The organism is Heyndrickxia acidiproducens DSM 23148 (assembly GCF_000374345.1).
In the GTDB taxonomy this organism is placed as follows: domain Bacteria; phylum Bacillota; class Bacilli; order Bacillales; family Bacillaceae_C; genus Weizmannia; species Weizmannia acidiproducens.
Window position 1 is genome coordinate 1 of record NZ_KB893989.1, and the last position, 57,671, is coordinate 57,671.

47 protein-coding genes, 1 pseudogene and 1 riboswitch (1 of these 49 running past the window's edge) are annotated in these 57,671 nt (G+C 45.1%); of the genes and pseudogenes, 31 read left to right on the forward strand and 17 right to left on the reverse strand.

The window, feature by feature from the left end; genetic code table 11:
- Window positions 1-172 (reverse strand): IS110 family transposase (locus C232_RS19315; RefSeq protein WP_018662740.1); only part of this gene is annotated, 172 nt, incomplete at its 3' end.
- Window positions 173-425: 253 nt separating this feature from the next.
- Between C232_RS19315 and C232_RS0107040 the strand changes: the two genes are divergently transcribed.
- The 3 genes from C232_RS0107040 (at window position 426) to C232_RS0107055 (ending at window position 3,739) form a co-directional block, all read left to right on the forward strand.
- Window positions 426-1,358, forward strand: a complete 933-nt coding sequence (locus C232_RS0107040; protein WP_026314515.1) for an aldo/keto reductase — start codon at window positions 426-428, stop codon at window positions 1,356-1,358.
- Window positions 1,359-1,547: 189 nt separating this feature from the next.
- Entirely contained in the window at window positions 1,548-2,114 is a 567-nt protein-coding gene (locus C232_RS0107045; protein WP_018662742.1) for a nitroreductase family protein, read from the forward strand.
- A 266-nt stretch (window positions 2,115-2,380) separates the two neighbouring features.
- Window positions 2,381-3,739 (forward strand): amino acid permease, encoded by a 1,359-nt coding sequence (locus C232_RS0107055; RefSeq protein ID WP_018662744.1) that lies wholly within the window; start codon window positions 2,381-2,383, stop codon window positions 3,737-3,739.
- A gap of 191 nt (window positions 3,740-3,930) precedes the next feature.
- Here the strand turns inward: C232_RS0107055 and C232_RS0107065 are convergent, their stop codons facing one another.
- Window positions 3,931-5,421: a peptide MFS transporter gene (locus C232_RS0107065; RefSeq protein ID WP_026314516.1), complete on the reverse strand. Its 1,491-nt coding sequence runs from the start codon at window positions 5,419-5,421 to the stop codon at window positions 3,931-3,933.
- 406 nt (window positions 5,422-5,827) lie between these two features.
- Window positions 5,828-6,727, reverse strand: coding sequence for a TetR/AcrR family transcriptional regulator (locus C232_RS0107070; RefSeq protein ID WP_018662747.1), 900 nt, complete (start codon window positions 6,725-6,727; stop codon window positions 5,828-5,830).
- A 216-nt stretch (window positions 6,728-6,943) separates the two neighbouring features.
- On the opposite strand from C232_RS0107070, the gene C232_RS0107075 reads away from it, so the two are divergent.
- Entirely contained in the window at window positions 6,944-8,431 is a 1,488-nt protein-coding gene (locus C232_RS0107075) for a DHA2 family efflux MFS transporter permease subunit (protein WP_051086219.1), read from the forward strand.
- A 151-nt stretch (window positions 8,432-8,582) separates the two neighbouring features.
- Here the strand turns inward: C232_RS0107075 and C232_RS0107080 are convergent, their stop codons facing one another.
- Window positions 8,583-10,076, reverse strand: coding sequence for an amino acid permease (locus tag C232_RS0107080; RefSeq protein ID WP_018662749.1), 1,494 nt, complete (start codon window positions 10,074-10,076; stop codon window positions 8,583-8,585).
- Window positions 10,077-10,176: 100 nt separating this feature from the next.
- Window positions 10,177-10,367: riboswitch (Lysine riboswitch) on the reverse strand.
- 291 nt (window positions 10,368-10,658) lie between these two features.
- On the reverse strand, window positions 10,659-12,050 hold the full coding sequence (locus C232_RS0107095; protein WP_018662751.1) for a tetratricopeptide repeat protein: 1,392 nt from the start codon (window positions 12,048-12,050) through the stop codon (window positions 10,659-10,661).
- Window positions 12,051-12,455: 405 nt separating this feature from the next.
- Here C232_RS0107095 and C232_RS0107105 point away from each other — a divergent pair, with 405 nt between their 5' ends.
- Complete coding sequence (locus C232_RS0107105; protein WP_018662753.1) at window positions 12,456-13,889, forward strand: branched-chain amino acid transporter BcaP; 1,434 nt, start codon at window positions 12,456-12,458, stop codon at window positions 13,887-13,889.
- A gap of 107 nt (window positions 13,890-13,996) precedes the next feature.
- Here the strand turns inward: C232_RS0107105 and C232_RS0107110 are convergent, their stop codons facing one another.
- The 4 genes from C232_RS0107110 to C232_RS0107125 form a co-directional block, all read right to left on the reverse strand.
- Window positions 13,997-15,256 (reverse strand): Nramp family divalent metal transporter, encoded by a 1,260-nt coding sequence (locus tag C232_RS0107110; protein ID WP_018662754.1) that lies wholly within the window; start codon window positions 15,254-15,256, stop codon window positions 13,997-13,999.
- Between the two features lie 172 nt (window positions 15,257-15,428).
- A complete protein-coding gene (locus C232_RS0107115) occupies window positions 15,429-16,148 on the reverse strand; it encodes a LutC/YkgG family protein (RefSeq protein ID WP_018662756.1) in 720 nt (239 codons plus the stop codon).
- Between the two features lie 66 nt (window positions 16,149-16,214).
- On the reverse strand, window positions 16,215-17,642 hold the full coding sequence (locus C232_RS0107120; protein ID WP_018662758.1) for a LutB/LldF family L-lactate oxidation iron-sulfur protein: 1,428 nt from the start codon (window positions 17,640-17,642) through the stop codon (window positions 16,215-16,217).
- A gap of 14 nt (window positions 17,643-17,656) precedes the next feature.
- The gene (locus C232_RS0107125; RefSeq protein WP_018662760.1) at window positions 17,657-18,376 is read right to left on the reverse strand and encodes a (Fe-S)-binding protein; all 720 of its coding nucleotides are present in this window, start codon (window positions 18,374-18,376) and stop codon (window positions 17,657-17,659) included.
- 362 nt (window positions 18,377-18,738) lie between these two features.
- On the opposite strand from C232_RS0107125, the gene C232_RS0107130 reads away from it, so the two are divergent.
- From C232_RS0107130 to C232_RS0107170, 9 genes are all read left to right on the forward strand, one after another.
- On the forward strand, window positions 18,739-19,902 hold the full coding sequence (locus C232_RS0107130; RefSeq protein WP_018662762.1) for a PucR family transcriptional regulator: 1,164 nt from the start codon (window positions 18,739-18,741) through the stop codon (window positions 19,900-19,902).
- Between the two features lie 108 nt (window positions 19,903-20,010).
- The gene (locus C232_RS0107135; RefSeq protein WP_018662764.1) at window positions 20,011-21,378 is read left to right on the forward strand and encodes an aminotransferase class III-fold pyridoxal phosphate-dependent enzyme; all 1,368 of its coding nucleotides are present in this window, start codon (window positions 20,011-20,013) and stop codon (window positions 21,376-21,378) included.
- 17 nt (window positions 21,379-21,395) lie between these two features.
- Complete coding sequence (locus tag C232_RS0107140; protein ID WP_018662766.1) at window positions 21,396-22,550, forward strand: iron-containing alcohol dehydrogenase family protein; 1,155 nt, start codon at window positions 21,396-21,398, stop codon at window positions 22,548-22,550.
- A 170-nt stretch (window positions 22,551-22,720) separates the two neighbouring features.
- Complete coding sequence (locus tag C232_RS0107145) at window positions 22,721-23,950, forward strand: Zn-dependent hydrolase (protein ID WP_018662767.1); 1,230 nt, start codon at window positions 22,721-22,723, stop codon at window positions 23,948-23,950.
- Window positions 23,951-23,992: 42 nt separating this feature from the next.
- Entirely contained in the window at window positions 23,993-25,528 is a 1,536-nt protein-coding gene (locus C232_RS0107150; RefSeq protein ID WP_018662768.1) for an NCS1 family nucleobase:cation symporter-1, read from the forward strand.
- A gap of 57 nt (window positions 25,529-25,585) precedes the next feature.
- Window positions 25,586-26,941, forward strand: coding sequence for an NAD(P)-dependent oxidoreductase (locus C232_RS0107155; protein WP_018662775.1), 1,356 nt, complete (start codon window positions 25,586-25,588; stop codon window positions 26,939-26,941).
- Window positions 26,942-26,944: 3 nt separating this feature from the next.
- Window positions 26,945-28,228, forward strand: a complete 1,284-nt coding sequence (gene preA, locus C232_RS0107160) for an NAD-dependent dihydropyrimidine dehydrogenase subunit PreA (protein ID WP_018662779.1) — start codon at window positions 26,945-26,947, stop codon at window positions 28,226-28,228.
- A gap of 14 nt (window positions 28,229-28,242) precedes the next feature.
- Window positions 28,243-29,658 (forward strand): dihydropyrimidinase, encoded by a 1,416-nt coding sequence (gene hydA, locus C232_RS0107165; RefSeq protein ID WP_018662780.1) that lies wholly within the window; start codon window positions 28,243-28,245, stop codon window positions 29,656-29,658.
- Between the two features lie 15 nt (window positions 29,659-29,673).
- On the forward strand, window positions 29,674-29,862 hold the full coding sequence (locus C232_RS0107170) for a hypothetical protein (RefSeq protein WP_018662782.1): 189 nt from the start codon (window positions 29,674-29,676) through the stop codon (window positions 29,860-29,862).
- A gap of 214 nt (window positions 29,863-30,076) precedes the next feature.
- Here the strand turns inward: C232_RS0107170 and C232_RS0107175 are convergent, their stop codons facing one another.
- The gene (locus C232_RS0107175; RefSeq protein ID WP_018662784.1) at window positions 30,077-30,778 is read right to left on the reverse strand and encodes a FadR/GntR family transcriptional regulator; all 702 of its coding nucleotides are present in this window, start codon (window positions 30,776-30,778) and stop codon (window positions 30,077-30,079) included.
- Window positions 30,779-31,107: 329 nt separating this feature from the next.
- On the opposite strand from C232_RS0107175, the gene C232_RS0107180 reads away from it, so the two are divergent.
- Window positions 31,108-32,511 (forward strand): amino acid permease, encoded by a 1,404-nt coding sequence (locus tag C232_RS0107180; RefSeq protein ID WP_018662786.1) that lies wholly within the window; start codon window positions 31,108-31,110, stop codon window positions 32,509-32,511.
- A 204-nt stretch (window positions 32,512-32,715) separates the two neighbouring features.
- Here the strand turns inward: C232_RS0107180 and C232_RS0107185 are convergent, their stop codons facing one another.
- Window positions 32,716-33,873: an iron-containing alcohol dehydrogenase gene (locus tag C232_RS0107185; RefSeq protein ID WP_018662788.1), complete on the reverse strand. Its 1,158-nt coding sequence runs from the start codon at window positions 33,871-33,873 to the stop codon at window positions 32,716-32,718.
- Window positions 33,874-34,030: 157 nt separating this feature from the next.
- Here C232_RS0107185 and C232_RS0107190 point away from each other — a divergent pair, with 157 nt between their 5' ends.
- From C232_RS0107190 to C232_RS0107205, 3 genes are all read left to right on the forward strand, one after another.
- On the forward strand, window positions 34,031-34,648 hold the full coding sequence (locus C232_RS0107190) for an NUDIX hydrolase (RefSeq protein ID WP_018662792.1): 618 nt from the start codon (window positions 34,031-34,033) through the stop codon (window positions 34,646-34,648).
- Between the two features lie 465 nt (window positions 34,649-35,113).
- A complete protein-coding gene (locus C232_RS0107200; RefSeq protein WP_018662794.1) occupies window positions 35,114-36,331 on the forward strand; it encodes an ammonium transporter in 1,218 nt (405 codons plus the stop codon).
- A 200-nt stretch (window positions 36,332-36,531) separates the two neighbouring features.
- Complete coding sequence (locus C232_RS0107205; protein WP_018662795.1) at window positions 36,532-36,936, forward strand: YkvA family protein; 405 nt, start codon at window positions 36,532-36,534, stop codon at window positions 36,934-36,936.
- Window positions 36,937-37,093: 157 nt separating this feature from the next.
- Here the strand turns inward: C232_RS0107205 and guaC are convergent, their stop codons facing one another.
- Window positions 37,094-38,077, reverse strand: a complete 984-nt coding sequence (guaC, locus tag C232_RS0107210; protein ID WP_018662796.1) for a GMP reductase — start codon at window positions 38,075-38,077, stop codon at window positions 37,094-37,096.
- A gap of 707 nt (window positions 38,078-38,784) precedes the next feature.
- Between guaC and C232_RS0107220 the strand changes: the two genes are divergently transcribed.
- Window positions 38,785-39,849 carry a DUF5105 domain-containing protein gene (locus C232_RS0107220; protein WP_018662798.1) on the forward strand — a complete coding sequence of 355 codons (1,065 nt, stop codon included), beginning with the start codon at window positions 38,785-38,787 and terminating at the stop codon, window positions 39,847-39,849.
- Window positions 39,849-40,991 (forward strand): TcaA second domain-containing protein, encoded by a 1,143-nt coding sequence (locus C232_RS20230; protein WP_018662799.1) that lies wholly within the window; start codon window positions 39,849-39,851, stop codon window positions 40,989-40,991. Before C232_RS0107220 ends, C232_RS20230 begins: the two co-directional genes overlap by 1 nt.
- Before the next feature lie 201 nt (window positions 40,992-41,192).
- Here C232_RS20230 and C232_RS0107235 read toward each other — a convergent pair whose 3' ends face one another.
- Window positions 41,193-42,371, reverse strand: a complete 1,179-nt coding sequence (locus C232_RS0107235) for a trans-sulfuration enzyme family protein (RefSeq protein WP_018662801.1) — start codon at window positions 42,369-42,371, stop codon at window positions 41,193-41,195.
- 202 nt (window positions 42,372-42,573) lie between these two features.
- Here C232_RS0107235 and C232_RS0107240 point away from each other — a divergent pair, with 202 nt between their 5' ends.
- From C232_RS0107240 to menC, 6 genes and pseudogenes are all read left to right on the forward strand, one after another.
- Entirely contained in the window at window positions 42,574-44,109 is a 1,536-nt protein-coding gene (locus C232_RS0107240; RefSeq protein WP_018662802.1) for a bifunctional GNAT family N-acetyltransferase/carbon-nitrogen hydrolase family protein, read from the forward strand.
- 477 nt (window positions 44,110-44,586) lie between these two features.
- Window positions 44,587-45,150, forward strand: coding sequence for an alkyl hydroperoxide reductase subunit C (gene ahpC / locus C232_RS0107245; protein ID WP_018662803.1), 564 nt, complete (start codon window positions 44,587-44,589; stop codon window positions 45,148-45,150).
- 15 nt (window positions 45,151-45,165) lie between these two features.
- Window positions 45,166-46,719: an alkyl hydroperoxide reductase subunit F gene (gene ahpF / locus C232_RS0107250; protein WP_018662804.1), complete on the forward strand. Its 1,554-nt coding sequence runs from the start codon at window positions 45,166-45,168 to the stop codon at window positions 46,717-46,719.
- A gap of 219 nt (window positions 46,720-46,938) precedes the next feature.
- Window positions 46,939-47,313: pseudogene (locus C232_RS0107255) on the forward strand (amino acid permease); the annotation flags it as partial.
- Between the two features lie 17 nt (window positions 47,314-47,330).
- The gene (locus tag C232_RS0107260; RefSeq protein WP_018662806.1) at window positions 47,331-48,158 is read left to right on the forward strand and encodes a GNAT family N-acetyltransferase; all 828 of its coding nucleotides are present in this window, start codon (window positions 47,331-47,333) and stop codon (window positions 48,156-48,158) included.
- Between the two features lie 15 nt (window positions 48,159-48,173).
- Window positions 48,174-49,286, forward strand: a complete 1,113-nt coding sequence (gene menC, locus C232_RS0107265) for an o-succinylbenzoate synthase (protein WP_018662807.1) — start codon at window positions 48,174-48,176, stop codon at window positions 49,284-49,286.
- A 135-nt stretch (window positions 49,287-49,421) separates the two neighbouring features.
- Here menC and C232_RS0107270 read toward each other — a convergent pair whose 3' ends face one another.
- The 4 genes from C232_RS0107270 to deoD all read right to left on the reverse strand — a co-directional run bounded on the left by C232_RS0107270 (window position 49,422) and on the right by deoD (window position 53,096).
- Entirely contained in the window at window positions 49,422-49,646 is a 225-nt protein-coding gene (locus C232_RS0107270) for a hypothetical protein (protein WP_018662808.1), read from the reverse strand.
- A 260-nt stretch (window positions 49,647-49,906) separates the two neighbouring features.
- Window positions 49,907-50,428: a folate family ECF transporter S component gene (locus tag C232_RS0107275; protein ID WP_018662809.1), complete on the reverse strand. Its 522-nt coding sequence runs from the start codon at window positions 50,426-50,428 to the stop codon at window positions 49,907-49,909.
- A 387-nt stretch (window positions 50,429-50,815) separates the two neighbouring features.
- Complete coding sequence (locus C232_RS0107285; protein WP_018662811.1) at window positions 50,816-52,015, reverse strand: NupC/NupG family nucleoside CNT transporter; 1,200 nt, start codon at window positions 52,013-52,015, stop codon at window positions 50,816-50,818.
- Between the two features lie 379 nt (window positions 52,016-52,394).
- Complete coding sequence (deoD, locus tag C232_RS0107290; RefSeq protein WP_018662812.1) at window positions 52,395-53,096, reverse strand: purine-nucleoside phosphorylase; 702 nt, start codon at window positions 53,094-53,096, stop codon at window positions 52,395-52,397.
- Between the two features lie 512 nt (window positions 53,097-53,608).
- Between deoD and C232_RS0107295 the strand changes: the two genes are divergently transcribed.
- The 5 genes from C232_RS0107295 to C232_RS0107315 all read left to right on the forward strand — a co-directional run.
- Window positions 53,609-54,802 carry a phosphopentomutase gene (locus tag C232_RS0107295; RefSeq protein WP_018662813.1) on the forward strand — a complete coding sequence of 398 codons (1,194 nt, stop codon included), beginning with the start codon at window positions 53,609-53,611 and terminating at the stop codon, window positions 54,800-54,802.
- Between the two features lie 16 nt (window positions 54,803-54,818).
- The gene (locus C232_RS0107300) at window positions 54,819-56,120 is read left to right on the forward strand and encodes a pyrimidine-nucleoside phosphorylase (RefSeq protein ID WP_018662814.1); all 1,302 of its coding nucleotides are present in this window, start codon (window positions 54,819-54,821) and stop codon (window positions 56,118-56,120) included.
- A gap of 52 nt (window positions 56,121-56,172) precedes the next feature.
- Window positions 56,173-56,817: a deoxyribose-phosphate aldolase gene (deoC, locus tag C232_RS0107305; protein ID WP_018662815.1), complete on the forward strand. Its 645-nt coding sequence runs from the start codon at window positions 56,173-56,175 to the stop codon at window positions 56,815-56,817.
- 26 nt (window positions 56,818-56,843) lie between these two features.
- Complete coding sequence (locus C232_RS0107310) at window positions 56,844-57,239, forward strand: cytidine deaminase (RefSeq protein WP_018662816.1); 396 nt, start codon at window positions 56,844-56,846, stop codon at window positions 57,237-57,239.
- 205 nt (window positions 57,240-57,444) lie between these two features.
- A protein-coding gene (locus tag C232_RS0107315) for a hypothetical protein (RefSeq protein WP_018662817.1) crosses the window boundary here: on the forward strand, window positions 57,445-57,671 show its 5' portion. The gene runs 172 nt beyond the window's last position; 227 of the gene's 399 nt are visible here — the first part of the coding sequence; its start codon is at window positions 57,445-57,447; the stop codon falls past the right edge of the window.

Here is a 57,671-nt window from a genome sequence, read left to right on the forward strand (position 1 = left end):
GATAGAACAGTTCAAATCCATTTCTTGCTTGGGACACAGAAAATGAATTATGGAGCACTCGTCCGCGGTCATCTACAAAGCAAGCGTAGTGTGTCCGCTTGGCAATATCGATTCCCACCACAAGTGTTTGTTCGGTGACTTGATTAATTTTCTGATTTTGTTTAAAATCCATTATGGAGTCCTCCTTGGTTACAAATTAGGGGTCAATTCTTGCAGATTTGACACCCCGCATCATACCAAGAGGGCTCTTTTTATTCAAGTCCCCGAAAATCCTTCTAACAGGAATGCTCCTTTTTTCTTTCCACTCACCCATATGTATTCAACGATGCCGCGTATGTGCCTGTATAAAGAAAGCCAAAATATTTTTGCATGGCTTATGCTTTTGGTATCATAATGGTGAAACTAACATGAAGGGCGGTATTATAGTGGAAAAACAAACCAGGCTTGGAAAAACGGAATTGTATGTGAATCCGGTTGGCCTCGGAACAAATGCAGTCGGCGGCCATAATATTTATCCGAATCTGAATGAAGAAACCGGGAAAGATGTGGTGCGTGCCGCGCTTGACCATGGCATCAACTTCCTTGATACGGCCTATATATACGGGCCGGAGCGTTCTGAAGAATTGATCGGTGAGGTGCTGAAAGAAAAAGGCGGGCGTGACAAAGTGGTGCTCGCAACGAAAGGCGCGCATAAATTTGTGGACGGTAAAATCGTATTCGATAACTCGCCCGCATTTTTAAAAGCTGCGGTTGAAAGCAGTTTGAAACGGCTGCAAACCGATTATATTGATTTGTTTTATATCCACTTCCCTGATGAAAGCACACCGAAAGATGAAGCAGTCGGTGCGCTGAAAGAACTGAAGGATGAAGGGAAAATCCGTGCTATCGGTGTTTCCAATTTTTCAATTGAACAGTTAAAAGAAGCGAACAAAGACGGTTATGTTGACGTATTGCAATCGGAGTATAATTTATTCAAGCGCCAGGCGGAAGAAGAATTATTGCCTTATACAGCTGAACATCAAATTTCGTTTATCCCGTACTTTCCGCTTGCAGCCGGTCTGCTCGCCGGAAAGTATACGAAAGATACAAAATTTGAGGACAGCCGTGCGCAGAATCCAATGTACCAGGGTGAGACGTTCATCCGCAACCTGGAAAAAGTTGACCGCCTCCGCGGGATCGCAAAAGAAAAAGGGGTGGATGTGTCCCATATTGTACTGGCCTGGTACCTTGCACAAAATTCGATTGATGCGGTTATTCCGGGTGCAAAAAAACCTGAACAGGTCATCGACAATCTGCGAACGTTGGACGTAGCACTTACCGGGGCAGATGTTCAAAAAATCAGTGAAATTTTTAAGTGACCGGACCCTTTCAAATGAACTTAAATTTTTACACCGGGATCTTGCGTCAATTTGCATGATGGCTACTTTTGGCAGCAGACAACAGAGTAGCAAAGTTTAATTTATTTTATACAGAAAAATATTATTTTTGAAGATCCCGTTTGATTAGCATATACTTAGTATATCAATGTTGTTTAGGAGTGAATGGACATGGGAGTTTTGGATCTGATCAAATCACGCCGTTCCATCGGGGTGACAGCTGAAAAAGATGTTCCGGATGAGGTCATTCAAGGATTACTGGAAGCCGCAACCTGGGCACCAAACCATAAAAAAACCGAACCTTGGAAATTCCGCGTCGTAAAAGGAGAAGGACGCGTGAAATTAGGCGAGGAAATGGCGCGTATTACAGCCGGAAACACGGAAGGCTTGAGTGAAGAAGAAGCAGCGAAAAAGGTTGAAAAAGCCCGGAAAGGCCCGTTGAGAGCGCCGGTGATGATCGTTGTAGCGGTAAGCCCGTCCGGTAAAGTACCTGAAATTGAGGAGACCGTTGCCGCCGGCTGTGCCATCCAAAATCTGCTGCTTTATGCAACAGAGCAAGGTTTGGCTACCATCGTCAGAACCGGGGATATCGCCTATGCACCGGAGCTGAAAGACTATTTATCGCTTGAAGCTGCTGATAAAATTGTTGGCCTTATCTATGTTGGTTATCCAAAAAGAGAGATGGACATCAAAGCACAAAGAATTCCTGCAGAAGAAAAAACAATCTGGTTTAAATGACAAGAGGCCGGCTCTTAACAAAGGAGCCGGCTTTTTACGCATCGATAGGCAAAGAAAGAAGCGGCACATATGATATTGTCCTTCACAGAGGGGCAATTTTTTTTGCCTTCACTTGCACGATGCCCGGGGAATGCATGCAGCTGTCGGAATTGAATGATATAATCATTTAGTCGGGGACTTTTGGCAGCACTAGAGAGAAAAGAATTAAGTTTGAATGAAAAGATAACCGTTCTAAGGCATCTTTTCAATGAGGAGGGGAGAATCGCATGACAGAAAATAATGAACATACATTGGAACGCGGCTTGAAAAACCGCCATATTCAATTAATCGCAATCGGCGGCGCCATTGGGACCGGGCTATTCCTGGGAGCGGGGAGATCGATTCACTTCGCGGGGCCGTCGATTTTGCTGGTGTATTTGATTATCGGCGTTGCGCTCTTTTTTATGATGAGGGCACTCGGAGAACTGCTGGTTTACAGGCCGACAACAGGCTCTTTTACACATTTTGCGGAAACGTTTATCGGGCCGTGGGCAGGCTTTATAACCGGGTGGACATACTGGTTTTGCTGGATTGTCACCGGAATTGCAGAAATTACGGCTGTCGGTATGTATGTGAAATTCTGGGCGCCGCATATACCGCAATGGATTCCGGCATTAATTTGTGTCATTGTCCTGTTTCTCATCAATATTGCGACAGTAAAAGCTTTCGGTGAAATTGAGTTTTGGTTTGCATTGATTAAAGTCGTGACTATTATTGCATTAATTGTGGTTGGATTTGTGCTTGTATTTATCGGCTTTGAAAGCAACGGCAACCAGGCCTCGTTTGCCAATCTCTGGAACGAAGGCGGATTTTTCCCGAACGGCGCCAAGGGTTTTATTCTCGCTTTTGAGATGGCCGTCTTTTCATTTGTCGGCATTGAACTCGTCGGCGTGACGGCAGGGGAAGCAGAAGATCCGGCTAAAACGCTGCCGAAAGCCATTAACCAGATTCCGTTTCGGATTTTGATATTTTACATTGGCGCCTTGTTCGTGATCATGTCCATTTACCAATGGAACTTAGTAGATCCAAAGGCAAGCCCGTTTGTAAAAGTATTTACGGATATCGGGATTCCGGCTGCAGCGGGGATCATTAACTTTGTGGTATTAACGTCTGCTGCATCTTCCTGCAACAGCGGCATTTTCAGTACAAGCCGGATGCTGTTTACCCTCGCGGAGGAAGCCAAAGCACCAAAAGTATTCAGACAATTGAACAAACGCAATGTTCCGGCGCCGGCGCTGCTTGGCTCAACGGCAGTGCTGCTTGTTGGGGTTGTACTGAACTATTTTCTTCCCGACCAGGTCTTTACACTTGTAACCAGCATTGCGACCATCTGCTTTATATGGGTATGGGGCGTGATATTGGTTGCCCATCTCCGCTTCCGGAAAAAAAGGCCCGAAGAAGCAGCGAAAGTCCCGTTTAAAATGCCATTTGCTCCTTATGCCAACTGGATCGTGCTTGCATTTTTTGTTTTTGTGCTCGTTGTACTTGGATTTGCAGAGGATACGCGGATGGCCTTGTTTGTTACACCGGTATGGTTTATTATCCTTGTTGGGGCTTACTTGCTGACAAAAAAGAACAAGGTCTAAAGAAAAACGGTGATGCCGGTGAGGGCACTGTGGAATGAAAAAAAGCGGTGAGTATCTGCTGTTGGCAGTGCCTCACCGCTTTTTTATCCTATACCAAATCTTCCAATCGTACGCCAGCCGTTTTTACAGGACTATAACGCGCAAATCAAAAGGCAGGCACCGGGGGCCTGCCTTTTGCATCCATTTGAAAGTTAATTAATGCCTCTCATTAACTTTTTAATCACCGGAGAATAGAACAGCAGCAATATGCCGAGGACTGCTGATACAAGCCCGACAATCCCGAAGTACATGACTTCGTGGCTGGCATCATACATTTTTACAAGCTGGGCATTCAATGTTTGTGCCGCAGCATCTGACAGGTTCCAGAGGCTGATCATCTGTGCCGAGAATGCCGCCGGAGCCAGTTTCGTGGATACAGACAATCCAACCGGCGATAAGCAAAGTTCCCCGATCACGACCAGCAAATAGCTGAGTACAAGCCACATTGGACTTGCGGGTGATTCAGAGCCGTTGAAATAGGCCGGGGCCATCATGATCATGAAAGAAAGCCCTGCAAAAATCAGGCCGAATGAGAACTTCACAGGGGTTGATGGCTGGCGGTTGCCTAATTTTACCCATAATGATGCGAGAACCGGTGCAAAAATGACAATAAACAATGGGTTCAAAGTTTGAAACCAGGACGGCAGAATGTGAAAACCGCCGAAATCCAACTGCGTACGCTCGGCCGCATAGACGGCAAGCAAGCTGGCACCTTGTTCTTCAATTGCCCAGAATACAATGGATGCAATGAATAATGGAATGTATGCAAGCAATCGTGAACGTTCGTCACTTGTTGTTTTTTTGTTGAAATACATCATAACCAAATACCATGCCGGAATCAAAAATCCAAGAATACTAATTAAACCAATAAACCGATTGAGATTTAATATTTTTGTAGGAATCGTAATAGCCAGGATAATGATGAGTGCGATGGTTCCCAGTCCAATTTTAGTAAGAGAAGATTTCTTTTCTTCCGGCGTTAATGGATTGGGCACAATTGAACCTGCAAGACCGAGGCTTTTCTTTTTCGTTACGGCAAACATCACCAAACCAAAAAACATCCCGATAGCCGCAATGCTGAATCCAAGATGGTAATTATATTTTTGCCCGATCGTACCGACAATAAGCGGCGCAATCAATGCTCCAAAGTTTACGGCCATGTAGTAAATGCTAAAGCCGGAATCGCGCCGTAAATCTTTTTCTCCATATAGTTCCCCGACTGCTGAAGCGGCATTCGGTTTTAACAGTCCTGTCCCAAGCACAATTAAAACCATCGAAATAATCAATGCCGGAAAACCAGCCGGAATCGCCAAAACGATATGCCCGAACATAATCAGGACCCCGCCGTAGAAGACCGTTTTCGCGGAACCCAGAAACCGGTCTGAAATCCAGCCGCCAATAATCCCTGACATATAGACAAGCGCACCATATATAGAAACGATAGAAGCAGCGGTGGTCTTATCCAACCCAAGTCCGCCGTTTGTCAGCTTGTCGTACATGTAGTAAATGAGGATACCTTTCATTCCATAGTAGGAAAATCTCTCCCAAAACTCTGTGAAAAATAGTGTGGATAACCCCTTAGGATGTCCAAAAAATCCTGTCTGGGGTACCGTGTCTAGGATTTTCTGTCTATCTATTGCCATTTATGATCCTCCTCGTTGATTTGCAATGACAAAGCATATTAACATAATACCTTGAATTAACTGAAAAATAAGTGCTTGAATGATATCGAAAATTGAACACGATAAAACTAATATTAACGTAAAAGAACTAAAAAATAAAGGTAAAATTATTACCAAAATCGCATAATTATATTAATTTTAGATAATGAAAAAAGGCAAAAGCCGCATAAACATTGACTTTTTGCCCATATAGAAAACGATCTAATTTAGCTGGAATTTCTATTAAACAAGTGTAATCACCAGTAGAATAAAACGGTTTCACCGCTCAAATAAGGAAGAAATTTCATACTTTTTTAGTTTAAAAGGTGAATATAAAAGTTTCTGACAATAATATAAAGGACTGCCCGGGCAGCCCTTTATAGAGAGGTCAAATCAGCGATTTTTCTGCATCTGTAAACGTAGATACCAGCTGTTTCAGTTTATCAAATTGTTGTTTTTCAAAGCAGTCCTTATCTTTTTCCAAAGATGCAAGCGCACTTTCAAGTAAAAATATGCGCGGCTTTGGGTTACGGGTAAGTTCATCTTGAATAAAATCCAGCAGCTCGATAAATTTTGGCTGTCGGGCATGGCCGGTAAATGCCCTCTTCAAATCCGCGATTGTTTCACTCACGGTTTGGGCCGGAATTTGGCTGGTGCTTCCTTTGTCCGGAAACCATTTTTCAGCAATTTCCGGCTGCAGCAGCTGATCACCGGTTGCTGCTACATCTTCGACAATGCTTTCCATCCGTTTCACACTATAGCGGATAATTTGCCGGATATCTGTCAGATGATGTTCCACTGCCCCCTGGAATTTCAGATTTTGCTGTAATATACCTGTAAACATAATCGCACAATCGAGCAAATACGGTTTTTTATTTTCCCCGAAAAGGTCAATGAACCGCCTGTACAGCCAATAGATCATTTTACGGTGGGCCAGTTTAATGAAATCTTTCAGTTCCTGGTCGTTTGAAAAAAAGACTTCCTCGTATAAGGAAATGAACTGGTTTGCCTCGTCTTTTTGCAGATGCATTTCCACTTGCTTTACAAAAATTTCAATGTCGGCAGGGTCCTGCCCAAGCAGCAATGCATCACGATCCTGCTCAAGCTGCATATAAACAGTTTCCAAAAGCGCGATTAGCAATTCGTTTTTGGAGGAAAAGTAATTGTAAAATGTACCTTTTGCGATTCCGCTGCGTTCCAATATATCCTGAATGGATGTCGCCTGGAAGCCTTTCTCCATAAACAGCTGATGGGCGATCTTGATAACATGTGCTTTTCTGTCCCTCATAGAAAATCCCCTTTTGAAAAATTGGACTCAATGTATAAAAATATCGTACAGCAAATCACTTGCAGTTACAATCTTTTTCGACCTATCATATTATTTGGTTGCAAAAAATGAACGAGAGGTATAATATGTAGGTTATGCGAAATGACTACAAAAGAATGAACGGGATGTCGAGGAGGAGATAGAGTGGAACATACAAAACAGCGTCCCCCGTACGGGATGATTATTGTGCTCATGATAGGAGCTTTTATTGCTTTTTTAAATAACACACTTCTTAATATTGCCCTGCCTTCGATTATGAAGGATCTGGATGTAGGGCCGTCTACTGTCCAGTGGCTGACAACAGGGTATATGCTTGTAAACGGGATTTTGATCCCAACCACTGCTTTTCTGATTCAAAAATATTCTGTCCGCCGCTTATTCCTTGCGGCCATGATCTTATTTACAGCCGGGACCATTTGCGCCGGGCTGGCCAATGCTTTTCCAGTTCTATTGCTTGGCCGCATGCTGCAGGCTTCCGGTTCTTCCATCTTAATGCCGGTACTGATGAATGTCATGCTGATCAGCTTCCCGATTGAAAAACGCGGCGTCGCAATGGGGATCTTCGGCTTGATTCTGATGTTTGCACCGGCAATTGGACCGACGTTATCAGGCTGGATTATCCAGCATTATGAGTGGCGAATGCTGTTCCATTTCGTTGCGCCGATCGCAATTGTTGTGCTGCTGGTTGGGTTCTTCATGCTGAGAGACAAAAAAGGCAAAGTCGATATGCATCTCGATATCTTATCGCTGTTATTATCCAGCCTTGGATTCGGCGGCCTATTGTACGGATTCAGTTCTGCCGGCGATAAAGGCTGGAGCAGTCCGCACGTTTACGTGACACTTATCATCGGTGCTGCTGCTTTATTGGTATTTATTATCCGCCAGCAAAAACAGGAAAATCCAATGCTGAATTTCCGGGTATTTAAGTATCCGATGTTTGCTTTGTCATCGGTGATTACGATGGTTGTCAACATGGCATTGTTCTCGGGAATGCTGCTTTTGCCAATTTATGTGCAGAATATTCGCGGCATCTCACCGCTGAACGCCGGTTTGCTGCTCTTACCGGGGGCAATCATTATGGCCTTTATGTCGCCGGTTACCGGGCGGCTGTTTGATAAATTCGGCGGCCGTGTGCTCGCGGTGCTGGGCCTTGCGATCGTAACCGTGACCACCTTTATGTTCAGCAAGCTCGAAATGCACACGACTTATCTGCATCTGATTTTGCTGTATTCCATCCGCAGTTTTGGGATGTCAATGGTGATGATGCCAGTCTCGACGAATGGCCTGAACCAGCTTCCGACACGCTTTTATCCGCACGGAACAGCCATGAACAATACGTTAAACCAGGTTTCCGGTGCGATTGGCACAGCGCTTTTGGTGACCATTATGTCTACGCGCACCAAAACGCATGCAACGGAGCTGGCGAAAGACGCAATGGCTCATTTAACTTCGGCGCCAACGAAAGCTTCCATGGCTGAAATGAAGCAACAAATCACCTTGAAAGCTACGCTGGAAGGGATCAATGATGCTTTCCTGGTTGCAACCGGCATTGCCGCTGTTGCGTTTATCCTTGCTTTCTTTATCAAACGCGCAAAACAGGGGGAAGATGACCAGACAACAAGTAAAGCCCAACCGAGGCAATCGGCTGCATTGGCAAAAGAATGATTTACGGTTAAGAGATAAAGAAAAAACGGCGGCAAACTCAGGATAGAGGAGACCGCCGCTTTTTCGTGGAAAGGAACGGCAGGTAGAACGAAGTCCAAGCCTTTACTCCATAAAAAAACCCGCGGCACAAATACCGCGGGTTTTTTCTATATTAATGATTTCTTTCTAAATCACAGTCCTTTAAAGCAACGAATTTGGTTTTCTTTGCAAATTTATAACCAAGCCAAACCATGAAAAAGATCGGCAGCCCGATATAAGAAATCAGCACACCTTGCCAGTCAATATGATCGCCTATAAAAGCAGAATAGTTTTGGCCGAGCACCACGATTGTACAAACCACAAAAGCGAAAAGCGGGCCGAACGGGAACCACTTCGATTTATAAGGCAGATCATTCAGGTCCTTGCCCTGTGCCACATAAGCACGGCGGAAACGGTAGTGACTGATGGCAATTCCGAGCCAGGCAATAAAGCCGGACATCCCGGAGGCGTTCAGCAGCCAGTTATAAACGGCGCCGTCACCAAAGAATGAAGCCAGGAAAGCCAATGTCCCAACAAGTGATGTGACAATTAATGCATTAACCGGCACACCGTTTTTATTCAGTTTGCCAAGAAATTTCGGCGCTTTGCCATTGCGTGCCAGATCCCATAGCATTCTCGTTGAAGCGTACATTCCGGAGTTACCGGCAGACAGTACGGCCGTCAAAATAATCGCATTCATAACCGAAGCTGCAAATGCAATTCCGGCACGCTGGAACACAATCGTGAATGGGCTCATTGTAATATCGCTGGCTGTTAATTTTGAATCAGTGAACGGGATCAAAAGGCCGATCACAAAAATGGCAAGAACATAAAAGAGCAGGATTCTCCAAAATACTTGTTTAACGGCATGCGGAATATTTTTTTCCGGATCTTCGCTTTCGCCGGCTGCCACACCGAGCAGTTCGGTTCCCTGAAAAGAAAAACCGGCCGCCATGAAGATTCCAAGTACAGCCAGGAAACCGCCATGGATCGGGCCGTCGCTAATGGTGAAGTTATGGAAGCCAATCGTTTTGCCGCCCATAATCCCGAAAACCATAAGCCCGCCCATTATAATAAAGGCAATGACTGTTACAACTTTAATAATAGAGAACCAATATTCCGCTTCCCCAAACCCTTTTACAGATAAATAATTGAGTAAAAACATAATGACCAGGCAAGCCGCGCTCCAAATAATGGATGGCGTATGCGGGAACCAAAATTTCATAATAATGGTCGCTGCCGATAATTCGGCTGCAATCGTAATGGCCCAGTTGTACCAGTAATTCCAGCCGAGCGCAAATCCGAGTGATGGATCGACAAACTTAGTTGCATACGTGCTGAAAGTTCCGGCAACCGGCATATATGCCGCCATTTCTGCCAGGCTTGTCATTAAGAAGAAAACCATAACGCCGATTAAAGAATAGGCCAATAGCGCGCCGCCCGGACCAGCCGAATGAATCGCACCGCCGCTTGCAAGAAAAAGCCCGGTACCAATAGATCCGCCCAGGGAGATCATCGTCAAATGGCGTGATTTCAATTTTCGCTTCAAGTCCGTGACTTCCCCGGTTTTCGATATTGCAATCGTGCCGGCAGCAGGCTGCTTTTGGCTTTGATACGTTTCTTCCATATAAATACACTCCTTTTTAAATAGGAAGGAGCAGGGAATAAACAAAAATGCCACTGTCATGGAGACTGCGGCATCAAAGCATATACCCTCCATCATACCTTCCGAAGATAGCTCAACACATTTGCTTTGGCAGAGCAGATGTGACAGTTCTGTTCCTGTTCGGAAACAGCCCCAACATGGCAAACCGGGTCTTTCACCATATTTCGGCAGCTTTTCCTTTCGGCTGGAGTCCTAAACCATACCCGTGTCTCGTCCAGTTTACTCATAAAAGTTGCGACCTCTACCCCATCGGTTGTGATGAGGATTTTCTTATTCAATTGAATGATACATGTTTTATTATAGGCGATTTTGTCGAAAAATCAATAGGAGGGCATTGGAAGGGGGGCTGGAAATGAACGGGACTGCCGCTGCAAGCGATTTTTCAAATGCCATGCATACAAAAAAAGCAGCATTTAGCAGGAAGGGCTGCTGAAAAGGTGGAATACGGCTGCAAAAAAAGCGGTGAAACACGCAAATAAGGATGTGCTCACCGCCGCTTATGATTTCATCTGGTTTTTTGAACGTTCATTAGGGCTGCTCTTTTTACGCCCGCCTTTTTTCCATATCAATATACAAATTTTGATAGGCCTTATATTCAGATTTCATGCCCATTTCATTATAAATCTTTGAAAGCCATTTGACCGGATTCGGGTCGCTGCCCTTTAATTCCATTTCCCAGCTGAAACAGTCAATGGCTTTGTCATATTGTTTAAATTGATAGTACAGTTCCCCAAGTTCCGATTGGTGGTCGGGATCATCGGCAATTTCAAGCATTTTTTCGACTTTGCGGATCACCGGCAGGCTTCCGAGCGGCTTTTTAAACGGCAGCAGCCATTCGGCAATATAAGGGAGTTCGTGGCTGCGGAATAAAAGGGTCACACATGTTTGCAGAAATTTTTCCGTCAGCTGCGGATGGCCTGCAAAGAAAGGAGCCAGCTGGTTTAATGGTTCAATTTCCATATCAGCGGCTGCGACATCCAATGACTCAAGCAGCGATTCAATCTTCCCAACCTGTACGTCGGTCAGTGAAAAATTCCGGCCGAGCATAAACGGAATAATCTTATTCGGCTGTTTGGTTTCAATGTAATAGTTGATTAAATCATTCCGCAGCTGTTCGCAACGCGGGGCCGCGTGAAAAAGTTGTTCAATAACCAGCATGGCATCCGGCTGCGGAAAATGTTTATTTAACAGTGCAGAAAGGGCGGCATAATCACGGTCAGCGCATGTTTCAGCTGTCCGTTTGATCCACAGCGCCGTTTCATCTATCCAGCGGTTTTGCAGCTGCAAAAGTTTGATAAGGGATTGGAAGGAAGCGTCATTGGACAGGTCTTCGTACAGTTTTTTCTCAGCATAAAGGCTGTCTTTTTTGATCAGTTCCGGTGAAAGGGATTGGTAGAGCTTTTCGTATTTGATAAAGTTCAAGTCGCGGGAAAGTTGTTTGACCCAGCTTTGCTTCGGTGCAAAGTCCATCAGGATGCGGAGGATACGGTAACAGGATAATAATTGGCCGTTGCGGCGGTATTCATAAAAGATGGCCTGGATATATTCAAAAAGTTTTCTTTTAGGTACAAAGGATTCAAAAAAAGTGGCAATGAAAGCTGTTTCCTGCGGGGTAAAGAGTTTCTCGATTTTTCCGGTAAGATGCTGGAATCCTGTTTTTTTACAGGTTTGATGGTTGTGCAGCAGATGGCCAATGAGCGGATGAGGAGCCTGCAAAACGACGCCGTCCCGAAAAGCACGTTCCATAAACGATCGCCTTTTCAGTTTTGTTGCAGCCGTGGAAGTGAGGTACTGTCCCTTGTAAAAAAACAGGTACCAGCAGCGGCCGTTATCCTCTATGGCTTCAACAATCCTGCTTTGCAAATAAACAGCCATTCTTTCAATTTTTACATTTATGGTTTGTTTATGGTTGACAATCGTTAATTGGGTTGTCATAAAATCCCTCCTCGTTAGTTTGATTATATCATATAAAAGCAAAATATCGAGGCGGGAGTTTGAATGATGGCGGCCAATGTAAAGTGAAATAATTGCCGGTTTTTTAACCGAATTGTCGAACCGCCTAACAACATCATGAGATTATTTGTTAGAAAATCAGGGAAATATGGGTTTTGTTCGAAAAAAGATTGTCAGAAGACCTATTAAAAATCGAAAAAAAGTATGCAGTCTTTACAAGTGTTTTGTTAATGTTTCCGGTAAAAAAATCCTTAATTGTAATAATTCCTTACAATCAAAATATTTTATAATTTTTCTATATTTTTATATTGAAAAAGATTCGACAAATAGTATAATAATCTTATAATATTTTTGCTTATCATACTTTTACAATCAGGGGGATTCAACATGGGGATTTTTAAAACCAAAGCAATCAGCACCCTTGTAGGAGAAACACAGGGCAAACAAGGGTTGAAAAAAGCACTTAGCTCTCTGGATCTCACATTGCTGGGGATTGGGGCGATTATTGGGACAGGCATTTTTGTTCTGACCGGTGTTGCCGCAGCGAACTATTCCGGGCCGGCTCTTGTGGTCTCGTTTATCGCTTCAGGACTTGCATGTGCGTTTGCCGCTCTTTGCTATGCGGAGTTTGCGGCAATGGTACCGGTAGCGGGCAGCGCATATACTTACGGGTACGCGGCGCTTGGCGAATTCTGGGCCTGGATCATCGGCTGGGATTTGATATTGGAGTACGGCGTTGCGGTTGCGACAGTTGCCATCGGCTGGTCGGGGTACGCCGTCAACCTGCTCAATAATATCGGGATTCATCTGCCAAAGGCGATTACATTGGCGCCGATGGACGGGGGGATTGTGAATCTGCCGGCGATTCTGATTATCGGTTTAATTGCATGGCTGCTGCTCGCCGGTGTAAAACAAACATCGCGTTTAAACGCGATCATCGTTGCCATAAAAGTGGCGGTTATCTTACTGTTTATTGTCCTGGCGGTCGGGCATGTCGAACCGGCTAACTGGCATCCTTTTATGCCATTCGGGTTTAAGGGTGTAATCTCCGGTGCTGCCGTGATCTTTTTTGCCTACATTGGATTTGATGCAGTATCGACAGCTGCTGAAGAAACGCGCAATCCGCAAAAGGACATGCCGCGCGGGATCATCGCATCATTGTTAATTTGTACCGTTCTTTACGTTGTTGTTTCTGCAATTTTGACAGGGGTTGTTAAATATAGTATTTTCAGCAGGCCGGAAGCTGCATCGGCACCGGTTGCCTATGCGCTGCAGCAAATCGGGATCCACTGGGGGGCAGCACTCGTCTCCGTCGGGGCAATTTGCGGGATCACTTCCGTCCTGTTGGTGATGATGTTCGGCCAGACGCGTGTCTTATTTGCAATGTCCCGTGACGGCCTGCTGCCAAAGGTATTCGGAAAAGTCAGTGAAAACCGGAAAACACCGGCTACTTCGACGATTCTGGTTGCGGTTGTGACCGCTCTTACAGCCGGTTTCTTACCGATTCATATCGTTGCCGAACTTACAAATATCGGTACATTGGTTGCATTCGCCATTGTTTGTGCGGCTGTCATTGTGCTCCGCTACAGACGGCCGGATATTCAACGCCCGTTTAAAACGCCGCTGGTTCCGGTTATTCCGGCACTCGGCATCTTAAGCTGCGGCACATTAATCGCCGGGCTTCAGCCAGCAACCTTGATCCGATTCGTTGTTTGGTTTGCAATCGGGATGGTGATCTATTTCGCTTACGGTTATAAGCACAGTGTATTGCAAAACGATATAAGGGCGAAACAGCTGGAAAAAGTAAACAATCAGGTATAGAAAAAAGCGGCTGCCTCCGTAATGGAGGCCAGCCGCTTTTTTCAGTATGAATGAAAACGTGCGGGTCACTTGTGTTTTATCAGTATGCCCTGAATACAGGTGGTAAACTAAATGAAAAATCCAATTAGCTCATTAACCGCGAGGATGATAAACAGGACGACACATAATGCAAGGCCGGTATTTGCCAGCCAGTGGTTGCGGTTTTTTGGGCCTTCGTACTTTTTCGAATTAAGCAGCCACATCAGCGTAATCGCTAAAAACGGCATGAAAAGCGAGCCCAGTGCACCATAAACAATGATTAATCCGACCGGCTTTCCGATGAAATGCAGCAGCATCGGCGGAAATGTCAGCCAGAGCACATAAAATTTGTAGGCCTTTGTTTGGCTCAGCTTTTCATTGGGTATCTTTGATTTGCGCACAGTACGGACAAAATCGGCAAATAAGTAAGAGACGCCATTCCAAACACCGAGGACAGACGTAAAAGATGCAGACCAGAAACCGAGCAGGAACAGCCAGCGTACAAACGGATTCAATTCATTTCCAAGCATTGAGGCAAAAGATACCAGCCCCTGTTCACCATTGATGCTGGCATTGGTGCCATACAGCAGGGCGGCGCCAAGAATAAGCAGGGAGATCGTGAACAGTGCGGTTACAATATAAGCGATTGCCGAATCAACCCGCATCCATTTTACAAAATCGCTGCCTTTCCATTTATGCTCCTGCAGCCAGTAGCCGTAAGAAGCCATGGTAATCGAGCCGCCGACCCCTCCGATTAATCCCAGGGCATAAAAAAGTGATCCGTCTGGAAGTTTTGGTACCGCGGTATGCCACAACCCGTTTAGATCCGGCAGAACAAGGACGGCGGAGCCAACTACGGTGATAAACATCAGCGCAATCAGTATGTTCATGACATTTTCAAATGTTTTAAACCGTCCCCACCATATGAGCGAAAATCCGACCAGCCCGTGAATAACAGCCCAGCCCCAGAGCGGGATTGCCGGAAACATGGCACTCATGGCAAGGGCACATGACGAAGTGGCCGCTGCACCGTAAACAAGTCCCCATATGACCGAGTAGACGCCGAAATAGCCGGTAGCCCATTTTCCGAGTGACTGCCAACCTTCCAGAATGGTTTTTCCGCTTGTCAGGTGCCAGCGCCCGACGCCTTCATTCAGCGTGAATTTTAAAAGTGCACCAATCAGAATGGCCCAGAGAAAGACAAGCCCGTATTTGGACCCTGCCACAAGGGCTGCGACAAGATCGCCGGCGCCGACTCCTGTTGCCGCAACAATCAAACCGGGCCCGATCAAGGCCCTTTTTTGAGAGGTTTGACGGGAGGGCTTTCCGTCCTTTAACACCTGATTCATTTCCATTCCCCCTTGTATAAAAGTGTGAAGTTGAAAGAAAGCACTAAAAGTAAAACTTATCCCCTTTGTGTAGCGCTTTCAATAAAAGTATAGCATATCTATCGTATAAATATTTAAAAAAATAAAAAAACCCGTCCCCGCAAAAAACAGGGAATCGGGTTTTGTTTGCATTTTAACGGTCATTGACGACAATATAAGCCACTTTTACCGGGCCATGGACGCCGACAACGAGATTCATTTCGATATCTGCGGAGTTGCTCGGGCCGGTAATAAAATTGATGCAGGAAGGCACCAGCCCGCCGTTTTTGATTTTTTCGCGGATCTGGATGGCTGCCTGCGTCATTCGCGGCACGATTGAACTTTTTGGAATGACGGCAATATGGGATTTAGGCAAAAGGCTGACGGAACGGCCTCTTTCTTTGCCGCTGAATAGAACGACTGTACCCGACTCGGCAAGGGTAATATCGCTGAAGGTAATGCCGATATTGGCCTTTTCGCATTGTTCGATATTCTTTTCGCCAAGTTCCGGATCCCAGACATGGACATCTGTCTGCATGCTTGGCCAGCCTTCCTCAATCAGCGGTGCAAGCCCGAATTCCTTAAACCGCTCATCATTCCAAAGCGAGATCGGACCGCCCCCGTACATCTCAACTACCTCATTTAGTTTTCCGGGCAGCGTTTTTGTATCTGTTTCAAAAAAGTCTACATGGATACTAAGCGATTGCTGTCTTAAAATTTCAACCAGTTCTTCCTTACTGGCATGCTGCAAAACCTGGTGCTGCGGCTGGAATTGATAAGCAGGGCGGCTGACCCCGGCAGTCACCGGTTTTCTCCCCAGATTTCCCGCAATTTTATTTAAAAACGCTTCTCGGTTATGAATGGTTCCGTTCATTATGCTTGCCTCCTTAAAGTAGGAAAGGGGCGAAAAAAGTTTTTCGCCGCACTTACCAGAATCTGTTTACTTTTTCTTTTTTTCTTTCTCGTGGTCACTGAACCAATCACGGAATGTTTCTTTATTTGGTGCAGGAAAATCGCGCACATCTGTCCAAGGCTTCATCGGTCCCGGGCCTTTATGGATCACATTGTCTTTCAGAAGCGGACGGACGACTTTAGAAGCCATTTTTGCCCCAACACCGTACAGGGCTGGTTTAGAAGCGCCGACTCCAAATGCTTTCATAAGCAATCTTTCAGCGACCGGCGAACGTTTTTCTTTCTCCGCGATAACTTGGCGGTGCTTGATCAGCAGTTCATGCAGCGGAATTTTGACCGGGCAGGCTTCTGTACATGCGCCGCAAAGAGATGAGGCATACGGAAGCTCTTTGTATTTGTCATAGCCGCCTAAAAGCGGGCTCAGTACTGCGCCGATTGGTCCCGGATAAATTGAACCGTAAGAATGCCCGCCGATATTTCTGTATACCGGGCATACATTGATACAGGCTGCACAGCGGATGCATTGCAGTACCGGCTGGAACTCAGTACCGAGAATATCGGAGCGGCCGTTGTCCACAATGACAAGGTGAAACTCTTCCGGTCCGTCGACGTCGCCTTCATCTTTCGGGCCTGTTACAGCCGTGATATAACTGGTTAAACGTTGGCCGACCGCACTTCTTGTCAAAAGGCTGACGAGCACTTCAAACTCTTCGAAAGTCGGGACAAGCCGTTCCATCCCCATGACGGCAATTTGTGTTTTTGGGAGTGTTGTGACCATGTCGGCGTTGCCTTCATTTGTCACAAGCCCGACAGAACCGCTTTCGGCAATCGCAAAGTTGCAGCCGGTAACCCCGACTTCTGCAGCTAGAAATTCTTTCCGAAGCACTTCACGGACAAATTGGGCGAGTTCTTCCGGCTTTTCTGTCCCCGTATAACCCAATTTTTTTGCGAAAACATCGCGGATCTGCTCTTTGTTCTTATGTAAAGCCGGTGCCACGATATGGGACGGATGGTCATCATCAATCTGCAGAATATACTCTCCTAAATCAGATTCCAGGACATTGCAGCCTGCTTCCTTGAGGCAATCGTTCAAACCGATTTCTTCTGTCACCATCGATTTTGATTTAATGATGCGCTTCGCATTTTTTTTCTGGACAACTTCTTTAATATAGTCACTTGCTTCTTTGGCAGTTTGTGCAAAAAAGACATGGCCGCCGCGCTTTGAAACATTCTCGCTTAATTGATAAAGATAAAAATCAAGATTGTTTAAAACATGCTGGCGGATTTCTTCGCCGTGCGAGCGCCAGTCTTCCCAGCTGCCCAATTCGTCGGCCGCAGAAAGCCGGTTCGTTTGCAGGCGTTCCTGCGCGCTCCGGACAGCGCCGCGCATAAAGTCATCTTCAATTCCGTCTTCTACCCGTTCTTTAAATTTCTCATTGCTGATGGTTAAACCCATTCCTTTTCACCCCTTTAGTCTCTGCTGTTTAATACTTCAGCAATATGCATGATTTTTATCGGTTTACCTTTCCGGTCCATCCGGCCTCCGATATTCATCAGGCAGCCGCAGTCGCCGCCAATCAAATAATCCGCGCCGGTTTCTTCCACATGTTCCACTTTTTCATCGACCATTTGCTCGGAGATTTCGCTCATTTTTACAGAGAATGTTCCGCCAAAACCGCAGCATGATAATGCGTTCGGCAGCGGAATAAATTCAAGGCCGTGCACGTGTTTTAATAGTTTCATAGGTGCATCTTTGACACCGAGCAGGCGCGTCATATGGCAGGATGGATGATAGGTTGCTTTTCCATGTAAGCTGGCCCCGACATCCTCCACTTTTAACACGTCTACCAGGAATTGTGTAAATTCATAGGTTTTAGCTGCCAGTGCTTTCGCTTTCGGTTCCCATTCCGGGTCACCTTTGAAAACGTTCGGGTATTCTTTAAACATGTAGGCACACGAGCCGGACGGCGATACGACATAGTCTGCATGTTCAAAGGCTTTAATCATTTGTTTCATCGCAGGCTTGGTATCTTCCAAATAGCCGCTGTTATATGACGGCTGGCCGCAGCAAATCTGGCCCTTTGGGAAATCAACTTCGCAGCCCTGCCTTTCCAATACTTCTACCATTGCTTTTCCAACGTCTGATTTAAACATATCGACAAGGCAAGTAATGAATAGACTAACTTTCACAGTTTTCACCTTCTTAGAAATTTAAAAGGGTTCATGATGGTTTAAGTCATCTGATGACCCGATTAAAGTAATTATACTCCTTGTAGTGAAAACATTGCAATGCCTGAGTTCATAAATTCGCCATATTTGAAAGCCTTTTCTTTTATTTTATAAGTGTTCAAGTTTTTTTGCCACTTTAATGGGCGAAAAAACTTGCTGCATCCTGAAAATGCACTGATTTGTTTGGAAAAATAATTACTTTCAGATAATAGATTTACTTTTAATGTTCATCACTTTAAGATAATAAACAGAATGCCGCTTTTAACGGGCAGACCATATTTTTCCGCACAGCCCATCATTTCATTTACAAAGGGGATGGAATTATGATCACTTTGGAAAAACTGATTGAATTGCCTGCTTTTAACCGGATTGTGCTTGTAGCCGGGAAGGAAGGGGTAAGCCGGGCTGTTACCGGGGTTAATGTAACGGAGAGTTTGGACTGGGCTGATTTTTTCAGGCCGAACGAGCTGATCGTGACTACCGGCATCAGCATGGATGGTGATCCGGTAAAGTTGTTGGAAATGGCGGAGTTTGCATTGCATCGGCGGGCAGCCGGTATTGTCATCAATACAGGCCCGTATATTCAGGAAATCCCGGCAGCCATTCTGGATTTTGCCGATGAACATCAGTTTCCGGTATTTCAAATGCCCTGGGAATGCCGGGTTGCCGATTTTATCAAGTTTACCGTCCAGTTTTTAATGAGGGAACAGGTTGAACAGACACACGCGCAGCAAATCCTCAATGACCTGCTTTTCCACCCGGGTATGAATCATGAACAGATTCTGAACGAGCTTTCCAAACTTGGTTTTGGGGAAGATGCGGATTATGGCATTATCGTCTGCACAAAGGCGGATGAACAGCAGCCCGATATGCTGCCGTTCCAGCAAACCATTGAAGAGGTCTTCGGTAACAGATATGAACAATATGTGTCCAGCGTTTATCAGGATCAAATCATTTATTTGGTAGACCGTTCAAAGGTACGGACGCCTGATATTCCTTTTTCGAAAACCGCTGAAAAAATCCAGGCCAGCATCTTGAAACGGGATATGGAAAATTTGTTGGTGGGGATGGGCAATTTTTACCGGCAAATCCCTGATATCCATAAAAGCTACCAGGAAGCCAAAATGGTGATCCAGCTTGCAAAACGGCAGGCGGTTCCGCCAATCTGCAAATATAAAGAAATCGGGGCATACAAAATCATTATGGAAGTAAAAGACCGCAAAATCATTGAAACCTTTCATGATGATATGCTGGAAAATCTTTACCGGTATGATGAATTGCACGAAACCGATTATGTTCATTTTCTTAAAATTTTTCTTGAAGAGGACGGACAGACGGCGAAAATCAGCCGCAGGGCGTTTATCCACCGCAACACGGTCCTTTATAAAGTGAAGAAAATCGAATCCATTTTAGATGTGGATTTAACGCGGAATTTTACAAAAACCAATCTTTTGCTTGCCTTTATGATTGAGGACATCCTGCAGTAAACATGTGCAATTGCACAACATATTTTGTTTAAATCATCATTTAATTCAGTCAATTTTGCTTTTATAATGAAACTATCATATTCGTGATAGAAATGGAGCTGACGATCAATGAAACAGGTGGATGTGCCGCAAATAAAGCTGAACGATCAGCAATATGTCATGCATTCCTGGTCCAGGCAAGACCATGCAGGCTCACCGGTTATCACAAAAGCGAAAGGCATTTTTTTCTGGGACGATCAGAACCATAAGTACTATGATATGTGTTCCCAGCTCGTTTATTTAAACGTCGGCCACCAGCATCCGAAATTGCTGGAAGAATTTAAGCAGATCGGCGAGTATCCGCTCGCAGCGCCCGCTTTTGCAAGCGCCCCGAAGTCGGAACTTGCCCGCAAAATTATTGAAGCAGCACCGGGCAATATGGCGAAAGTGTTTTTTACAAACGGCGGGGCCGATTCCAATGACCATGCGGTGAAAATCGCAAGGATGGCTACCGGCCGTTATAAAATTTTTTCCCGGTACCGTTCTTACCATGGCGCTACGTTCGGCGCAGGCAATCTGACAGGTGAAAACCGGCGCTTTACCGTTGAACCGGGTATCCCCGGCTTTGTAAAGTTTGAAACGCCTTACCTGTACCGAGAAATGCTGCAATTTGAAAGCGATGAAGCGGCTTCCGCATTTTATCTGGACCGGTTGCATCGTCAAATCCAATACGAAGGCCCGGACCAGATTGCAGCTGTTTTTCTTGAACCGATCCCGGGCTCTAACGGTGTCCTGATTCCGCCAAAGGGCTATTTGGAAGGTGTGCGCGAACTGTGTGACCGCTACGGCATTTTGATGATCTGCGATGAAGTGATGACTGGTTTTGGGCGCACGGGAAAAATGTTTGCAGTCAGCCACTACGATTTTGAACCGGATATAATCACCTTCGCCAAAGGGGTAACAAGCGGCTACAGCCCGCTTGGTGGCGTTATACTCAGCCGGGATGTTGCGAAATACTTTGACAAAAATATTTTTATGACCGGTTTAACGTACAGCGGCCATACGGTATCCACCCAAATCGGCTGCGCGGCAATGGAGATTTATCAAGAAGAAAATCTTATAGAAAACGCGCACGCGGTCGGGAAGGCGCTGGCAGAGCGGCTGGAGAAACTGAGAAATTATGATTCTGTCGGAGATGTCCGCCATATTGGATTATTTGCAGCCGTCGAACTGGTAAAAGACAAACAGACCAAGGAACCGCTGAGTGCATACGGCATGGATTACGGCAAAGACAAATTCGGCCTCATGAAAAAGTTTACCGGCATACTGGCTGAAAAAGGTTTCTATACGTATTCGCATGAATCCAGTGTCATCATCGCACCGCCTTTAATCATTACGGAACAGCAGGTAAATGAAGCCATGGATCTTTTTGAAGCGGCACTCGGCGAGTTTGAGAAAAATGATTTGTTCCCGGGAAAAACACTAATCGCTAAATAAAGAAAGGAATTGGACTTATGGAAGATTTCTTCTACAAACAACCCGTCCCGATTGACTTTGGAGCGGGGAAAATCAGGAAACTGCCTGAAATCATCAAGCAATTCAATGGAAAGCGGGGAATTTTAATCAGTGCGCCTTCTATGGTCCGCAACGGGATTGCACAGGAGATCCTGGATCAGTCGGAAGAAAAAATTACTGTTGTTTTTTCTGATATCCAGCCGAACCCGACCGTTAAAAACACGGATGATTGTGCAGCAAAGATCCGCGAAACCGGCGCGGACTTTGCAGTAGCCCTTGGCGGGGGAAGCATTCTGGACTGTGCGAAAGTGGCATGTTTTACGGCCTGCACCCCGTACAGTTCAGCCGATTATCTGTTTAAGCAACGGCCTGTAACCCAACCCGGCATTCCGATGATCGCCGTTCCGACAACATCCGGCACAGCCAGCGAGGTAACAAACGTGTCGGTTCTGACCGATACGGAAAGGCGGATGAAGGCGCCGCTTTCAAGTGAATTCTTCTATCCGGCTTACGCGCTTGTTGATCCTGAATTAACTTTGACCTGTCCGCCGCGTGTCACGGCTTCAAGCGGCCTTGATGTCCTTGCCCACTCCTTAGAGGCTTATTACGGCAAAAAGCACCAGCCTTTTACAGATATGGCGGCTGAACACGCGGCATCACTAGCGTTTCAATACCTGCTGAAGGCCTACCATGAGCCGGACAATCTTGAAGCACGGGCTAAAATGAGCGAGGCTTCTGTTACGGCAGGGCTTGCTTTTAATATGACCCAGACGGCGGCGGCCCACGCCTGTTCATACCCGCTGACCCAGGATTTTGGGGTGGTTCACGGGGAAGCCTGTGCCTTCACCTTGCCCTCATTTTGGAGGCTTAACAGCGAGGAGGGCCCCGAAGCAGAGCGCCTGCAAACCTTCAGCCGGCGCCTCGGGTTCAAAGATGCAGAGGCTCTGGCCGGCTGCATTGACGAAATGAAAAAAGAAATGGGAATGATTATGACGCTTGAGGAAGCAGGTGTGGCGACCGGGGAGGACCTGGACAGCCTTGTCGCCGGCAGCTTTGCTCCCAATATGCTTAATAATCCAGTGAAGATGACAAAAGAAAAACTGAAGAAACTGTACAGCCGATTATCGGGCACTACTGTGAACTATGGTTCATAACGGGCATGATTTGGCATTCGCTCCGGTGAATGTCAGATTTTTTAACAATATTTATCTGAAATTTGGTATAAGGCGAAATTTTTTGGAATTGATATATAAGCGGGAATTTTAAGGGGGTGATGCATCTCGGGCATTGAAAGATCTTTTAAAAAAACAGGAGGGATGGCTGAATGCAGCAGCAAAAAGTTTTGATTCAAGCGGAAAGATTACAGGAAAGTTTGGAGAAGTTTTCAACATTCGGAAGGACACCGGCTAACGGCGTGACGAGATTATCCCTTTCAAAAGAGGACATTGCAGCCCGTGATTATTTCGTTGCTTGTTGTAAAGAAATCGGCATGGAAGTAAAATTTGACGACATGGCCAATATTTACGCCGTCATGCCTGGTACTGAGAACAAGCCGCCGGTGGTCATGGGCTCCCATCTTGATACAGTTAAAAAAGGCGGCCGCTTTGACGGGGTTCTCGGTGTGGCCGCAGCATTGGAAGTAGCCCGTACCTTGCATGATACCCATATCAAACCAAAAGCCCCCTTTATGATTGTAAATTTCACCAATGAAGAAGGGGCAAGATTTGAACCGGCAATGATGTGCTCCGGCGTCATCTCCGGTAAATTCGATCAATCCGTGATGCTTAAAAGCCGTGATGAAGATGGTATATCTTTCGGAGAAGCACTGGCAGCCAGCGGTTATGCCGGAGATGCCAAAAACCGTTTAAAAGAAGCGTCCGCGTTTCTTGAAATGCATATCGAGCAAGGTCCGGTCCTCGAAAGTGAAGGCAAACAAATCGGGGTGGTCGAAGGTGTTGTCGGTATGGTTAATTATGAGATTGAAGTCACAGGGGAGTCGGATCACGCGGGAACTACGCCGATGGGAATGCGGAAAGATGCACTGTTTACCGCAGCCGATATCATTTCCATTCTTCGCAAACAATTAAATCAGCTTGACCCGGCTCTTGTTTACACGATGGGAAGGATGAATGTCTACCCCAATATTCATACGGTCATTCCGAATAAAGCCGTGTTCACGCTGGAAGCCAGACACCAGGATCCTGAAGTTGTGGCGCAGGTCGTGGAAGCAATCAAAACCCTGCCGCAGGAAATGTCAGGTTGTACCATTTCCTCGAAAAAATTATGGTCCCGCGAGACGGTTGTTTTTGACAAAAGCATCGTCAGCCAGATCGAAAAATCGGCGCAGTCCCTCGGGCTTTCGAGCAAAAAAATGTACAGCGGCGCCGGGCATGATGCGCAGTTTATGGCGAGTTACCTGCCGACAGCCATGCTCTTTGTCCCGAGCATCAACGGAAAAAGCCATTGTGAAGAAGAACGTACAACCTATGAAGACTGTGCATGCGGTGTAAATGTTGCGCTCGACACCGTGCTTGCCCTTCTGGAAAAAGTATAACCGGGTACCCTTTAAACATTTGAATGGAATGGAGGGAAACGGATGAAATCACAAATTGAAGACAAAGGCATCGTCACATTAACAGCTGAGGCAGTTGATCAATTACAAGACAGCAGCCTCTGGAATGATGACCTGCGGCCGACGACAAAAGAAGAACACTCCTGGAAAGGAAGAAACTTCGCGGCGCTGTGGATCGGGATGTGCCTTGTGATTCCTTCCTATACGATGGCAAGCGGGATGATCGCATTGGGAATGAACTGGTGGCAGGCGCTTTTGACCATTTTTCTTGGAAACTGCATCGTGTTGATCCCGATTCTGCTAAACGCCCACGCAGGCGCCAAGTTTGGCATCCCTTACCCGGTGTTTGCCCGGCTGTGGTTTGGTTCAAAGGGGGCGCATATTCCAGCATTGGCACGGGCAATCGTCGCTGCAGGCTGGTTCGGCATTAACACATGGATTGGTACAACGAGTATTGACGCTTTGATGTCCCGTGTTTTTTCGGGCTGGTCAGGCATCCCGTTTCACACCGGTATCGTCTTCATTTTCTTCTGGGGGTTAAATGTCGGCATCGGCATCAAAGGCCCGCAGGCAATTAAATGGCTGGCCACCATTGCGACACCGGTAGTCGGGATCTCATCTATTATTCTATTTATCTGGGCAGCAACAAATATTAACGGCTGGGGCCCGATCTTAACGGCACCGAGCAAATTCCAGTCAACTGGCGCATTTCTGGCGGTGTTTTTCCCGGCGTTAACCGGCGTGATTGCATTCTGGGCGACATTAGCGCTTAATATTCCGGACTTTGCCCGCCATGCTGTGAGTCAAAAGTCAATGATGGTTTCCCAGTCACTCGCACTTCCGATTACGATGACAGTTTTCTCGTTTATCGGAATCTTTGTCACATCCGCAACCGTAGTGATTTTCGGGCAGGCATTGTGGCAGCCGGTTGAATTATTGGCAAAATTTCCAACGTATATTGTTTTCCTCGGCGCCATTGTGATCGTAATTTCATCCATTACGATCAATGTCGGAGCAAACCTTGTGGCACCTGCGCGGGCAGTAGAAAATTTATGGCCGCGACGAATTACCTTTGCAATCGGTGCAGTGATAACAGGACTATTTGCAATCGCGATGCAGCCCTGGTATTTGATGTCCAATTTCCAAACGCTTATCTATGGTTTCCTTGGCGGCTACGGCGCGCTTCTTGGCCCGATTGACGGAATAGCCATCGCGGATTACTGGATTGTCCGGCGCAAGCATTTTGCTTTAAAAGAACTGTACCAAAAAGACGGGCGTTACAGCTACTCTTCCGGCTTCAATAAAAGCGGCATTTATGCGATGTTAATTGGAATTGCGGTTCCGTTACTTGGCCTCGCTGTTCCGGTGCTGGGCTTTTTATGGGACAATGCATGGACAGTCGGGCTGCTGATCGCGATTGGGGCCTACAGCTTTTTCATGCGCAACGACCCAAGCCTTTTAACGAAAGAAGAATATGAAGAGATGACCGTTTTTGCCGGCCAAAAGGAAAAAGGCCGGGGTATTCCGGCAGCTGTGGCGGAACAAAGCAACCAAATATAAGAAAAATGAATCGTGTTATGTGAAAAGATTACCAAGCCAATAAATGGAGGTGTTTGAATGGAATCTTTGGCGTCTGGGTCAACATTAAAATTTTCAGAGGTCAGACGGGATTTAACAACACAGGAGGCGGTGGAAGAAGCAAACCGCTGCCTTTACTGCTACGATGCGCCCTGTACAAAAGCGTGTCCGACCGGCATCCCGGTTCCTTCTTTTATTAAAAAAATTGCGTCGGGAAATCTGAAAGGATCTGCGCGTGTCATTCTGGAAGCGAATCCGATGGGGGCAACCTGCTCCCGTGTCTGCCCGACCGAGGAACTGTGTGAAGGTGCCTGTGTCCTCAACGAACTTTCACTTCCTATCATGATTGGTGATCTGCAGCGGCATGCCACCAATTGGGCGATGCAGGCGGATCAGCCGCTCTTTCGAAAGGGCAGCCCGAATGGGAAGCGGGCCGCCGTTATTGGAAGCGGTCCGGCCGGTTTATCCGCGGCAAGGGAACTTGCCCGGTTCGGTTATGGTGTAACGGTTTATGAAGCAAAGGAAAAAGCGGGCGGCCTTGATACATATGGCATTGTGCCATTCCGCCTGCCCCAGGAAATTCCGCTGTGGGAAGCGGAACAAGTGAGAAAGCTGGGGGTTGATCTGATCACGAATACAACAATCGGCGAAGATATCGCTGCAGAAGAAATCCTATCCGGTTATGATGCTGTTGTGCTGGCAGCCGGAATGGCGGGAGTGCCTTTTCTCGGTATTCCTGGTGAAGATTATAACGGTGTGTATGACGCCATCGAGTTGATTGAGGATATAAAAGAATCCCGGATTACTGATCACTTTTCCGGAAAGCGTGCCGTTGTGATTGGCGCCGGCAACACGGCGATTGATGCGGCCACCTGTCTGAAACGGCTGGGGGCTGCTGATGTAAAGATTATCTACCGCCGTACTGAGATGGAAATGACGGCCTACAAGAGCGAATATGCATTTGCGAAGCAGGACGGTATTGAGTTCAGATGGCTGGCGCAGCCGAAAGAAATTATCGGCAATGTATATGGCAATGTATCTAAGCTTATCTGTGATCGTGTAGAACTGGGCGATATGGATGAATCAGGCAAGCGCAGGATCACAGTTGTGGAAAATGCCCAATTTGAAATAGAGGCGGATGTCATTGTAAGGGCAATCGGGCAAAAACGCCGCAGGAAACTGATTGATGCATTCGGCCTTGCGCATGAGCGGGGTGTTGTAAAGGTAGATCCAAACACCTATCAAACATCAAATGAAAAAGTGTATGCAGCCGGCGATGTAATATTTGGCACCGGGAAAACTGATGCAATGGTGGTCAGTGCGGCTGAGCAGGGAAAACAGACCGCATATGCCATTCACCGGCAATTGCTGCAACCTTTATTGGAGGAGGTTTAATATTTGGCAGACTTGCACATAAATTTTGCCGGTATCAAGTCGCCCAATCCGTTTTGGCTTGCTTCCGCGCCGCCAACTAATTCCGGTTACCAGGTACAGCGCGCGTTTGAGGCAGGATGGGGCGGGGCGGTTTGGAAAACACTGGGGGAACCCATCATCAATGTAACTTCCCGTTTTGCTTCTCTCCAGTTTAACGGGCAAAGAATGGCCGGATTCAATAATATTGAACTTATCACCGACCGGCCGCTTGAAGTAAACCTGAAAGAAATCTATGAAACCAAGAAGAAATTTCCGGACCGTACCATCATTGCCTCGCTCATGGTCGAACCAAAACAGGAAAAATGGCATGAAATTGTAAAAAGAGTGGAAGAAACAGGAGTTGACGGTCTTGAATTAAATTTCGGATGCCCGCATGGCATGGCGGAGCGGGGGATGGGCTCGGCTTCCGGGCAAGTGCCCCAATTGGTGGAGCAGCAGACCTGCTGGGTTAAGGAAGCAGCCAATACCCCTGTGATTGTAAAACTGACTCCAAACATTACAGATATTACGGCAACGGCTTATGCGGCGGTACAGGGAGGCGCTGATGCAGTCAGTATGATCAACACCATCAATAGCCTGATGGGGGTTGATCTTGATACATGGCAGACCACACCGCATGTAGCAGGCCTCGGCACGCATGGCGGCTATTGCGGACCTGCCGTAAAGCCGATTGCGTTGAATATGGTTGCGGAATGTGCGCGCCATTCAGAAATAACGGTTCCGATTTCGGGAATCGGCGGGGTATCCACCTGGAAAGACGCCGCTGAATTCATGCTGATGGGCGCGTCCAATGTCCAGGTCTGCACAGCCGCCATGCATCACGGTTTTTCGATTGTTGAGGATATGATTGATGGATTGAACAATTATCTGGATGAAAAAGGACTTCAGTCTGCCATGGACTTGGTCGGGGAATCCGTCCCAAAATATAAGGATTGGGGAGAACTGGACCTGAACTACAAGGTGGCTGCCCGTATTAACCAGGATGCCTGTATCCACTGCAATAAATGTTATATTGCATGTGAGGATACCGCCCACCAATGCATTGATAGGATTGTTGATACAGCCGGAAACAGCATATTAAAAGTTCGCGAAGAAGAGTGTGTAGGCTGCAATCTCTGCTCGCTTGTCTGTCCGGCCGACGGGGCCATCGACATGGTGGAACTGCCAGCAGGGGTTCCGCTCACCTGGAATGAACGCCAGCACAAAATAGCCGGTCTGCAAGCGGGCCAAATCACAATCGAATCATAAATGGAGGAGAATTCATGAAAAAACTCGTTAAAAATGGAATAATTGTAACCGCTGCTGATACGTATGAAGCTGATATTTTAATAGAAGGGGAGAAAATCGCGGAAATTGGCTTGAATCTCCCTGCAAACGGGGCAGAAGTGATTGATGCAAAAGGCGCTTATATTTTTCCGGGCGGAGTCGATCCGCATACGCACCTCGATATGCCTTTCAATAACACGGTGACCGATGATGACTGGGAAACCGGCACAATTGCTGCGGCTTTTGGCGGAACTACTACTATTCTTGACTTTTGCCTTACAACAGGAGATCGCACGCTAAAAGAAGCGGTGCAACGCTGGCATGGTAAAGCGAACGGAAAAGCGGCGATTGATTACGGATTCCACTTAATGCTGGCCAATATGGATGACAAAGTCATGGCAGAACTGCCGCTTGTCCTCGAAGAAGAGGGCATCACATCCCTGAAAGTGTTTATGGCGTATGCAAAAGAATTTCAGGCAGATGACCGCACATTATTCCGTGCTTTTAAAGCGGCAAAGGAGGCGGGCGCGCTGGTGATGGTGCACTGCGAAAATGGCAGTGTCATAGATGAACTTGTAACCAGAGCGCTCGCCGGGGGGCATACAGAACCGATTTACCATGCGTTAACAAGGCCGCCGGAAGCAGAAGGGGAAGCGACGCACCGGGCCATTGAACTGGCGCACATGGCGGACTCGCAATTGTATGTCGTCCATGTTACCTGTGCTGAGGCAGTCCGGCAGATTGCCGAGGCACGGTCCAAAGGCTATAAAGTATGGGGAGAAACTTGCCCGCAGTACCTTGTGCTCGACCAATCCTATTTGGAGAAACCCAATTTCGAAGGTGCCAAATATGTATGGTCTCCGCCACTCCGTGAGAAAGCCAACCAAAAAGTATTATTTAACGCCTTGAAAGCGGGAATCCTGCAAACGCTTGGGTCGGATCAATGTTCCTTTAACTTTAACGGGAAAAAGCAGCTTGGCCGCAATGATTTTTCAAAGATTCCAAACGGCGGCCCGTTCATTGAAGACCGCTTCAGCATACTTTACTCGGAAGGCGTCCAAAAAGGAAATTTAAACCTAAACCAATTCGTTGATATTGTTTCCACCCAGCCTGCAAAGTTGTTCGGGTTGTTCCCGCAAAAAGGAACAATTGCGGTGGGCGCAGATGCGGACCTGGTAATCTTTGACCCGGAAGTAAAACGTGTCATCTCCGCTAAAACCCACCACATGAATGTAGACTACAGCGCATTTGAAGGAATGGAAATTACGGGAGAGCCGATCTCCGTTTTATGCCGCGGTAACTTCGTCATTAAGGAGAAACAGTTTGCTGGTGAACCAGGAAGCGGAAAATACCTGAAGCGGAAAAAATTTAATGACGGAAGCCTGCAGGCCCAAACGACGGCCGCCGTCTGAAATTGAGGGATTATGATGCACGAATTCACATTATGTAAACGTGAGATAGAAGAGATTGACCGTTTATTGAAACGCGGTTTTCAAATCTCCGCTGCCGAAGAAACGTTAAGCGGATCACTTGTCAGCTTCACCAAGAAAAATCAATATAAGACACTGCTGATTTTAACGCCGGGAGGAAGAAAGTATTTTTCTCTTAAAATATAGCATGAAAAAATCCCATCGTTCGGCAAGGAGCGATGGGATTTTTTCACGCAGCTCTTTTTATTTATCCCACCTTAACGGGCAGTAAGACTCCCACCTCAAGATTCAAGGTACGAAGAAGGATAGGTGGGAGATCAAACTGCCCGTAAAGGTCCGATTGGTTCAACTAACCATCAGTGGGGGATGAAGAAAAACCCCCACTGATGGAAGTTTCACTTTATTGGACAACTTTTGCTTCAACTTCTTCCAAATGAGAGAGCAATTCCTTCCTCGCATCGTCCGCATCTTGTTTTTCAATGGCATGGTAGATTCGCATATGCTGATCATAAAGGGTGCTGAAATCCGAGTCATCCGTGAACAGCAGGATTCGGTGCGTGTCTTTCATAGACATATCAATTAAATCAGAGACATGATTCATCAAACCGACTAATAGAGGATTATGGGAAGCTTGAGAGATGGCGAGGTGAAAAGCCAGATCCGCTTTCTCCGCCAGCACTTCATCGCCGGCGGCAGCTTCCATTTCTTTCAATGCACCGCGCATTTTCATCAAATCTTCCGACGTTCTTTTCTTTGCTGCGACAGCGACGGCACCTGTTTCGAGGATTTTTCTGACTTCGAGCAGATTCATGATATCTCCCCTGTTCATCAGCATGGCCTGCACAATCGGAAAATTGAGGAGGGAGGGTTCAAAATCCCTTACAAAAGTGCCCTCTCCCTGTTTTAGCTCGATTAAACCCATCGCCCGCAGTGATGTAAGCGCCTCGCGGACAGCAGACCTGCTGACAGAGAAGTTTTCCGCCAGCTGCTGGACAGAAGCCAATTTATCCCCGGGTTTCAGTTTCCCGCTCCGGATCATTTCCATCAGGGTACTTGCAACTTGTTCATATATTTTTTTCGGTTGGATTTTTTTATATTCCATCATAGACTCTCCTAAACGATGATTATCCTTACTTCTATTAAAACGGTGAATTTGGAAATATGCAAACCTAATTTGCAGCGTGGATATCAAACCGGTATTCTCCATGGGGTGAAAACCGGCCGGATCTTGTATTCTCCGGCATCTGCCTTTTTCATCCGGGGAAATCAAAGTTTTTTTATTCACGGGCACCTTCCCTTTCCCAGGGTGTGGGATTATTTGCCATATAGATATTTTAATGAACTAGTGATTTACCACTTTACTAAACTAAAGGAATAAGGTAGAATAATTTCATGATGATGTACGAGAACAACCTTGAAGGGTGAGTATATATGAATAAAAAATGGGGACTCTGGACGTTAACGATGTTTGTTGTTGGAAATATGGTAGGGGGCGGAATTTTTATGCTGCCGGCAAACCTCGCCAAGGATTCGGGGGCACTTGGTTCAACATTAGCCTGGGCATTGACCGGTTTCGGCGTCCTTATGATTGCACTGGTGTTCGGAAACCTGGCGATTCGAAAACCAAACTTAAAAGCCGGACCGCAAAGCTATGCACAATCTCTTTTTAAATCGAAAAAAGCCGGAAAGATTGCCGGCTATAGTATGGCCTGGGGCTACTGGGCAGCAAACTGGTCCGCGACCGCTTCTGTTATTATTTCATTCGTCGGCTACCTCACGACTTTCTTTCCAATTATGCAGAGTACAAATGTGATGATGTCAATCGGCTCTTTCCAATTGGAAACAGGAAAGTTTTTTACATTTGCCGTTTGTACGGTAATGTTGTGGGGCATTCAATGGATTCTTGCCGGCAACTTTAACAGCGGCGGGAAAATGAACCTTGTTGCAACGATTACGAAGGTACTCGGTTTTATGATGTTTATTATCATAACCGTATTTGCATTTAATGCAGCCAACTTTGGTCATGCAGCTGCTTTTACAGATGCAAACGGCCATGCCATCTCGCTCGGCAGCCAAATCAATAATGCGGCGATTTCAACTTTATGGGCATTTGTCGGGATTGAATCAGCTGTGATGTTGTCAAACCGTGCCAAATCGCAAAAAGATGTAAAAAAAGCAACTTTACTCGGCCTGCTGATTTCGATGCTCATTTATGTAGGCATCACACTGCTTACAATGGGCGCCCTCTCCCAGGCGGAACTGCGTGCATCGCAAAAACCGCTTGTCGATGCGCTTGGAGAAGTGCTTGGCGTAAACGGGCAGTTTATTTTAGCGGCATTGGCATTAATATCACTGTTTGGTTCTACAGTGGGCTGGATCATTGTCAGCTCTGAGGTTCCTTACCAGGCGGCAAAGGCCGGCCTGTTCCCGAAATTTTTTGCCAAAAGCAATGAAAAAGATACACCGGTCCGTTCGCTGACGGCAACCAATAGCATGACACAAATCTTTTTGTTTTCCACCATTTCCGGAACGATTTCGGAAGCATATGATTTTGCAATTGTCGTTGCTACTCTGGCCTACCTGATTCCATATCTTGTCTCGGTCATTTACCAATTTAAACTTGTGATCACCGGCGAAACTTATACGTCTGCCCGCACGCGCCGGACGGACGGCATCATTACGATGGCCGCACTGATTTATTCCGTCTGGGTGATTGTGACAGGGACGGCGGATTTAAAAACTTTCTTCTTAGGGATCGGATTGTTTGTGATTGGACTGGTTATGTATCCGGTATGGATGAGGGAGAACAGGACGCTGAAAGAAGCTTGGGAATAAGATTCATGTTTGGGAGTGTGGAGCGTAGTCCGGTTCCACACTTTTTTTAATTTGGAAATGAGGAACAAAAGCATTTTTAACATCATTTTTTCGAAAAATGTCGTTTATGAGCGGTAGGAAGATCCTAAAGAGCGATAAAAGCCCACAGAAGGTATTCTCCCATGGGCTTTTTCCGGTGCCGTTCATGACAAGCGGTGAACCCTATCACAAACTCATTTTCAAAATTTCATAAACATCCTGCTCGGAAAGTTTCTTGAAACTGCCGATCGGTCCGAATGGCAGTGCTTTTTTCGCCATCGTTTCCAGTTTTTCATCGCCAATATTATAATCAGCTAAGCGGCTTGGCGCACCGATTTCATTAAAGAAATGACGGACTGCATCGATGCCGGCAAGGGCAATTTCCTCATCGGTTTTTCCCTTAGGATCAACGCCCCAAACTTCAATGGCAAAGCGTTTAAAGCGGGATACATCTTCCTTATAAACATACTTCATCCAGTTCGGGAAGATGACAGCAAGCCCGCCGCCGTGCGGAATGTCATATACCGCACTCACAGCATGCTCGATCGAGTGGGTTGCCCAGTCTGTTTCCACGCCGGTTGCAAGCAGGCCGTTTAAAGCAAATGTTGAACTCAGCATCAGGTTCGCACGCGCGTCATAATCCTCAAGGTTTTGCAGTACTTTTCCCGCGTTTTCAATCACTGTCTTCATGATTGTTTCAGCAAAGCCGGTTTGCAGGGGGATTTCTTTTGTATGTGAAAAATATTGTTCAAATACATGGGATAAAGTATCGGAAATTCCATAGACGGTTTGATTTTTCGGAACAGTGAATGTGTTTTCAGGATCAAGGATGGAGAAAGTTGGAAATGTCGTGCTTGCTCCGTGTTTTTGCTGCGTATCCCAGTTTGTGACAACGGAGCTTCTGTTCATTTCGGATCCGGTCGCAGATAAAGTCAGTACCGTACCAAGCGGCAGTGCTTTTTCAACAACTGCTTTCCGTTCGTAAAAATCCCATACATCGCCGTCATACAGAGCACCGCAGGCGATCGCTTTAGAACAGTCAATCACGCTGCCGCCACCGACTGCGAGAATCCAGTCAAGCTGATGTTCGCGGATCAGGGCGATTCCTTTATTTACAGTGGACAGGCGCGGATTTGGTTCAACACCCGGCAGTTCCGGCACTTCGCATCCTTTTTTCCGGAAGATGGTTTGCAGCTTATCATAAAGGCCGGACCGTTTAATGCTGCCTCCGCCATATACGAGCAGGATGCGTTTGCCAAGCTGGTCGATTTTCTTTTCCAATTGGCTCAGCTGTCCTTTGCCAAAAATCAGCTCAGTAGGGTTGTGAAATGTAAATGAATTCATGCAACAACCTTCTTTCTTTTATTTTTTACAGTGAGATTGTACCACAATTTAGCATGTGCCAAATAATTTAAAGGCTTGCATGGTGAAAACGCACGCCTTGTTACTGTCATGGTAAAATAAAGAAAGCAAATGAATATGAAACCATGGTGGCGATTGGATGGAAAATGAATTACTGAAAATTTTTGATGAGAATGGTTTGGTTCTTGGTACGGCAACAAGGGCTGAGGCACACCGGAAAGGTCTCTGGCATGAAACTTTCCATTTCTGGCTGGTCGGCTGCGAAAACGGGAAGCGGCAAATTTATTTCCAAATCAGAAGCCCGCATAAAAAAGATTTCCCGAATAAACTGGATATCACGGCTGCCGGTCATTTACTTGCACACGAAACGGTTATGGACGGCATCCGTGAAGTAAAAGAAGAACTTGGATTAGACATCCCTTTTGGAAATCTTCATCCCGCCGGAACGATCCCCAATGTTACAAAAATGGAGGGATTTATTGATCGGGAATTCTGTCATGTTTTCTTCCATCATACAACGGATATCTTACAGGAATTTCAGCTCCAGAAGGAAGAGGTTGCCGGAATTGTAAAGGCAGATGCTGAAGTATTCGCAGCATTTTGCGAAGGTAAAGTGGACGCGGTTCGGGTAAAAGGCTATACGATAGGGGAAGACGGACAGCAGCATTTATTTGAAAAAAATGCAAAAATCAATGACTTTGCCCCGCATCAGCCCGGATATTTTAAAAAAGTGGCAACTGCGGCTCAGGCGTTGTAGAATGATGAGCAGGGGAAATGAACGGAATTTTTTCAAAACGTTAATCATATTTTAATATTGTTGATGTATGATTGGTTCATCATAAGTTGTCCGGGCTTTTGTCTCTGGCTGCTGATTCGGTATATGCCGGGCCGGCGGTTACGATCAGGGTCCGGATAACGTCCACTGTCATTATAAATCAGTATTAGGAAAATACTCCCATCACCGGCATGGGAGTATTTTCATTTTACAGGACAGGCCGCAAAGGTTCTTTTGTCCTGGCTCTTTGCGCTATTGATAAGAAATATGATCGTTTGGCACTATATGTAAACGGATTCATCTAACCTTGTAAGAAAACCTGACAACAAATAAAAAATTTTTAAAAAATTTTAAGAAAAAGTATTGAAAAAATGATTGTTTTCTCATATGATAGTTTATATAACAAATAGATGTTAAAAAAACTTACATTTAGAAAGGGAGAGACGAATGGTACCTGCAGATTCAGTTTTTATGTTTGTATCGACCGTGCTGGTATGGATTATGACGCCTGCCATTGCACTATTTTACGGGGGAATGGTAAAAAGTAAAAACGTATTAAGTACCGCAATGTACAGTTTCGGGTCACTCGGAATTGTCTCGGTATTATGGGTTCTCGTCGGTTACTCGCTTGCTTTTTCAACAGGCGGCAGCGGGCTGTTGGGGGACTTAAGCTGGGCAGGGCTCAATGATGTAACATTCAAACCAAATGCGGATTACAGTGCAACAATTCCTCATAATCTATTCATGATGTTCCAAATGACTTTTGCTATCTTAACCATTGCCATTATTTCCGGTGGATTTGTTGGAAGGATGCGCTTCTCCGCTTATCTGATTTTCATTTCATTCTGGCTGCTGCTCGTTTACTCTCCGGTTGCCCACTGGGTATGGGGCGTTGGCGGATGGCTGCGCGATCTCGGCGCATTGGACTTTGCAGGCGGGAATGTTGTTCATATTTCTTCCGGTGTAGCAGCGCTGGTGCTTGCGCTTGTGCTGGGAAAACGGAGAGAGAACACACCGTCAGGCCACCACAATCTGATGCTTGTCTTACTCGGCGGCAGCTTCCTGTGGCTCGGCTGGTTTGGATTTAACGTGGGCAGTGCTTTAACATTAAACGATGTCGCGATGTTTGCTTTTATTAATACGAATACAGCAGCTGCCTGCGGGTTGATCGGCTGGGCCGGCATTGAATGGATCGTGAATAAAAAGCCTACTGTATCGGGGGCCATTTCCGGCGGCATCTCAGGGTTGGTTGCCATTACACCGGGTGCAGGATTTGTTACACCAATGGCTTCGATTCTAATCGGCCTTATTGGCGGAATTGTTTGCTTCTGGGGCGTCACGTACCTGAAATCAAAACTCGGTTACGATGATACATTAGATGCATTTGGCATCCATGGTATCGGGGGTACCTGGGGCGGTATTGCAACAGGATTGTTCGCTACAAAAGCCGTCAATTCTGCCGGGGCAAACGGCTTGTTCTACGGGGATCCGGCTTTGGTTTTAAAACAGCTGGTTGCCATTGTCTCCACTTACATTTTTGTAGCGGTTGTAACATTTGTCATTATCAAAGCCATTCAACTATTTATGCCGATTCGTGTGGATGAAGAAGCCGAAGTGAAAGGCCTGGACATTACGATACACGGTGAACATGCTTATATCGACTAATTGCATATAAAAGTGCAGCAGAAAAGAGCCGGATTATCCGGCTCTTTTCTGTTCATGGGAAGTGAAGCCTGATCCCGTTATTTTTCTTATTCTTTGAAGAATGAAAGCATATTCCTTCTTTCCTGTGGTAATTTCACAATGAAGGAGGAGTTTTTGTTAAAATAGCCTTAACGGAATAGGTGAAGAAGGGGGCTGTCAAAATGGAACATCTACCTGAAAAAATGGAAACCCGTATGCAGAGGACACGCAAATACTTTTCAGAGCAAAGTTTTTGGACAAAGTTAAAAGAATTTGCTAAAAAAGCAGGTTCCGGTATTGTCTACACGGCCTTGCTTTTATACTACACGCTGCAAAAGCCGAATGTACCCAAAAAAGCAAAAGCGACCATTATCGGGGCACTCGGCTACTTTATCCTGCCAACCGATTTGCTGCCGGATATCCTGCCGGTCGGCTTTACGGATGATTTGGGCGCGCTTGGCCTGGCACTTGTCCAAGTGGCCATTTATATTGACGATGATGTGAAAGCAATGGCAAAAGAAAAGCTGGCACAGTGGTTTGGAGAACTTGCGGATACCTCAGAAGTGGATAAAAGATTGGATAAATAAAGAAAACATCCTGCAGAATGCTGTTTTTTCTGCAGGATGTTTTCGTATCATCAATCTATTGCCCGCCGCTCAGAAAATCCGCGCCCGCGGTCGATCATAGGGAAAACGAAAGTCCGTACCAAAGGAAAATACGCGGCGGCGGTCGATCAAACGATTCTTAATATACCCGGTCTCCGTTAAAGATGGAGCTTTTCACGACTACATAATCGACTTTACGGATGTCGGCCAGTTTGTTTCCGCCGGCGTATGAAATGGAGGATTGCAGGTCTTGCTCCATTTCGGTCAACGTATCCTGTATTGGGCCTCTGTATTCCACATACATTTTTTTACCTTCAACGTTTTTTCGTTCGCCTTTTTGAAATTCGGAAGCCGAGCCGAAGTATTCTTTATAAAGCTTTCCGTCCATTTCAACCGTCTCACCCGGTGATTCTTCGTGTCCTGCGAATAGTGAACCAATCATGACCATGGTAGCGCCGAAACGGACCGATTTTGCAATATCTCCGTGCGTCCGGATTCCCCCGTCTGCGATAATCGGTTTGCTGGCAGCTTTTGCACACCAGCGCAGCGCAGCCAGCTGCCAGCCGCCGGTACCGAATCCGGTTTTAATTTTCGTTATGCACACTTTTCCCGGCCCGATGCCGACCTTTGTCGCATCCGCGCCGGCGTGTTCCAATTCCCGCACAGCTTCAGGTGTACCAACGTTTCCGGCAATAACAAAGCTTTCCGGCAGCTGTTTCTTAATATGGCGGATCATGCGAATAACGGCATCGGAATGGCCGTGCGCAATATCAATCGTGATATATTCCGGAATCAGCTTTTCAGCAGCGAGCGCCCCGATAAAAGCAAATTCATCAGCTTTAACACCGACACTGATCGAAGCGTATAATCCGCGCGCCTGCATATCCTTTATAAAACCGGCGCGTTTCTCCGGTTCGAACCGGTGCATGATATAAAAATAATCATTTTCTGCTAAATAGATGGCGATTTTTTCATCAATAATGGTTTGCATATTTGCGGGCACAACAGGCAGTTTAAATTTACGGCCGCCCAGGGCCACGGTAGTATCACATTCAGAACGGCTGTTTACAATACATTTTTCCGGAATTAGCTGTATATCTTCATAATCAAACACAGTATCCATGTTTTTACACTCCTAAAAACGAATATTATATCAATATAACTAAAAATCGTTCGTACATAGGTACTTTACCTTATTTTAATCAAGATGTCAAAGCTTTTGGGGCTAAATAAAATGAACTTAAATTTTACATTAAGACGTAGCATCAATTTGCATGACTGCTGCTTTTTACAGTTGGCAGCAGAGTAGCAGTGTTTCGTTCATTTTATATAACATTAAAATTCACATATTTTTTCAGACAGTATATGGAAGAATTTACGTCATCTCTTGATCGGCCGCTTGTCACCGGGATCCCGCAGTTTTTGCGGGAAGTTTATTTAAATAAATGCATTCCGTACTGAAAAAATGTATCGAAGCAGGGCATTTTGAACATTTTCCTTTTCATCATAAAAAGCCTTTTGTCCACAGGAATGGCGCGGCAGATTCGTACATAAGATCAATTATTGCAGGAATCAGTTTTCAACGTATGATAAAAATCAGCTCATACAGATGAAATAGCCATTGAAAAACAGAGCAATTCCAGGATAAGCGTAAGACAGGCGAGTAGCGGAAGATTCGACACATATCTGTGATTTTGTAAATATTTCTTGGGAAATACCGATTGGTTTCGACATGAAGGGCAATTTTTTCGCATGCCTTTCATTTAAATAAACCTGTTACAGGGGAAACAGGGTTTCATTGCATCAAGAAGACGACAGAGGGGGATTTCTATGCTTAAAAGATTGAATGCTATTTTATTGTTTTTTGTCATGGCCGTGGTTCTTTCGGCATGCGGCAATTCCGGTGCACCGGCTGATGGGAAATCAGGAAAAAGTAAAAACAATACCATTGAAGCATCGATTGCCGGCGCTTCCTATGTATTATTGGGAGATGACGACGGTGCTAGTGAAGACCAAAGTAGTGCCGGCACTTTAGCTGTTGACCTCAAAGTGAAAAATGTTTCCGAAAGTTCCATTCTGTTATCTCCGGGTCAGGATATTAAGCTGTATGACGGGGATGAAGAAGTCAATTTTGACGGCCATGCATACAGTTCAAAACTGGATTTAGATTCAAGTTCAAGCGGCAGTATCGGCGCCGGGAAGTCAAAAACAATTACGGTGTATTTTAATGTCAATAAAGATAAAACCTATGAAATCGGCCTTTCCCCATACACAGATAACGGGAAAAAAAGCAAGGAATTAAAGCTCGAACTCGACACGAAAAAATACAGCAAGAGTTTTAAGACCCTGCAGGATCCGGCAAAAGCTTTAAAGGCTTATGTTGAAACGATCTATTTTGGCAAAGATAATCCGGATTACGAGAAATATACAGCCGCTGACAAGGAAACGGTGCAAAAAGAGGCGCAAAAGGCTTTTAAAGATGTGATGGAGGACATTGTTGATGATCTTTCTGATGCAGATGCTGAGAAATATTATCAATCTTATAAATCTGCAGCAGCGCAGAAGGTAAAGATTGAAACAGAGACCGAGGCGGTTGCGAAGGGAAGAGCAGTTGTAAAACTGAACTATACAACCATTCCGACTAATGATCTTTATGACAAACTGGGAGATTATGAGGATGAATACAATGACAGCCTTGCCGACTACGATACTGAGAAAGCCGAAAAATATGCGCTTTCTAAATTTGATACGATCGTTAACGCCATAGAGCCTGAGGAAGCAGGCAATCCGCTCGAAATTCCGATGGTTCTGAAAGACGGAAAATGGTCGGTTTATGCATCGGATTATAACAGCAAAGAACTGTCTGAAATTTTTGGCGGTGGGAGGGTCTATTAATGGTGGTACGGCATTTGAAGAATAAATTTCTGATTGCAACCGTTGCTGCCGTTATTTTTGCCACTGTGGCCACTTTGATTATCCTATATCAGGCAACAAAACCGGAAAAAGTGCTGGCTAAATTTGAAGATGCTGTTAATCAAAAGGACACAAAACAGATGGAAAAACTGATTAAGACAGACAATCAGCATGCGCTCATTAACAATGTGTCCCTGAAAGCCTTGCTTAACTACTTAAAAACCAATAACAACAGTTATAACGTAGTAAAGGATGGCATTCGGACCCAGATTAAAGAAAAAAACTATTCGCAAACCAATCAGCAAATCAGTTTAATTGAGGATGGTAAAAAGTGGGGATTCTTTCCCAACTACAAGTTAATGGTCAAAACCGTTGATTTGAAAGTGAGCGGCCAAAACGATCGGGATAAAATCACCGTGTCCATCAATAAGATGAACTTGCCGAAAAAGAAGAATCAGACGGTGTACGGCCCTTTTCTTCCTGGTACCTATCAGGCCCTGGTTACCGTAAAAAATGATTTGGGGACATTTTTTCAAAAAGAAAAGAAAGATCTTTGGGGAAACCCGGAAGTAAGCCTGGTCATCGATAGTAACCAACTGGCCCGGAAAAATAAGGATGTCCAAAAAGATATTATATCAGCGATTCAATTATTTAACCATGATCTGGCTGTCTATGAAACTTCAGGATTTGATGCGGAAAAGCTTACGAATGCGACGGAAGATTTCAAAGATAATTTCACACTGGAGCAAGCACAATTTAACTTGGTAAAAGAATATGTGGATGAAATGCAGGCCCAATATCTCGGTTCAGTTGTCAATTTTGACGTGTTCAGTATCACCAATTTTGATTCCGTATGGAGAGCAGAGATTGAAGCCCTCGTTTCCTATAATGAAAAAATAAAATATAAAGGCCAAAAAAATGATAAGGATCTTTCCTACAAATCTATTCGTAAATATACGCTGATATATAACCCGGATAAGAAAAAATGGATGATTGACAACGCGAAAGACTCAGAGGCGGACGGAAATGAAAGCAATTTGTGGAAGAACAAAAAAGAAATCAAGTTGAAAGACGCTCCTGTGATGAAATGGAGCCGGGAGAAAGACAGTAAGAGTAACCTATAGGATTTTTCAAAAAGAAAAAGGCGGAACATGAGCCTTTTTCTTTTTGTGCAACATGACCCCTGCCATCTGTGAAAAGTCAGAGTCACCAGGCTATATTTAAAAAGCTGTCCGGTCATAAGAAACATGCGGCCAAATCGAAAAAAGTAAATTTACAAATAAGGGCTTTACTCGGAAATTTCAAGTGAATGATTGTATCTTTTCTTAAAATTGGGCTAACCCTTGCTGCAAGTCATCGATCAGCAGATTCGGGTCTTCAAGCCCGATTGCAAGGCGAATAAGACCAAGACCGAGCTTTTCGCCTTGCAGCTGTTTCTCATTGGAGCCGTAAAAAGGCGACCAGACAAGGCTTTCAAAAGAACCCCAGGAGACCCCGATCTTGAAAACCTTAAGGGCGTTGATTAGTTTCACCATGTTTTCAAAACCGGTTTGGTGGAGTTCGAAACTGAGCAGGCCTGAAAAACCAAGCATTTGTTCTTCCGCAACCCCAAAATCAGGTTGGGTTGGCAGCCCGGGATAGTGGACAGCCTTGACTGCAGGATGATTTTGTAAAAATGCTGCCACTTCTTTTGCGTTTGCCTCATGGGCTTTCATGCGCAAAGGCAGGGAGCGGAGCCCGCGGATTAAAAGCGAGGCATCGTAAGGGGAAAAAGCAGCCCCGAGCAAAAGCAATTCTTGATTGAATAGTGATTCCATTCGTTTTTTGCTGGAGATAACAGCCCCGCCCAGGCAATCGCTGTGCCCGCCCAAATATTTTGAAGCGGAATGGACAACGATGTCTATTCCCCATGTTAATGGTTTCTGAAACAGCGGCGTTGCCCAACTGTTATCAACAATGGTGCAGATATTTCGTCTGCGTGCAATCTCTGCGATCCTTTTCAAATTGACGACACGATACAGCATATGTGTCGGGCTTTCAATGTATATGGCACGGGTATTGGGCCGTATCGATTGTTCAATCATTTTTTCACCCGGATCATAAACAGTTGAATAGGTGATGCCGAACTTTTCCAAATATTGGACAAGCGCGATCGTTGTAGAATAAATATGGCCGATCAACAACAGGTGATCACCCCGGCCCAGGCTGTTCATCAGGGCGGCATTGATCGCTGCCATTCCCGAACTGAAGGTGATGCATTGTTCCCCGCGTTCTAATGCTGCAAGCTTTTTTTCGGCGATTTCCACAGTTGGATTCTTTCCGCGCCGGTATACATAATGGCTTTCGATATGTAAATCAGCTTGGGCCAGTGCTTCAAAGGATGGGTAAGTAAAAACGGTATTGCCAAAAACAGGCGGAATCACCGCTCCCCCGAATTCTTCCCTGCCTTCTTCAAAATTCAGGCAAATTTCCTGATCTGCTTTAAAAAATTTTTCATTATGCATGTAAAAAGCTTCTCCTTCATTAGAAATTCCATTCCGTTATATGCAATGCTTCTTATATAACATTTCCAAACCGGGATTTTTTATTTTTGTACCGCTGGCAGTTCAGGCTATAATATAGCCAGTGAGCCTGTAACAAGCAAAATGATTTTGAGTTTATCACAAAATAAAACGAAGATGTGAATTTGAATAAGGATGTGAGCATATGTCTGAAGCAGATATGTCCAAATACGAGAAAAAAATTATTGTTCGAAATATCCGAATGGAAGATATTGATGAAATCATGGAGATGTGGAAAAAATGTTTTCCCGGAATGGAACCATGGAAACGGGAACAGCTTGAAAGCCATATCCGGATTTTTCCGGAGGGCCAGTTCTGTGTGGAATATGAGGGTAAAATTGTCGGATCCTGCTCAAGCCTGATCGTCAATTTTGATGAATATCATGACCAGCATACCTGGAATACGATTACAGACAACGGATATATTACGAATCATGATCCCAACGGTTTTAACCTTTATGGAATTGAAGTCATGGTTGACCCGGATTACCGCCGGATGAAGCTCGGGCACCGCTTGTACGAGGCACGGAAGGAACTGGCGCGCAAATTAAATTTGCAAAGCATTATCATCGGCGGCAGGATCCCAAATTACTATAAATACAAAGATAAAATGACACCCCGTGAATATGTGGCAGAGGTGGAAATGCACAGCATTTATGACCCGGTATTATCCTTCCAGCTTCTTGAAGGCTTTAAAATTAAACGGATCAACAGCCGGTACCTGCCGGATGACAAGGAATCCGCTGCATTTGCCACTTTAATGGAATGGAATAATGTTGACTACCTGCCTAAGTCACGGCGTGTTTATCATGCTGCATTTCCAGTCAGAATTACGGCCATTCAATATATGATGAAAAAAATTGATTCCCTTGAGGATTTCATCAGGCAGGTTGAATATTACGTTGATGTAGCTGCTGACTTCGGATCCGATTTTGCTGTGTTCCCGGAAATTTTTACAACCCAATTGATGTCCTTTTTGAATGAAAAAAGGCCGGATCAGGCTGTCCGCAAGCTTGCGAAATACACAGATCAATATATTGAATTGTTTACAAAACTTGCCGTTCGATATAATGTCAATATTATTGGCGGATCCCACTTTGTCGAAGAGGATGGCAATGTTTATAATGTCGCCTTTCTTTTCCGCCGCGACGGCACGATTGAGCGGCAAACGAAGCTCCATATTACACCAAATGAACGGAAATGGTGGGGGATTGCAGAAGGGAACGAGCTCAATGTGTTTGATACGGACTGCGGAAAAATTGCCATTCTGGTTTGCTACGATATCGAGTTTCCGGAAATTGCCCGCATTGCTGTTGACCATGGCGCCAACATCATTTTTGTCCCATTTTGTACCGATGACCGCCAGGCATACCTTCGTGTCCGTTACTGCGCCCAGGCACGTGCGATCGAGAACCAGGTCTATACGTGCATTGCCGGCACTGTCGGGAACTTAACCCACGTCGAAAACATGGATATCCAGTATGCGCAATCCGGCATTTTCTCGCCATCCGACTTCGGGTTTGCCAGAGATGGTATTGTCGGAGAATGTGATGCCAACGTGGACACGGTTGTTGTCGGGGATGTCGACCTGGAAAAACTAAGACGCCATCGAAACAGCGGTTCAGTACGGCAGCTGCGGGACCGGAGAAGGGATTTGTACCGGATTGAGATGAAGAAATAATTCAATACCGTAGAGAATGAAGGAAAGCTCATGGGACATGGGCTCTTCTTTATGGACTGGGAAATCCTATGGGGGCTAAAAAACGGGAAAGCACCAGCAGTGGGGATAGGATCTTGCCGCTTTTTATTTTGCTCAGGGTTTTTGAGTGATCTTGGCCGGTGCCTGTTTTCGCCGGTAATGCAGATGAGATACATGATAAGTATAAATGATTATCATTATCATTAATGAAGGAGCAGATTCGAAATATGATTGCTGAACCGCCCTTCAAAATAAAAATAAGTTTTTAAAAGCATATTGCTTTACTGTTCAATCTAAAATGCCTGATAATAAGTAATGAAAGTGAATGCTTTCACTTGACAGGAGAATCAGTTTTATATAATAATGATAGTGTAATGATAATCATTTTAGTTTGCTGACGTATTTTCACTACATACTTGTGGCAAACTATGGATAAATCACATAAGGAGGAATTTTATTATGTCCCTAATTGGAAAAGAAGTATTGCCTTTTAAAGCACAAGCATTTCACAACGGTGAATTTATAGAAGTGACAGAACAAGATTTTAAAGGTAAATGGAGTGTTGTTTGCTTTTATCCTGCAGACTTTTCATTCGTTTGCCCGACTGAATTGGAAGACCTGCAAAACCAATATGCTACTTTGAAGGATCTTGGTGTTGAAGTATATTCTGTTTCAACTGATTCACATTTTGTACACAAAGCATGGCATGACCATTCAGAAGCCATCAGCAAAATTGAATACATTATGATCGGCGACCCTTCACAACAAATTTCCCGCAATTTTGATGTCCTGATTGAGGATGAAGGTGTTGCTGACCGTGGTACTTTCATCATTGATCCGGATGGCGTCGTTCAAGCTCTTGAAATTAATGCTGGCGGTATTGGACGCGATGCAAGCACCCTCATTAATAAAATTAAAGCAGCGCAATATGTACGCCAACATCCAGGAGAAGTATGCCCGGCTAAATGGCAAGAAGGTTCTGAAACACTGAAACCAAGTCTTGATCTTGTCGGCAAAATTTGAGGAGCCTGATACATTATGTTATTAGATGAAGAAATTAAATCGCAGTTGGCGCAGTACTTGCAGATGATGGAAGGCGACGTCCTTTTCAAAGTCAGCTTGGGCTCTGATGAAGCATCCCGCAACACGCAGGAGCTGATTGATGAATTAACGAAGATGTCTCCGAAAATTAAGGTGGAAAAGGCCCAACTGAAAAGAACGCCGAGCTTCAGTGTAAACCGTCCTGGAGAGGATACCGGCATTACTTTTGCGGGGGTTCCGATGGGCCATGAGTTTACATCATTTGTACTCGCACTGCTGCAGGTAAGCGGGCGGCCCCCGAAAATTGATCAAAAAGTCATTGATCAAATCAAAAACGTAAAGGGCGAATATCATTTTGAAACCTTTGTCAGCCTGACTTGCCAAAACTGCCCAATCGTTGTTCAGGCGTTGAACGTGATGAGCGTTTTGAACCCGAATATTACACATACAATGATCGATGGTTCTGTATTCCGTGATGAAGCTGAAAGCAAAGGCATCATGGCGGTTCCTTCCATCTATTTGAACGGCGAGTTTTTCGAAAGCGGCCGGATGGAAGTGGAAGAGATTCTTGCCAAGATCGGCAGTACGCCGGATCCAACAGAGTTTGCTGAAAAAGAACCATTCGATGTGCTTGTTGTCGGCGGTGGTCCTTCCGGTGCCAGTGCGGCGATTTACGCTGCGCGGAAAGGCATTCGCACCGGGATTGTGGCTGAACGCTTCGGCGGGCAAATCCTCGACACAGTCGGGATTGAAAACCTGATCGGTACGAAATACACGGAAGGCCCTAAGCTCGCTGCAAACCTTGAAGAACACGTTAAACAGTATGATGTGGATATCATGAATTTGCAGCGTGCGAAACGGCTGGAAAAGAAAGATTTCATTGAAATCGAATTAGAAAATGGTGCCGTTCTGAAGAGTAAAACGGTTATTATTTCAACCGGTGCGCGCTGGCGTAATGTAAATGTGCCCGGCGAAGCAGAGTTCAAGAACAAAGGGGTCGCTTACTGCCCTCACTGTGATGGCCCGTTGTTTGCCGGTAAACATGTTGCGGTAATTGGCGGCGGCAACTCCGGTGTTGAAGCAGCCATTGACCTTGCTGGTGTAGTAAAACATGTTACCGTTATTGAATTTGCACCGGAACTGAAAGCAGACAGCGTGCTGCAGGACCGTCTTTTCAGCCTTCCTAATGTCACGGTAATTAAAAATGCCCAAACAAAAGAAATTACCGGTACTGACAAAGTGAACGGCTTAACGTACGTTGACCGTTCGACAAGCGAAGAACACCATATTGAATTGGAAGGTGTATTCGTCCAAATCGGTCTTGTGCCAAATACAGACTGGCTCGATGGCACGCTTGAACGCACACGGATCGGCGAAATTGTTGTGGATAAACGCGGCGCAACAAGCATTCCCGGTGTTTTTGCAGCGGGCGACTGCTCAGACAGCCCCTATAAGCAAATTATTATTTCAATGGGATCCGGTGCAACGGCTGCCTTAAGCGCATTTGACTATCTTATTCGAAACGAAAACAAAGATCCACAGCGTGTGTGATCGACGATGTATAAACCCTATATTTTTTCGAAAAGCGGCTTTGCTATCTTACAGATAGTAGAGCCGCTTTTTGGTTAAAAAATACTTTTCGCGGTACGATTACTGCCTTTGGGGTTATTTAAAGAACAAGCCTTATATCACATTTCTTCTTCATTGCCGGAATGGAAGAAAGTTCCACAATGCAACGAACTCCCCTACCTGCTAAAAAATGCTCCCTTATCCGATTTTGGTGAAGGGACAGTTTATGGATGGCTTTTAAATGCTTCCAGTTTGGCGGGATTTTTATCCTGGCTTGGGATTTTAATTTCCCACATGCGGTTTCGCAGGGCATATCTCGCACAGGGCAACCGGCTGTCTGATCTGCCTTATGTATCCAAATGGTATCCGGCTGGTCCCATTCTCGCGATTATTTTATGTTTAACTGCAATACTCGGGCAAAACTACAGTGCCTTTTTCGGCCCGAAAATTGACTGGTACGGCGCATTTGTTTCTTATATTGGGCTGCCGCTCTTCCTGCTGGCATATTTCGGTTATAAAATTGTAAAAAGAACAAAAGTAGTCCCATTACATTTAACAGATTTAAGCCGGGAATAAAAGATTGGAGGTACAAAATGTTTCTTGAAAAGTTTGAGATCCGCCCGCTGCACACGATTGAAGAAATGGAAGAGGCGCGGAAACTGGAAAGCAAAGTATGGGGAAGCGCGGAATCAATTCCGGTCCACCAAACGATCACGGCTGTGAAAAACGGCGGCCTCATGGTTGGCGCCTATCACCAGGACAGATTGATCGGCTTCCAATACAGCTTTCCGGGATTTGACGGTGAAAAAGCTTATCTATGTTCGCATATTTTGGCGACCGATCCCGCATACCGCAACAAAGGAGTCGGCGAAAAATTAAAGCTTGCCCAGCGTGATGAGGCTTTAAAGCTCGGTTACAGCCTCATTCAATGGACATATGACCCGCTCGAAAGCATTAATGGATATTTAAATATCGGCAAGCTCGGCGGTATTTGTTCTGTGTATATCCCGAATTGTTACGGTGAAATGGACGACTTCCTGAACAAAGGAATCCCGTCCGACCGTTTTCTCGTCCAATGGCATATTTTAGGAGAACAAAAGACTGGTAAGTTTTCAGAAGTATTTAATGAAGAGACAGTTCTTCGTTCTTCTTTATGGAAGTGGGAAACCAATAAACAGGGACTGCCGCTGCTCACGGAAACCATTACAGCAGATATTGAAAACAAAAATGTCTGGTTTGTCCCTATTCCAAAGCATTACCGCCAAATTAGAGAAACCAATATGGCGCTTGCCACTGACTGGAGGATGAAAACGCGCGATACTTTTACCCGGCTTTTTTCACTCGGTTATAAAGCAAGCAGTTTTAAAAAAATCATCAATAAGGAAATCCCCGTAAATTTTTACATGCTTGCGAGAAAATAAGGAGAGAATGTTGCAATGAAAATAGAACGCGTCATTTTGCGGTATTTAAAACTTGATCTGCTCTATCCGTTTACAACAAGCTTTGCCACAGAATACGATCGGGATTTTATTTTAGTGGAGGTGGTGAACGAAGACGGGCTCTCCGGGTGGGCGGAGTCGGTGGCGATGATTGATCCGCTGTATAATGAAGAAACGGTAAAAACAAACTGGCACATACTTGAAGATTATTTAATCCCAATTGTTCTGAAAAACGAAATCGTCCATCCTGATGAACTGAGTGAAAAGTGGTTTGCCCATCTGCGCGGCAACCAGATGGCCAAGGCAGCGATTGAGGGTGCTGTTTGGGATTTATATGCGAAAGAAAAAAATCTAACGCTCGCGGGTGCGCTTGGCGGTGAAAAAAAACAAATTGAAGTTGGCGTCTCAATTGGCATCAAAAGCTCTATAGAAGAAACGCTGGAGACGATCGGTGCACGTCTTGCAGAAGGCTATAAACGTGTGAAGCTGAAAATCAGACCGGGCTGGGACGTGGATTTAATCGGCCATGTTCGGAAAATCTATCCCGATCTTCCGCTCATGGCCGATGCGAACTCTGCTTATACGCTGAATGATGCCGGAAGACTGAAAGCACTTGATGAATACAATTTAATGATGATCGAACAGCCTCTTGCTTATGATGACATCATTGATCATGCGGAATTGCAGGCGCAGCTGAAAACGCCGATTTGTTTGGATGAGAGCATTCATTCGATTGAAGATGCCCGCAAAGCAATCAAGCTGGGAAGCTGCAAAATCATCAATATAAAAATCGGCCGTAACGGCGGCCTGACAGCATCAAAAAAAATCCATGACCTTTGCCAGGCTAACGGGATTCCGTTATGGTGCGGCGGCATGCTTGAGTCCGGTATCGGGCGCGCCCATAATATTGCAATCACCACCTTGCCGAACTTTACCCTTCCCGGGGATATCGCAGCCTCTTCACTTTATTGGGCAGAAGATATCATTGAACCGGAAGTTACAGTTGAAAATGGTTCGATCACAGTCCCAACTGCGCCCGGCATCGGATATAAACCAAGTTTGGATAAAATAAATCGATATACGGTCTACAGCCGTACATACCGTAAATAACTTTAAAGAAAAGATCAGCCCGTCCGCCACCTTAAAGGAGTAGCAGACGGGCTGAAAATGGGAAAATATTTTAGTGATGCATGAACATGTTGTGGTAAATGATGATGTGGCCCTTTCATAGAAGAAATGGCGAGGTTATTTTGCTCTTTTTAAAATCTCTACATCAGCTCTTGTATCAAGCAGTTCTTTATTCAAAATTTCTAACTTCTTATCTATTTTTCTAACCTGTTCCCTTATTTCCTTTTGCCCTTCTTCCAAAGAGTCTATTCGCCCGGATAAATTTTGCTCCATGGATTTCATTTGTTGAGATAACTCAAGAATAGCCTGCAAAATAACATTTTGATTGACTTCCTTTTCCATATTTTCACCTCCTCATTTATTCATGAATTCATTATAAGACAAAGTATACGACAATTTTAGACGCAGGTCTACAGGGAAAAATGCGGGCTATCCTGACTTTATTTTTACATCAGTGCACATATTTCAATTTTAGACAGGATCTCCTAAAGCAGCTCCGCCCGAAAGTGAACTTAAGTTTTTTAATATAATATTGAAAATTACGCAACGATGTTTGGCCGCTCCAAATTGTTGATCCATTGCATTTCGGTTTTTTTATACGCTTAATGATTTGCTCCGCCGAAAGACAAGGTATGTTTCAAACTTACGGCAAGGGATTTCCAAACGACGTGGATCATGATGACCTGAATAGGGTACATCATGACGGATTTAATGAACCGCGCAGGTAATAAGCCAAGTATTCCCTTTCCGGTTAGCATCCACAGCCATAGTGTATCTAATCCAAGGTTAACAACTATAGTAATGATCAATACCGCCATGCAAACTCTCCAAAATCTGACAGACATATGATATAAAAACAATCCGTAAATGGCGCCTGACAGAAACGCAGAGAATGTGAAACCGGGGAAATAAGCATACCCTGCCGGAAACAGCATCATTCCAATAATATCCGCCAATCCGGCTGTTACGCCTGCAAATAACGGCCCCAATATGACAGCAGACATTGCTGTGGCAATAAAAGTGAAGCTGATTCGTATGATCGGAGTTTGGATGGAAAAAAATCGTGTTGAAATCACTTCTAATGCAATAAACAGGCCGACAAATACTATTTTTTTAACATGCATGGTTTAACCCCCCATTATGCAGATCCACCGTGTGTAAGCGAAAAGTATATAATTAACAACAAATTCATAATAATAATATAGTTTTATTATCCGGCGCGGATGGCATGTTGTCAATATGGTAAATGGGCCGGGGTAATCTATGTACGTTGACGAGGGCTTCAAAATTTTCCAACTATAACACTTCCAGATCAGATTTATCGTTTGCAGCAAACTGCCCATTTTTATTGAAATCAGTTAACGGGACCTGCATTTTACTCAAAAATTCCTTCTGGCTGTAACTCCGCTTTATATAGACCAAAATATCCCCTTCCTGTTCACGCGGCATATGCGTCATACAAGGAAGGGGATTGATTAAAGGTTATTTAAATCTGTATCCAGTATGCCGCATTACCATACAAACAATCCAACCAGACCGGCACTTAATAACGATACGAGGATACCGGAAACAATTAAATACCCGGCATTTTTAGAAATTAAGTTCACCGTTTCTTTGTCAGACAGATTTTTAAAAGCGCCAATCACCATTCCTAATGTAGAAAAATTTGCAAAAGAGATCAGGAAGGTACAGAGGACAGCTTGAAAGTGCGGTGCAAAAGAATGAACTTTCGATGCAATTTCACCCATCACAACAAATTCATTGGTGACCAGTTTAGTCCCCATATATTGCGCCATTTGGAAAGCCTGATCGGCCGGCAGACCCAGCAGAAAGCTGAACGGAAACATGATGACTCCCAAAATGGATTCCAGTGTCAGCCAAGGCGCAATTAACATCAGCAATTGATCAATCAATGCGGCCAATGCAACAAAAGAAATAACAGAGGCTGCAATGATTAAAATTAATTTTCCTGCTGCGAGGATAGAATCCCCGAGAAAAGAGAAGAAAGGTTCTTTTTCCTCTTTTTGTACCTCTACAATGGTATCCTCTTCAGGTTTAATTTTTACAGGGTTTAGGATATTGGCAATAATGATGGCATTAATGATATTTAAAGGAATCGCCGACAATACGAAGCGACCGGGCACCAATTGGGTATAAGCGCCGACAATCGCTGCAGAAATACAGCTCATGGACATCATTGCCAATGTTAAATTCCGCAGTGCACTGTTCTTTTTGATTTGCAGGCTGGAAACTGCCAAAGCTTCTGTATTGCCCAGAAACATCATTTCCACAGAGAAGAAAGATTCAAATTTCGGCTGGCCGGTAATTTTCGATAAAATCCAGCCCAATTTTCTGATAATCCATGGCAGGACATTGAAATACGTTAAAATATCAAATAACGGAACAACCAATAAGATTGGGAGCAGGGCACTGACAAAGAAGTCCATTTGTTTAACGTGGACCCAGCTGCCGAAAGCAAACCCGATTCCGCTGTAGGCGGTTTGGACGAGCCAGTTAAAACCGTATGCCGCCCCGCTAACCATTGCCCGTCCGATTGGAAAGCTGATTAAAAACCAGGCTAAGAACAAGTTCAAGGCCAACATAATTGAAATGGACTTCCATTGAATTTGCTGTTTATTTTTTGATATCAGATAAGCAACACCAATAAATACCAGTATCCCGATGACATTGATCAGTAAATATCCAAGCATAGTGAGCGATCCCTCTTTCTTTTGATTACAGTTTTCCCCGGGTAAAAGCATAATATGATAGCACTTCTATCAGGCAGGGCTTTTGTATTCTTTTTCACACAATGCCCAATATAACACGCAAATGGAAAAATATAAACGCAAATATGAATTTATTTTTAAAGACTAAATTTTCAATTTTTACAAAGTGGTAAAAAGCGGACTTTGAAGGTGATGATAAAGGGGAAACAAAGGGAAAAGCAGGCCGTCCAAAGAAAGGGGGGCCTGCTTTAGTAGGAATGATCCTATACTTAACAGGCAGTAAGACTTCCGCCTCAAGATTTAAGGCACGAAGAGTGAAGGCAGGTGATCAACTGTTTGTAATGGTTTGATTCATTTCACTTTATTTTATGGCAGCATGGAGTGCTACGTGGATCATATCGTTAAAAGTTGTTTGCCGTTCCGCTGCACTTGTGGCTTCTCCGGATAAAATATGGTCACTGACCGTTAAAATTGCCAAAGCTTTTCTGCCATATTTTGCGGCCAGCGTGTACAGTGCGGCTGTTTCCATTTCCAGAGCCAAAATGCCATACTGTGCCCATTTTTCATGCTCGGCAGCGTCATCGTAGAACAAGTCAGCACTGAAGACATTGCCGACTTTTAAGTTCAGGCCTTTTTCAATCCCGCTTTCATAAGCGTTTTTTAGCAAATCAAAATTGGCGAGCGGAGCATAATCAACAGCACCAAAAATTTTTCTGTTGATTTGGGAATCGGTGGATGCTCCCATTGCCAGGATGACGTCACGGATTTTCACGTCTTTTTGGATCGCGCCGCATGTGCCGACACGGATCAAGTTTTTTACACCGTACTCCTTCATTAGCTCTGTAATGTAAATGGAGATGGAAGGAATCCCCATGCCTGTTCCTTGAACGGAAACTCTTTTGCCTTCATATGTACCGGTAAACCCTAACATGTTCCGGACTTCGTTATAACAAACGGCATTCTCCAGAAAATTCTCCGCAATATATTTTGCCCGCAGCGGATCCCCTGGCAGTAAAATCGTTTCTGCAATATCGCCTTGTTTTGCGTTAATATGTGTACTCATTTCACACACTCCTAATTGAATGAATTAGTATAGAAAATCAACCTGCACGTGATGGCACTGCAGGAAGCTAAAAAGCATGGAAAAGGAAATTTCCCCTAATCCTTTCCTTTCTTTTTAGATAGCAAGATGCATCTTAGAATATATGAGACACTATAGCATGATTTGAAAATTTTGTAAACGTAGACATAGTTTGTGTTTTCAAAGCCAAACTACCAAATGATACCGTTCTTCGTAAAACAATAGTAAAATGATAGATGAAGAAAGAAACAAAGGGAAAAGCTAGGACTAGCCGCCGCGGTTTTTCAGCCTTTAATCCGTCTCTGATTAAGCAGCTGCTTTCTTTATTGCAAAATGTTTTACAGCTTTTCCATGGCTGGAATTCTGATTAGAAGGCTGCATGAAAACAAAAAACCTGCGGCCGGGGCTTTTTGCCTTGTTTCCTTTGTTATTGATATAATGTTATCGTTATCATGTTGTCGTACAGGTCTAAGAATGTAAAGGAGTGCTTCACGATGTTGAAAAATTTTAAACGTGTATCCATTATTGTCATCGATTCAGTCGGAATTGGAGAAGCTCCGGATGCGGAAAAATATGGGGATAGCGGCTGTGACACGCTCGGCCATACAGCTGAAAAAATGAACGGATTAAACATTCCGAATATGGCAGCGATGGGACTGTCCAATATTCGCCCGGAAAATCCGCTAAAAGGTGTACAAGTACAGGAACACCCGACTGCATTCTATACAAAAATGCAGGAAATCTCCGCCGGAAAAGACAGCATGGACGGCCACTGGGAAATGATGGGGCTGCCTGTCATGAGCCCGCTGCATACATTCCCAAACGGTTTTCCGGATGAATTGATTAAAAAAATTGAAGATTTCAGCGGCAGAAAAGTGATTTGGAATAAACCGGCGAGCGGCACCGAGATCATTAAGCAATTTGGAGAACAGCAAATGAAAACGGGTGAACTGATCGTTTATACTTCCGGTGACTCCGTTTTGCAAATTGCGGCACATGAAGAAGTCATTCCACTTGAGGAACTGTATAAAATCTGCGCATATGCCCGCAGCCTTACAATTGATGAACCTTACCGTATCGGCCGCGTCATTGCAAGGCCATATGTCGGCACCGCTGCCGATAACTTCACAAGAACGGCTAACCGTAAAGATCTCACACTTGAACCAACGGAAAAAACGGTCATGGACTTCATAAAAGACAAGGGCCTCGATTCCATTGCCATCGGGAAAATTAATGATATTTTCAGCGGGCACGGGATTACAAAAGGCTATCATACAGACAGCAATATGGATGGCATGGATAAACTCGTAGCTGCTTTAAAAGAGCCTTTCCACGGTCTGTGCTTCACCAATCTGGTCGATTTTGACGCCAAATACGGCCACCGCCGGAATCCAATCGAATACGGGAAGGCAATTGAAGCATTTGACAAACGGCTTGATGAAGTTCTGCCTGAATTGAATGAAGAGGATTTGCTGATCATTACAGCCGACCATGGAAATGATCCGGCATTCAAAGGTACAGATCATACCCGTGAATATGTGCCGCTGCTTGTGTATTCGCCAAGATTTAAAGAAGGGCGCGCATTGCCGGTAAGGCAAACCTTTGCGGATCTGGGAGCAACCATTGCGGAAAACTTTGGCGTACAGGCACCAAAAATCGGGAAAAGCTTTTTAAACGAACTGCAGTAAAAGGTGGTCGATGAAGATGCGAATGATTGATATTATTGAAAAAAAGAGAAACGGCGAAGCGCTCGCGACTGAAGAAATCAATTTTTTTGTAAAAGGCTATACCGAGGGTACTATTCCGGATTATCAGGCAAGTGCATTGGCCATGGCCATTTATTTTCAGGATATGACAGACCGTGAGATTGCCGACCTGACAATGGCAATGGTACATTCCGGCGAGACGCTTGACCTGTCCGCTATCCACGGCGTTAAAGTGGATAAGCATTCGACAGGCGGCGTCGGGGATACCACTACATTAGTGCTTGCACCGCTTGTCGCAGCTCTTGGGGTTCCGGTTGCAAAAATGTCCGGCCGGGGCCTCGGGCACACGGGCGGTACAATTGATAAACTGGAATCCATCAAAGGATTTCACGTGGAAATTACGAAAGAACAATTCATTGACCTTGTGAACCGGGAAAAAGTGGCGGTCATCGGCCAAACAGCTGACCTTGCCCCTGCAGATAAGAAGTTGTACGCGTTAAGAGATGTAACCGGAACAGTCAATTCATTACCGCTTATCGCAAGTTCGATCATGAGTAAAAAAATTGCTGCGGGTGCGGATGCCATTGTACTGGATGTCACGACCGGAGCCGGTGCATTTATGAAGAATGAGGATGATGCCGTGCGCCTGGCAAAAACGATGGTGCGCATCGGCAGCCATGTCGGGCGCAAAACGATGGCGGTGATTTCGAATATGTCGCAGCCGCTTGGATTTGCAATCGGCAACGCGCTGGAAGTAAAAGAAGCGATTGATACGCTGAAAGGCGAAGGCCCGGAAGATTTAACCGAACTGGTTCTCGCGCTGGGCAGCCAAATGGTATTGCTGGCCGGCAAAGCATCAACACTGGAGGAAGCCGGAAAAATGCTGGAAGAAGCCATCACAAACGGTGCCGGCCTTGAAAAGTTCAAAAAATTCGTCGCCAACCAAGGCGGAGATCCTTCTGTCGTTGACCATCCGGAAGAGCTTCCACAGGCGAAATATATCATTGACCTGCCGGCAAAAACTTCCGGTTATGTATCCGGGATCGTTGCTGACCAAATTGGAATTGCGGCCATGCTTTTAGGAGCCGGCCGGGCAACGAAAGAAGACAAAATTGATTTTGCTGTCGGACTTGTCTTGCGAAAGAAAGTCGGAGATAAGGTGGAAGCCGGCGATACGCTTGTGACCATTCATGCAAACCGGGAAGATATTGAAGAAGTGAAAGAGAAAATTTATCAAAACATCACCATTTCGGATCATGCAGAAGAACCGAAACTCATCCATGAAATCATAACAGCGTAATAATGGAAAGAAAGCCAATCGAAACGCATAATATGTAGAAAGAGGATTTGATATGAACAATCTTGCCCAATATATTGACCACACATTATTAAAACCGAATGCGGAAGAAAACGACATTTTTAAATTACTGGAAGAAGCCAGGCAATACCAATTCGCATCTGTCTGTATCAATCCGTTCTGGGTCAAAACGGCTGCTGAAAAGCTGTCCGGGTCCGGCGTGAAAGTATGTACCGTGATTGGTTTTCCGCTTGGTGCCACCACTTCTGAAGCAAAGGCTTTTGAAACTAAAAAAGCAATTGAAGATGGTGCGGACGAGGTTGACATGGTGCTGAACATCGGTGCTTTAAAAAGTGGAAAAGCGGATATCGTTGAGGATGATATCCGCGCTGTTGTAAAAGCTGCACAGGGGAGACTTGTCAAAGTGATCATTGAAACCTGCCTGCTGTCGGATGAAGAAAAAGAACAGGCTTGCAGGCTGGCAGTGAAGGCCGGTGCAGATTTTGTAAAAACATCGACTGGTTTTTCAACAGGCGGTGCCACTGTAGAAGATGTTCAATTGATGAGAAAAGCAGTTGGCGAAAAAGCCGGCGTGAAAGCATCAGGAGGAATCCATTCAAAAGCTGATGCAGAGGCCATGATTGCTGCTGGTGCGACAAGAATCGGAGCAAGCTCTGGTGTACAAATCGTAAGTGAATGATGCTGTTGAAGAGGGGTGTGTCAAAGATGGATGTTGAAAAATGGGTCAAAGATGCAATTGAAACCCGGAAATCCGCATATGTTCCCTATTCCCATTTTCAGGTTGGCGCTTGTCTAGTAACGAAAAACGGAAAGGAATACCTCGGGTGCAATATAGAAAACGCTTCATACGGATTAACGAATTGTGCCGAAAGAACGGCTATCTTCAAAGCCGTATCCGAAGGGGAAAGGGACTTTCAATATTTGGTTGTGGCCGGTGATACGGATGAACCCATTGTGCCATGCGGGGCATGCCGCCAAGTAATCAGCGAATTTTGCCCAAGCGATATGCCGGTCCTGTTGGTAAATACAAAAGGAGACAGAAGAAAAACCACTGTCGGCGAATTGCTCCCCGGGGCGTTTTCCAAAAGTGATATGAAATGAAAAAGCGGGCATCCTCCAAAGCGGGGCTGCCCGCTTTTTAGTACCCGGTAAGGAAAGGTTAGCATTTTTAGGTGAACTTTGTTTATATACACCAATTCTAAATTATGCTTACTTCCAGTTCTTGATAACATTCAATTAATACATGGGTACATTCATAAACGTCCGGAATATAATGTCACATTAAGAAGCGGTGGGGGTGGGGCAATTGGCATTTAATGAAAACATGGTTGATCAAGAAGAAAAAAATGAGGAATTGATCATTAAATTAAAAAAGCAAGTTGCTGTTGGTGTTTGGCTTCAATTTACCGGGCACCTTATCGAGTTATTGGGTTTATATGAATTACTTCAACTGAATGGAGAAATCTCTGAAGGGGATATTCAAATTGTCTCGGGATCTTTGATTGGCACGATTGGAGATTTAGTAGAAGCCAT

Excerpts from the sequence above, each read along its gene's own strand:
- C232_RS0107170 (WP_018662782.1), top strand. The coding sequence starts at position 29,674 with ATGCACGAATTCACATTATGTAAACGTGAGATAGAAGAGATTGACCGT.
- C232_RS20230 (WP_018662799.1), top strand. The coding sequence starts at position 39,849 with ATGGTGGTACGGCATTTGAAGAATAAATTTCTGATTGCAACCGTTGCT.
- C232_RS0107295 (WP_018662813.1), top strand. The coding sequence starts at position 53,609 with ATGTTGAAAAATTTTAAACGTGTATCCATTATTGTCATCGATTCAGTC.
- C232_RS0107145 (WP_018662767.1), top strand. The coding sequence starts at position 22,721 with ATGCAGCAGCAAAAAGTTTTGATTCAAGCGGAAAGATTACAGGAAAGT.
- C232_RS0107055 (WP_018662744.1), top strand. The coding sequence starts at position 2,381 with ATGACAGAAAATAATGAACATACATTGGAACGCGGCTTGAAAAACCGC.
- C232_RS0107120 (WP_018662758.1), bottom strand. The coding sequence starts at position 17,642 with ATGGGTTTAACCATCAGCAATGAGAAATTTAAAGAACGGGTAGAAGAC.
- C232_RS0107175 (WP_018662784.1), bottom strand. The coding sequence starts at position 30,778 with ATGGAATATAAAAAAATCCAACCGAAAAAAATATATGAACAAGTTGCA.
- deoC (WP_018662815.1), top strand. The coding sequence starts at position 56,173 with ATGAACAATCTTGCCCAATATATTGACCACACATTATTAAAACCGAAT.
- C232_RS0107075 (WP_051086219.1), top strand. The coding sequence starts at position 6,944 with ATGATTATTGTGCTCATGATAGGAGCTTTTATTGCTTTTTTAAATAAC.
- ahpC (WP_018662803.1), top strand. The coding sequence starts at position 44,587 with ATGTCCCTAATTGGAAAAGAAGTATTGCCTTTTAAAGCACAAGCATTT.
- C232_RS0107220 (WP_018662798.1), top strand. The coding sequence starts at position 38,785 with ATGCTTAAAAGATTGAATGCTATTTTATTGTTTTTTGTCATGGCCGTG.
- C232_RS0107270 (WP_018662808.1), bottom strand. The coding sequence starts at position 49,646 with ATGGAAAAGGAAGTCAATCAAAATGTTATTTTGCAGGCTATTCTTGAG.
- C232_RS0107130 (WP_018662762.1), top strand. The coding sequence starts at position 18,739 with ATGATCACTTTGGAAAAACTGATTGAATTGCCTGCTTTTAACCGGATT.
- C232_RS0107110 (WP_018662754.1), bottom strand. The coding sequence starts at position 15,256 with ATGAATCAGGTGTTAAAGGACGGAAAGCCCTCCCGTCAAACCTCTCAA.
- C232_RS0107070 (WP_018662747.1), bottom strand. The coding sequence starts at position 6,727 with ATGAGGGACAGAAAAGCACATGTTATCAAGATCGCCCATCAGCTGTTT.
- C232_RS0107285 (WP_018662811.1), bottom strand. The coding sequence starts at position 52,015 with ATGCTTGGATATTTACTGATCAATGTCATCGGGATACTGGTATTTATT.
- C232_RS0107200 (WP_018662794.1), top strand. The coding sequence starts at position 35,114 with ATGGTACCTGCAGATTCAGTTTTTATGTTTGTATCGACCGTGCTGGTA.
- C232_RS0107080 (WP_018662749.1), bottom strand. The coding sequence starts at position 10,076 with ATGGAAGAAACGTATCAAAGCCAAAAGCAGCCTGCTGCCGGCACGATT.
- C232_RS0107105 (WP_018662753.1), top strand. The coding sequence starts at position 12,456 with ATGGGGATTTTTAAAACCAAAGCAATCAGCACCCTTGTAGGAGAAACA.
- C232_RS0107300 (WP_018662814.1), top strand. The coding sequence starts at position 54,819 with ATGCGAATGATTGATATTATTGAAAAAAAGAGAAACGGCGAAGCGCTC.
- C232_RS0107275 (WP_018662809.1), bottom strand. The coding sequence starts at position 50,428 with ATGCATGTTAAAAAAATAGTATTTGTCGGCCTGTTTATTGCATTAGAA.
- C232_RS0107190 (WP_018662792.1), top strand. The coding sequence starts at position 34,031 with ATGGAAAATGAATTACTGAAAATTTTTGATGAGAATGGTTTGGTTCTT.
- C232_RS0107180 (WP_018662786.1), top strand. The coding sequence starts at position 31,108 with ATGAATAAAAAATGGGGACTCTGGACGTTAACGATGTTTGTTGTTGGA.
- C232_RS0107115 (WP_018662756.1), bottom strand. The coding sequence starts at position 16,148 with ATGAACGGAACCATTCATAACCGAGAAGCGTTTTTAAATAAAATTGCG.
- guaC (WP_018662796.1), bottom strand. The coding sequence starts at position 38,077 with ATGGATACTGTGTTTGATTATGAAGATATACAGCTAATTCCGGAAAAA.
- C232_RS0107095 (WP_018662751.1), bottom strand. The coding sequence starts at position 12,050 with ATGACAACCCAATTAACGATTGTCAACCATAAACAAACCATAAATGTA.
- C232_RS0107185 (WP_018662788.1), bottom strand. The coding sequence starts at position 33,873 with ATGAATTCATTTACATTTCACAACCCTACTGAGCTGATTTTTGGCAAA.
- hydA (WP_018662780.1), top strand. The coding sequence starts at position 28,243 with ATGAAAAAACTCGTTAAAAATGGAATAATTGTAACCGCTGCTGATACG.
- C232_RS0107310 (WP_018662816.1), top strand. The coding sequence starts at position 56,844 with ATGGATGTTGAAAAATGGGTCAAAGATGCAATTGAAACCCGGAAATCC.
- menC (WP_018662807.1), top strand. The coding sequence starts at position 48,174 with ATGAAAATAGAACGCGTCATTTTGCGGTATTTAAAACTTGATCTGCTC.
- C232_RS0107205 (WP_018662795.1), top strand. The coding sequence starts at position 36,532 with ATGGAACATCTACCTGAAAAAATGGAAACCCGTATGCAGAGGACACGC.
- deoD (WP_018662812.1), bottom strand. The coding sequence starts at position 53,096 with ATGAGTACACATATTAACGCAAAACAAGGCGATATTGCAGAAACGATT.
- C232_RS0107045 (WP_018662742.1), top strand. The coding sequence starts at position 1,548 with ATGGGAGTTTTGGATCTGATCAAATCACGCCGTTCCATCGGGGTGACA.
- C232_RS0107135 (WP_018662764.1), top strand. The coding sequence starts at position 20,011 with ATGAAACAGGTGGATGTGCCGCAAATAAAGCTGAACGATCAGCAATAT.
- C232_RS0107150 (WP_018662768.1), top strand. The coding sequence starts at position 23,993 with ATGAAATCACAAATTGAAGACAAAGGCATCGTCACATTAACAGCTGAG.
- C232_RS0107240 (WP_018662802.1), top strand. The coding sequence starts at position 42,574 with ATGTCTGAAGCAGATATGTCCAAATACGAGAAAAAAATTATTGTTCGA.
- C232_RS0107155 (WP_018662775.1), top strand. The coding sequence starts at position 25,586 with ATGGAATCTTTGGCGTCTGGGTCAACATTAAAATTTTCAGAGGTCAGA.
- C232_RS0107260 (WP_018662806.1), top strand. The coding sequence starts at position 47,331 with ATGTTTCTTGAAAAGTTTGAGATCCGCCCGCTGCACACGATTGAAGAA.
- C232_RS0107065 (WP_026314516.1), bottom strand. The coding sequence starts at position 5,421 with ATGGCAATAGATAGACAGAAAATCCTAGACACGGTACCCCAGACAGGA.
- C232_RS0107235 (WP_018662801.1), bottom strand. The coding sequence starts at position 42,371 with ATGCATAATGAAAAATTTTTTAAAGCAGATCAGGAAATTTGCCTGAAT.
- ahpF (WP_018662804.1), top strand. The coding sequence starts at position 45,166 with ATGTTATTAGATGAAGAAATTAAATCGCAGTTGGCGCAGTACTTGCAG.
- C232_RS0107140 (WP_018662766.1), top strand. The coding sequence starts at position 21,396 with ATGGAAGATTTCTTCTACAAACAACCCGTCCCGATTGACTTTGGAGCG.